The 46,203-nt window shown below is 69.2% G+C and carries 47 protein-coding genes; 19 read left to right on the plus strand and 28 right to left on the minus strand.

Features of this window, described 5'->3' with window-relative positions:
• The first annotated feature begins 59 nt into the window (after positions 1–59).
• Together AB0L29_RS32735 and AB0L29_RS32740 are read left to right on the plus strand one after the other, a co-directional pair.
• Entirely contained in the window at positions 60–380 is a 321-nt protein-coding gene (locus AB0L29_RS32735; RefSeq protein WP_365832496.1) for a hypothetical protein, read from the plus strand.
• Positions 381–506: 126 nt separating this feature from the next.
• On the plus strand, positions 507–638 hold the full coding sequence (locus tag AB0L29_RS32740) for a hypothetical protein (protein WP_365832498.1): 132 nt from the start codon (positions 507–509) through the stop codon (positions 636–638).
• Positions 639–708: 70 nt separating this feature from the next.
• Here AB0L29_RS32740 and AB0L29_RS32745 read toward each other — a convergent pair whose 3' ends face one another.
• From AB0L29_RS32745 to AB0L29_RS32775, 7 genes are all read right to left on the minus strand, one after another.
• Positions 709–909, minus strand: coding sequence for a hypothetical protein (locus AB0L29_RS32745; RefSeq protein WP_365832500.1), 201 nt, complete (start codon positions 907–909; stop codon positions 709–711).
• A 10-nt stretch (positions 910–919) separates the two neighbouring features.
• On the minus strand, positions 920–1,108 hold the full coding sequence (locus AB0L29_RS32750; RefSeq protein ID WP_365832502.1) for a hypothetical protein: 189 nt from the start codon (positions 1,106–1,108) through the stop codon (positions 920–922).
• A gap of 8 nt (positions 1,109–1,116) precedes the next feature.
• Positions 1,117–1,278, minus strand: coding sequence for a hypothetical protein (locus tag AB0L29_RS32755; protein ID WP_365832504.1), 162 nt, complete (start codon positions 1,276–1,278; stop codon positions 1,117–1,119).
• An 87-nt stretch (positions 1,279–1,365) separates the two neighbouring features.
• Positions 1,366–1,536, minus strand: coding sequence for a hypothetical protein (locus AB0L29_RS32760; protein WP_365832506.1), 171 nt, complete (start codon positions 1,534–1,536; stop codon positions 1,366–1,368).
• Between the two features lie 7 nt (positions 1,537–1,543).
• Complete coding sequence (locus tag AB0L29_RS32765; RefSeq protein ID WP_365832507.1) at positions 1,544–1,834, minus strand: hypothetical protein; 291 nt, start codon at positions 1,832–1,834, stop codon at positions 1,544–1,546.
• An 11-nt stretch (positions 1,835–1,845) separates the two neighbouring features.
• A complete protein-coding gene (locus AB0L29_RS32770; RefSeq protein WP_365832509.1) occupies positions 1,846–2,151 on the minus strand; it encodes a hypothetical protein in 306 nt (101 codons plus the stop codon).
• An 11-nt stretch (positions 2,152–2,162) separates the two neighbouring features.
• Complete coding sequence (locus tag AB0L29_RS32775) at positions 2,163–2,417, minus strand: hypothetical protein (RefSeq protein ID WP_365832511.1); 255 nt, start codon at positions 2,415–2,417, stop codon at positions 2,163–2,165.
• Between the two features lie 388 nt (positions 2,418–2,805).
• Between AB0L29_RS32775 and AB0L29_RS32780 the strand changes: the two genes are divergently transcribed.
• Together AB0L29_RS32780 and AB0L29_RS32785 are read left to right on the plus strand one after the other, a co-directional pair.
• Positions 2,806–3,402 (plus strand): DUF721 domain-containing protein, encoded by a 597-nt coding sequence (locus tag AB0L29_RS32780; protein ID WP_365832513.1) that lies wholly within the window; start codon positions 2,806–2,808, stop codon positions 3,400–3,402.
• A 984-nt stretch (positions 3,403–4,386) separates the two neighbouring features.
• On the plus strand, positions 4,387–4,719 hold the full coding sequence (locus AB0L29_RS32785) for a hypothetical protein (protein WP_365832515.1): 333 nt from the start codon (positions 4,387–4,389) through the stop codon (positions 4,717–4,719).
• A gap of 1,118 nt (positions 4,720–5,837) precedes the next feature.
• Here AB0L29_RS32785 and AB0L29_RS32790 read toward each other — a convergent pair.
• Positions 5,838–6,611 (minus strand): CGNR zinc finger domain-containing protein, encoded by a 774-nt coding sequence (locus AB0L29_RS32790; RefSeq protein WP_365832517.1) that lies wholly within the window; start codon positions 6,609–6,611, stop codon positions 5,838–5,840.
• Positions 6,612–6,982: 371 nt separating this feature from the next.
• Between AB0L29_RS32790 and AB0L29_RS32795 the strand changes: the two genes are divergently transcribed.
• Both AB0L29_RS32795 and AB0L29_RS32800 read left to right on the plus strand, forming a co-directional pair.
• Positions 6,983–7,411, plus strand: a complete 429-nt coding sequence (locus AB0L29_RS32795; RefSeq protein ID WP_365832519.1) for an EamA family transporter — start codon at positions 6,983–6,985, stop codon at positions 7,409–7,411.
• A 39-nt stretch (positions 7,412–7,450) separates the two neighbouring features.
• The gene (locus tag AB0L29_RS32800; RefSeq protein ID WP_365832521.1) at positions 7,451–7,657 is read left to right on the plus strand and encodes a hypothetical protein; all 207 of its coding nucleotides are present in this window, start codon (positions 7,451–7,453) and stop codon (positions 7,655–7,657) included.
• Between the two features lie 84 nt (positions 7,658–7,741).
• On the opposite strand, the gene istB is transcribed toward AB0L29_RS32800, so the two are convergent.
• From istB to AB0L29_RS32815, 3 genes are all read right to left on the minus strand, one after another.
• Entirely contained in the window at positions 7,742–8,542 is an 801-nt protein-coding gene (istB, locus tag AB0L29_RS32805; RefSeq protein ID WP_365832523.1) for an IS21-like element helper ATPase IstB, read from the minus strand.
• Entirely contained in the window at positions 8,542–10,176 is a 1,635-nt protein-coding gene (istA, locus tag AB0L29_RS32810) for an IS21 family transposase (RefSeq protein WP_365832525.1), read from the minus strand. Before istA ends, istB begins: the two co-directional genes overlap by 1 nt.
• A gap of 188 nt (positions 10,177–10,364) precedes the next feature.
• Positions 10,365–10,997, minus strand: a complete 633-nt coding sequence (locus tag AB0L29_RS32815; protein WP_365832527.1) for a LysE family translocator — start codon at positions 10,995–10,997, stop codon at positions 10,365–10,367.
• A gap of 170 nt (positions 10,998–11,167) precedes the next feature.
• Here AB0L29_RS32815 and AB0L29_RS32820 point away from each other — a divergent pair, with 170 nt between their 5' ends.
• From AB0L29_RS32820 to AB0L29_RS32835, 4 genes are all read left to right on the plus strand, one after another.
• Positions 11,168–11,725 carry a twin-arginine translocation signal domain-containing protein gene (locus AB0L29_RS32820; protein ID WP_365832529.1) on the plus strand — a complete coding sequence of 186 codons (558 nt, stop codon included), beginning with the start codon at positions 11,168–11,170 and terminating at the stop codon, positions 11,723–11,725.
• Positions 11,726–11,867: 142 nt separating this feature from the next.
• Entirely contained in the window at positions 11,868–12,416 is a 549-nt protein-coding gene (locus AB0L29_RS32825; protein ID WP_365832531.1) for a hypothetical protein, read from the plus strand.
• A 750-nt stretch (positions 12,417–13,166) separates the two neighbouring features.
• Positions 13,167–13,379, plus strand: coding sequence for a hypothetical protein (locus AB0L29_RS32830; protein ID WP_365832533.1), 213 nt, complete (start codon positions 13,167–13,169; stop codon positions 13,377–13,379).
• Between the two features lie 64 nt (positions 13,380–13,443).
• On the plus strand, positions 13,444–13,848 hold the full coding sequence (locus AB0L29_RS32835) for a hypothetical protein (protein WP_365832535.1): 405 nt from the start codon (positions 13,444–13,446) through the stop codon (positions 13,846–13,848).
• Positions 13,849–13,948: 100 nt separating this feature from the next.
• Here AB0L29_RS32835 and AB0L29_RS32840 read toward each other — a convergent pair whose 3' ends face one another.
• The 12 genes from AB0L29_RS32840 to AB0L29_RS32895 form a co-directional block, all read right to left on the minus strand.
• On the minus strand, positions 13,949–16,615 hold the full coding sequence (locus AB0L29_RS32840) for a Helicase associated domain protein (RefSeq protein ID WP_365832536.1): 2,667 nt from the start codon (positions 16,613–16,615) through the stop codon (positions 13,949–13,951).
• A gap of 43 nt (positions 16,616–16,658) precedes the next feature.
• Positions 16,659–17,132, minus strand: a complete 474-nt coding sequence (locus AB0L29_RS32845) for a hypothetical protein (protein ID WP_365832538.1) — start codon at positions 17,130–17,132, stop codon at positions 16,659–16,661.
• A 295-nt stretch (positions 17,133–17,427) separates the two neighbouring features.
• On the minus strand, positions 17,428–18,534 hold the full coding sequence (locus AB0L29_RS32850) for a TniQ family protein (protein ID WP_365832540.1): 1,107 nt from the start codon (positions 18,532–18,534) through the stop codon (positions 17,428–17,430).
• 46 nt (positions 18,535–18,580) lie between these two features.
• On the minus strand, positions 18,581–19,582 hold the full coding sequence (locus tag AB0L29_RS32855) for a TniB family NTP-binding protein (protein WP_365832542.1): 1,002 nt from the start codon (positions 19,580–19,582) through the stop codon (positions 18,581–18,583).
• Positions 19,576–20,583 carry a hypothetical protein gene (locus AB0L29_RS32860; RefSeq protein ID WP_365832544.1) on the minus strand — a complete coding sequence of 336 codons (1,008 nt, stop codon included), beginning with the start codon at positions 20,581–20,583 and terminating at the stop codon, positions 19,576–19,578. The genes AB0L29_RS32855 and AB0L29_RS32860 overlap by 7 nt, the downstream gene beginning before the upstream one ends.
• On the minus strand, positions 20,580–21,668 hold the full coding sequence (locus tag AB0L29_RS32865) for a hypothetical protein (RefSeq protein ID WP_365832546.1): 1,089 nt from the start codon (positions 21,666–21,668) through the stop codon (positions 20,580–20,582). The genes AB0L29_RS32860 and AB0L29_RS32865 overlap by 4 nt, the downstream gene beginning before the upstream one ends.
• Complete coding sequence (locus AB0L29_RS32870) at positions 21,665–22,423, minus strand: TnsA-like heteromeric transposase endonuclease subunit (protein ID WP_365832548.1); 759 nt, start codon at positions 22,421–22,423, stop codon at positions 21,665–21,667. Before AB0L29_RS32870 ends, AB0L29_RS32865 begins: the two co-directional genes overlap by 4 nt.
• 223 nt (positions 22,424–22,646) lie before the next feature.
• Positions 22,647–24,107 (minus strand): Wadjet anti-phage system protein JetD domain-containing protein, encoded by a 1,461-nt coding sequence (locus AB0L29_RS32875; protein WP_365832550.1) that lies wholly within the window; start codon positions 24,105–24,107, stop codon positions 22,647–22,649.
• Positions 24,100–27,171 carry a hypothetical protein gene (locus AB0L29_RS32880; RefSeq protein ID WP_365832552.1) on the minus strand — a complete coding sequence of 1,024 codons (3,072 nt, stop codon included), beginning with the start codon at positions 27,169–27,171 and terminating at the stop codon, positions 24,100–24,102. The genes AB0L29_RS32875 and AB0L29_RS32880 overlap by 8 nt, the downstream gene beginning before the upstream one ends.
• Before the next feature lie 110 nt (positions 27,172–27,281).
• A complete protein-coding gene (locus tag AB0L29_RS32885) occupies positions 27,282–27,908 on the minus strand; it encodes a hypothetical protein (RefSeq protein WP_324790424.1) in 627 nt (208 codons plus the stop codon).
• A gap of 2 nt (positions 27,909–27,910) precedes the next feature.
• Positions 27,911–28,480 carry a hypothetical protein gene (locus AB0L29_RS32890; protein WP_365832554.1) on the minus strand — a complete coding sequence of 190 codons (570 nt, stop codon included), beginning with the start codon at positions 28,478–28,480 and terminating at the stop codon, positions 27,911–27,913.
• A complete protein-coding gene (locus AB0L29_RS32895) occupies positions 28,477–29,772 on the minus strand; it encodes a hypothetical protein (protein WP_365832556.1) in 1,296 nt (431 codons plus the stop codon). Before AB0L29_RS32895 ends, AB0L29_RS32890 begins: the two co-directional genes overlap by 4 nt.
• A gap of 196 nt (positions 29,773–29,968) precedes the next feature.
• Between AB0L29_RS32895 and AB0L29_RS32900 the strand changes: the two genes are divergently transcribed.
• The 6 genes from AB0L29_RS32900 (at position 29,969) to AB0L29_RS32925 (ending at position 37,788) form a co-directional block, all read left to right on the plus strand.
• A complete protein-coding gene (locus AB0L29_RS32900; protein ID WP_365832558.1) occupies positions 29,969–32,401 on the plus strand; it encodes a Helicase associated domain protein in 2,433 nt (810 codons plus the stop codon).
• Between the two features lie 209 nt (positions 32,402–32,610).
• Complete coding sequence (locus AB0L29_RS32905) at positions 32,611–33,369, plus strand: DUF5131 family protein (RefSeq protein ID WP_030382659.1); 759 nt, start codon at positions 32,611–32,613, stop codon at positions 33,367–33,369.
• Between the two features lie 253 nt (positions 33,370–33,622).
• On the plus strand, positions 33,623–34,861 hold the full coding sequence (gene tcmP, locus AB0L29_RS32910) for a three-Cys-motif partner protein TcmP (protein ID WP_365832560.1): 1,239 nt from the start codon (positions 33,623–33,625) through the stop codon (positions 34,859–34,861).
• A complete protein-coding gene (locus AB0L29_RS32915; RefSeq protein WP_365832562.1) occupies positions 34,858–35,469 on the plus strand; it encodes a hypothetical protein in 612 nt (203 codons plus the stop codon). Before tcmP ends, AB0L29_RS32915 begins: the two co-directional genes overlap by 4 nt.
• Positions 35,470–35,698: 229 nt before the next feature.
• A complete protein-coding gene (locus AB0L29_RS32920; RefSeq protein ID WP_365832564.1) occupies positions 35,699–36,874 on the plus strand; it encodes a hypothetical protein in 1,176 nt (391 codons plus the stop codon).
• Positions 36,875–37,113: 239 nt separating this feature from the next.
• On the plus strand, positions 37,114–37,788 hold the full coding sequence (locus AB0L29_RS32925) for an HNH endonuclease signature motif containing protein (RefSeq protein ID WP_365832566.1): 675 nt from the start codon (positions 37,114–37,116) through the stop codon (positions 37,786–37,788).
• Positions 37,789–37,931: 143 nt separating this feature from the next.
• On the opposite strand, the gene AB0L29_RS32930 is transcribed toward AB0L29_RS32925, so the two are convergent.
• Positions 37,932–38,246 (minus strand): endonuclease domain-containing protein, encoded by a 315-nt coding sequence (locus tag AB0L29_RS32930; RefSeq protein WP_365832582.1) that lies wholly within the window; start codon positions 38,244–38,246, stop codon positions 37,932–37,934.
• A gap of 677 nt (positions 38,247–38,923) precedes the next feature.
• On the opposite strand from AB0L29_RS32930, the gene AB0L29_RS32935 reads away from it, so the two are divergent.
• Together AB0L29_RS32935 and AB0L29_RS32940 are read left to right on the plus strand one after the other, a co-directional pair.
• A complete protein-coding gene (locus tag AB0L29_RS32935; RefSeq protein ID WP_365832568.1) occupies positions 38,924–40,348 on the plus strand; it encodes a protein kinase in 1,425 nt (474 codons plus the stop codon).
• Positions 40,349–40,597: 249 nt separating this feature from the next.
• On the plus strand, positions 40,598–41,095 hold the full coding sequence (locus AB0L29_RS32940; RefSeq protein WP_365832570.1) for a hypothetical protein: 498 nt from the start codon (positions 40,598–40,600) through the stop codon (positions 41,093–41,095).
• A 280-nt stretch (positions 41,096–41,375) separates the two neighbouring features.
• Here AB0L29_RS32940 and AB0L29_RS32945 read toward each other — a convergent pair whose 3' ends face one another.
• The 4 genes from AB0L29_RS32945 to AB0L29_RS32960 all read right to left on the minus strand — a co-directional run bounded on the left by AB0L29_RS32945 (position 41,376) and on the right by AB0L29_RS32960 (position 45,319).
• Complete coding sequence (locus AB0L29_RS32945; protein ID WP_365832572.1) at positions 41,376–42,365, minus strand: helix-turn-helix transcriptional regulator; 990 nt, start codon at positions 42,363–42,365, stop codon at positions 41,376–41,378.
• An 11-nt stretch (positions 42,366–42,376) separates the two neighbouring features.
• A complete protein-coding gene (locus AB0L29_RS32950; RefSeq protein WP_365832574.1) occupies positions 42,377–42,655 on the minus strand; it encodes a hypothetical protein in 279 nt (92 codons plus the stop codon).
• Positions 42,656–43,307: 652 nt separating this feature from the next.
• Entirely contained in the window at positions 43,308–44,339 is a 1,032-nt protein-coding gene (locus tag AB0L29_RS32955; RefSeq protein ID WP_365832576.1) for a DUF3800 domain-containing protein, read from the minus strand.
• A gap of 104 nt (positions 44,340–44,443) precedes the next feature.
• Entirely contained in the window at positions 44,444–45,319 is an 876-nt protein-coding gene (locus tag AB0L29_RS32960) for a hypothetical protein (protein ID WP_365832578.1), read from the minus strand.
• A 179-nt stretch (positions 45,320–45,498) separates the two neighbouring features.
• On the opposite strand from AB0L29_RS32960, the gene AB0L29_RS32965 reads away from it, so the two are divergent.
• Positions 45,499–45,660, plus strand: coding sequence for a hypothetical protein (locus AB0L29_RS32965; RefSeq protein ID WP_365832580.1), 162 nt, complete (start codon positions 45,499–45,501; stop codon positions 45,658–45,660).
• Positions 45,661–46,203: the final 543 nt, after the last annotated feature.

Here is a 46,203-nt window from a genome sequence, read left to right on the forward strand (position 1 = left end):
CGCACGACGGCGGAGCTCAAGCGGGTAACGGGAAGGTCGTGCCATGACTCGATCCTTTCATGAAATCGAGTCTCCATTCGAGCCGGTGCGGTTCAGTGATCACCCGGGACGCTCCCGGTGCCGCGGCCGGCACGGCCGCCGTGATGGGCAACCCGGTCGACGCCCTGGTCCGGTGGGCTCAGCTGGACCAGCCTCACCAAAACTTCAGGGTGTTCCTCGAACGGGACGGACTCCCGGTCAACAGGTCACCGCACGACCTGCTTCTTGACGCGTCACTGCACGGTATGGACGACAAGGCGAACGAGAACCGGATCAACCACCCGCCAACTGGTGCAGACGGCGCGGCCAGATCTCCTCCCGCTCCCGGTTACAGGGCCTGACCCCACCACCGCATGCGCCCCCCGCGAACACGGCCCGCGGATCCACCCCGGCCCGCATGGTCCGCCGTGTCCCCGACGGCCACCGCCACTGCGCACGGCATGTCTCGGGAGTGCCAGGGGCGGTTGGTGGGGGAGATCAAGCTGGTGCTGGTGGAGCGGTGGGCGGAGGCGACGCCGGGCGGGTCGATCACGGATCCGGAGCTGACGCAGTACGCGGAGCAGAGCGCGGGGGGTGGGTCCTTCGGGATGCGGACCTGATGCCCGGTAGCCTGCATGGCGGTGCCCCCGGCTGCTTCTCTCAGCCGGGGGCACCGTTGCGTTCAGGCCCTCACTCCTCGGTGGGGTGGATCAGGTTGGCAAGCACGTCTCGAATTCCACCCTCCACACCGGACAGGGGAAGTTCCCGCAGCCTCTCGGCATCGGCGCGCGCCTGTTCCAGCTTCAGCTCGGCTACGAGCTGGTCGGCCCGGGCCAGCCCAATCTTGTCCTTGAGGTGATGAATGATCTGGTCTTCGGCGGAAAGGGCCATGGCAGTGTCCTCACGTCGCGGTGGCGCGCTGGCAGGCGGGGCAGGTGACGGGGCTGTCGTCGTCGAGGAACTCGCCGGGCTCGGCGTTCTTGTCGCATCCGGTGATGCGGTCGGCGTATCCGGGCCGGTAGCCGGCCGCGTGGGTGTGGTGGCCACGCGGGAGCCGTACACGTTCCGGATACCGCGTGGTCCGTGGCATCGGGGTCCTCACTTCTCGTCGCCTCGGCTGGTGGGCTCGGCGGGGTACGGTCCGCGTGCCAGGTACACGCCGGGCCGGACCTCGACCGGCGGGGTGACGTGACAATGGCAGGGGATTACGGTCCGGCAGGTGGAGCAGAGCGCCATGGCGGCCTCACCTCTCATCGTCATGGTTGGCGGGATCGTCGTCTGGTGGCGTCCACGCAGCGGTGTTCTCGTCCTTCCACTGCAGGTAGTCGGCGAGCCAGTCGCTCATGGTCAGTCCTCCTGGTACCAGGCGCGGACGAGGTTTTCGACCCTGGGCGGGACCTCGGTGAAAAGGCGGCCGGGCTGGGTGGTGAAGTTCTTCGCGACTTCCAGCACTTCGGGGAGGGGCTTTGCGAGGTCGGCGGCCAGGTCCTCGATGGTGCGGATCTCGGTACCGCTCACGGTGTCCTCACTTTTCGGTGGCGCGGTCGGCGAGCCGCGCGAGCGCGGCCTTGGTGTCGGCAGCGGTGCCGGCGAACCCGCCGCCGCGGTCGTAGGCGACAGGCATCTGCCCGACCCGGGTGGGGATCAGGATGGAGCCGACGAACGCTTCTTCGGTGGGTTCGTCTCCCTTGAACAGCCACAGGTAGCCGGTGCCGAGACTGTCGGTACCGGTGGCGATGCTGTGGCCGGGCGGGGTGTTGTCGTCGGTGCCCTGCCACTTGATGGTGGCTTCGGCGGCGCGGAACTTCGCGGGCATCGTCGGGGGCCTCACTTCTCGCGGTGATAGCGGTTGACGTGGTTGTTGATGCTCTCGCGGGCGCCGCGGTAGCCGCAGCCGCGCGGGCACTCCTGCCAGAGTCCCTTGTCCACGGCGGCCTTGGTGACGGATTTGTCGTCGTCGGGGCCGTAGCCGTGGGCGTGGAGCATCTGCGCGACGGAGGCGTCGTAGTGGATGGCGAGGAACGCGGCCTCGGCGGTCTTGTCGTGGCCGGCGGCGAAGAACCGGCCGTAGCCGATCTCCTTGCCGCAGCCGCAGTAGCAGCGGCCGGTGGGCTGGGCAGTGCTGTCACTCATGGCCGTTGTCCTCAGTGCTCAGTCGCGGCGAGCGCGTCGTCCAGGCGGTCGGCCTCCTTGCGGAGGCTGTCGGCCTGCTCCGGATAGTCGTCGTCCAGGCGGGCAGCGGCCTTTCGGAGCACGGCCGGGTCGGTGTGTCGCTGCTCCCACTCGGGGTCAGCGAGGCTGCCGGGCAGGGGGCCGTCGGTGCGGCAGCTCTCGCACCACCGTCGGTAGGCGCCGGGGTACTCGATTTCGCACTCGCACTTCGGGTCTCGGTATCGCACAGCGGGGTTCCTCTCAGTGTGGTCTGCTGACGCCTCATCAGACTAGTCACTCTTGGAATCCTTGACAATCCTTGAAATCCTTGGATTTCTTGAGTGAGGGGAGAGCAGGCGGGCGCAGGAAGGCGTCTGACCGGAGAATCGCTCCCGACGAAAAATCCGGCGGCGCGTGAGGCCCGATGATGCTCACCTCCCCGTCCATGTCCCTCCGCGTGCGGAGACGCCGGTACGGACCCGGAGGGTGGGGGACGACCAGGAGTTGATGTTTCGGCCCGGCCGGCTACCCGAGGTGGCTCTGGCCGTCCGGGATCCAGGACGCCGACCTTGCCGTGCGGCGCGTGCCGGCGAACGCGGGGACACCATAGGGGATGGTGAAAGGAGAGTGCGCGGTATGCCCCTGACGCAGCCGTACTGGTTCAGCGATCTGGAGGCCTGGTGGTCGCCTGCCGCCGGCGAGGACGTGGCCCGGCACGTGGAGCCGGTCGGCATCGACGGTAACCAACGCCTGCACGTGCGGTGCTCAAGCCCCGCCTGGCGCACGCAGACCCGCCTGATGGGCGCTGCGCTGACCGAGCGCGTCAACGAGGTGCTCGCCCCCCGGATGAAGATCACGGGCATCGTCGTCCAGGCGGTCTCCGGTGCTGTGCCGCGGATCGTCCGGGACCGGTGGCCCGACATCATGGGTGAGGACCTGGCCGGCCAGGTGGAACCGGTCATGCTCGGCCTCCAAGGGCAGGAACTGTGCACCGTGGCGGTCTCGGCCGCCGCCCGCGACGAAGCTGTCCGGCGCGCGCCTGAGATCCTGGCCCGCATCCGCGCGCTGATCGGCGAACAGTGCGCCATCACCCGCTGGTCGCCCAGCTCGCTGCTGCCCGTCGTGGCCCTGGTCACCGGATCTGCCTCGGTCACCGAACGACGAGCGTCGAGGACGTTCTGCTGCAGACCTGACACGACGCCATCGAGGCGTTCGGCACCGAGCACACCCTGATCCTGGAACACGGCTACGAAACCCCGGTCGACCGCTTCGTAAGCGAATGGGGCGCACGCCTGCAACTCCCTGACGCTCGTACACGCTGCCGGTGAGCAGGTCCCGGCAGATCGTTGACGTCCAGGAGTATCCCGTCGTCTGGGGCGGCGACGTGCGTGAGCCGTTCCTCGGCCGACATGTTCAGCAGCCAGTGCGCGAGCTCCGCGGCTTCCGCGCTCGGCCGGGCGATCCGGTGCGGCTGGTTGAAGCTCCGGGTCCTGGAGGCGAGCGCGGCGCAGCGGGCGAGCGGGATGTACGTCATGGGCACGCACCGTACGGGCGGCAGGGACGTGCGTCGCGGCACTCGGCGGAGGACCCGAGGCCGCCGCACGACGTCGCGCAACACAACCGCGATCATGCCCCCATCAACCGGCCTCCTGTACCGCTTCCTGCGAGTACTGGTCAAAAAGCGCGCCTCGCCCACCCGGCGAGCGGCTGGCACCAGCCCAGCTCTCCGGCGCGTGCGGACCGGAGGTGTCAAAACGGCTACCTCGCGCGGCCCTTGCATTCTCCCGTTGCCGGGCGTGAGCACGCTCCACCCGTCGGCTGGGCGCGAACGGCGGGCCCGCGAGCATGGCGCACGCACCTGTCCCGTGGAGGAGAGCAGTTGGTACGCGAGACGTGTGTTCGAAGCATGGGCATGGGTGCCTCACCGGCTTGGGCGGATGGGAGCCAGGTCTCACGCCGTTCCGCAGAGCGGGATTCGTCAGGTCGGCCGCCGCACCGTGGACCCCGGCAGGACGCGCGTCACTGCTGTCCGGGGCCATTCGGGGTCTGCGGGCAGCGGGCCTTGTGCAGTTCCGGCGGGTCCTGCCTTCGGCGGCCCGGTCATAATGTTCCCTGCGTGCCGGGCCAGGCGCTCTGCGAGTGCGCCTGGCCGGCGTCGGTTCGCGGATCGCAAGCGCGGGCCGCTCGCTTACAGCGTCAACCCGGAAGGCCCGAGCCATGGATGCGGCAACCAGCACTACGACCGTCAGGACGAAGACGGGCGGGACCGCCACCCTGACGCGCGCCGCCGTCATGGAGGCATCCCGCACGGAACCCGACTACACCGCCTACGCCTCCAATGACGTCTGGGTCGTCGCCGACATCGGTGGCCGTCTCATCCCGGTGGTCCCGTTGGTGCGCGCCGCCCTCGGTGCCGAACCGCACAACACCAATGAGGCTGAAGTCAGGATCAGGGAACTCGGGTTCCAGATCTTCATCAAGCGCCTGTACACCCCGGGCGGGCAACCGGTCCGGCTCACGCAGACGCAGCTCAAGGACGCGCGCCCGTAACCCATCGAAGGCCGGCCTGCGGGACCTCGATGCGGTGGTGAAGCCCGCCATGGGCCAGAGCGCGCTCATCCTGGGCGTGGCGCTGGCCGACACGGACAGCGGCCGGCCGACGCTCGTGCACTCGCTGGAGATGGGCAAGGCCGAGGTCAACAACCGCGTCCTTGCGGCCCGCTCACGGCAGCCCGGCCATCGTGGACGGCGACTGGCCGCGCATGCTGCGGGTGATGCCGGACCTGCGCACCCTGCCGCTGTGGATGGATTATGGGGTCTTCTCCGCTCTGCAGCGCGCCCGAGTTGCTCGCCCTGGACGAGGAACCGGACGACACGTACAGCGCGAGGCGGCCCCCCGCCCCGACTCCGCTGACCATCCGTGCGCCCACCTCGAGCGCACGCTGCGTTCGGCCACGTGCTGGTTGTCCTGAAGCAGCCCGGCAGTTGGGAGTTGAGACCTCGCTGATGGAGGACGCCGCACCCTCGCCGAGTCCGCTTCGGCTGAGCCTCTTGCTGCGAGGTAGCTTTAGGCCTCCATGTTCTGTGCGGTTGTGGGCGCAGCCGGATAGCACTGGTTGCGTCGATAGACCGGATCAGGAGGGTGCAGAACTGCTGTCCGAGCGAAGTCAGACAGCAATCGGATGGGTAAGGTGCGGAGCCGGCGTCCTAAACAGGCACTCGCGCCGCTCTGACCCAGATCGTTTGTCAGTGGTCGCCCCGAGCATGGTCCTCGCTTGGATGGATGACTCGGGGGAGGACCAGATGCCGTTCGTGCGGCCTTATGTGCGTTCCGATGGGACATCGGTACGCGGGCACTTTCGGTGGGCGCCGGGGGCCCGGCGGGAACTCACGATTTTCGTGCTGGTCGCTGTGGCCGTCGTAGGCCTCGGCAACAGCAACGTAGGAGCGGGCGAGACCATCGGCCCGCGTACGAAGCCGGGGGACTAGCTTCGTAGATGAGAGCCGACACCGGTTGTCGATGAGTTTGAGCAGCACTTGTCGATCACAGGACCGCAAGATGTTGACGAGAATTGACACCACTGCAGTGGGGCGGGGCGGGGCGGTGTTCGGTGATCAAGTCCAGCGGTCCCCAGTTACGTTTGTCGAGCCTCCTGTTCGGCTGACGGTCAGTCTTCGCCGCGGCGCCGCCCGCGGTGACGTGCCACGGCGTCGTTGTTGGCGCAGCGCACCGAACAGTAGGCGCGTCGGCCGTTGCGGGAGGTGTCAACGAACGCCAGACCGCAGCCGCTGCGCGCGCATCGGCCCAGCCGGTCGGCGCCGGCGAAGCACACCATGTAGGCGAGTCCGGCCGCTGTGATGGCGCGGATGTGGGCGGCGGCGCCGGCATCGGCGGCGCTGTAGTGCAGGTGGGGTCGGCCGTCGTGCAGGGAGATGTGGGGCCTGCTGGAAGCGTCGGCGAGCAGGGTGTTGATCGCCTGGCACCGCTCTTCGAGGTTCTGCGAACCGAAGCAAGTGGCCAGGTGTCGGCTCCAATTCCAGATCTCCTCGGCCTCGGCGGTGGTGAGCATACGCTGCACCACGCCGTGCACGGCGAGCAGAGGTTCCAGATGCTCTGGTCGTGGCGGCGCTGCGAGGTTGGCCAGGTCAGCGGCTAGCCGAGCGGCCTCCCCGCCGTAATGGTTGAAATGCACAGGACTATTACACCACCGTGTGAGCAACGAGCGCTTCGGGTTTGCGGCGGCGGCCACAGGGCTGCCGATGTGGTCGTTGCGGCAGATCCGCGTGGTAAAGCCCTGGCAGCGAAGAAGGTGGAGGGGCCCGACGGTGAAGACTCCCAGCCCGCCCCTGCAGGGTGCCGCAGCGGCGCCGGCGCTGATGCTGGCCCAGATCATCAGCCTGCAGGCGGGTTCGGCCGTGGCAAAGGAGGCGTACGCAACCATCGGCCCCACGGCACTGGCCGGTATGCGGCTGGCCTTCTCGGCCGCGATCCTGTGGGTCCTGGTCCGACCGCGGCTTCGAGGGATTTCAGCCCGTCAATGGCGGGCGGCGATCTCACTCGGTCTGGTCTTCGCAGCGATGAACCTGGCGTACTTCCAGGCCATCAGCCGCCTGCCGATCGGGGTTGCCGCCACCTTGGAACTGCTCGGGCCGCTCACATTGTCGATTGTCCTGTCCCGCCGGCTGGAGCACCTCGCGGTGGCGCTGGTCGCGCTCGCTGGCGTACTCCTGCTGACCGCCCCGGGGGGCCTCGCTCCCCGCCGCGGGAATCCTGCTGGGCGGTGCCGCCGCGCTGTGCCGGGCCGGGTATGTGGTGCTGAGCCGGAGGGTGGGGCAACTGTTTGCCGACTGGACGGGCCTGGCCGTGGCACTGGCCTGCGGTGCCTGTGTGCTGGCCCCAGTCGCCGCTGTCACGGACGGTAACGTCGTGGCGGCCCACCCGGCCGTCCTGGGCACCGGGCTCCTGGTGGCACTGCTGTCCTCCCTGATCCCGTACTCGCTGGACATGACAGTCCTGCGGCGCATCGACACGCGCGCCTTCGGAGTGCTGCTGGCGCTGAGCCCCGCAGTGGGTGCAGGGGTCGGTTACGTCCTGCTGCACGAGCAGCTCACGGCACGTCAACTGTGTGCCATGGCGCTGGTGGTCCTCGCTGGCGCCTGGTCGATGCGTCGCGCCACCCGCAGCAGAGCACCCGCCGACGGTCCCGGTGCTCGTACCGCCCGGAGCCACCGGTCAATGTAATGGTTGAAGTGACTTAGGTAGTGACTTCATGCTGGCGGCATGACTCCCACGTCCGCACTCACGCTGACAGTCGACCGCTGCCCCGTCTGTGGTGAGCCGACTCCGGCAGAGGCCCGGTGGTGGACACTGAAGTCCCACCACCGCATCTCCGAAGGAGAGCTCGAGTACTGCGCCAGTGGCTGCGGCTGCCTGGTCGTTCTGATCAACGGGGAGATCGTCAAGAGCCTCCCCGCCACCCGTAGGTAGTCCGCACCAGCACGCCGTGAACGGTGCGCCCGGTTCGTCGTTGGAACACCCTCGCGCGTAAACGGCACCGCTGCAGCGGTCTGGTCAGCCGGTAGCGTTCTGTGCTGCGGCTCGGGCCTGGGTGAGGGCGAGGCGGTAGGAGCCGGTACCGGTCTGGATGAGATTGCCGCCGAAGGTGAGCCGGTCGACGATGGCCGCGCAGAGCCGGGGATCGGTGAAGGTCTTGGTCCAGCCGCTAAAACTCTCGTTCGAGGCGATGGCGACGCTGTTCTTCTCCTCACGCTCCGTCAGTACCTGGAACAGCAGCTCAGCGCCCCGGCGGTCCAGCTCCATATAGCCCAGCTCATCGATGCACAAAAGATCGACTCGGCCGTAGCGGGCGATGGTCTTGGTCAGCACCTTCTCATCCGCAGCCTCAACCAGCTCGTTAACCAGCTTGGTCGCGAGCGTGTAGCGGACCCGGTAGCCAGCCATCGCGGCCTCGGTGCCCAGCGCGATCAGCAGGTGCGACTTGCCGGTGCCCGAGTCGCCGATCAGGCAGAGCGGCATGCCCTTCTTGACCCACTCGCAGGTCGCCAAGGTGTGGATGACCGCCGGGTCCACGCTGGGGTTCGCGTCGAAATCGAAGGCCCGCAACGATTTCTCGCGGGGAAAGGCGGCAGCCTTGATCCGGCGTTCCGAACGGCGACGGGCCCGGTCGTCGCACTCGGCCATCAGCAGCTCGGCGAGGAAGCCGCGATACGACATCTGGTCACGGGCGGCTGCTTCGGCCAGCTCGGGGAACTGGGCCCGGATGGTGGGCAGCCGCAGCATGCGGCACGCCTGATCGACAGCGGCGTCGGCTGCCTGTTCGGTCAGCCCGCGGTGGCGTTTGAACGTCGTCATCACGTTTCTCCCTCGATGGCGGGACGGGCGGCCGGCTGCCTCGGTCGCAGCAGCTGGTCATAGGCCGCGACCGACGGCAGCGGCCGGGTGTCGGGCGGCAGGTGGGCCAGCCGCCGTTCGGTCAGGAACGTCACCCTCGCCCGGTCCGGTTGCGGATCTGCCGTGGCGGGCGGTGCCTCGTCGGCCTCGGCGGCCTTGCGGGCTTCCAGCGCAACCGCGTCCGCGGTCAGGGCGCCAGCCCGCAGGGCGGCGGCGAGCCCGGTCACCAGGTACTCGTGGTGAAGATGCCGGCCCAGCAGCAGGACCTCGATCAGAGCACGGGTGCCGTTCCGATCCCCGTGGGCCTTGCAGGCCGCCGCCCACCACGCGTCATGGACAGGGGTGAACTTGCCTGCAGAGCGGGCCTGTTCCAGCGCGGTCGCGCCGGGGAAGGCACCGGGCTTGCGGACCAGGGCTTCCAGGTAGTGGTCCAGTTCCAAGCGGGCCTGCCCCTTGGCGATCAGCCGCTCATGCCGGGCGACTTCCTTGCGTCCGTCGTAGACGACGACCTCGGAGGCATGCAGCATCACCCGGACAGTGCGGCCGATCAGCCCCACCGGCACCGAGTAACGGTTCGTGCGGACGCTGACCTGCGCGTAGCGGTCCACCCGCAGACTGAACAGCCGGCCGGTCTCGAACGGCTCGTCCGGCAGCGGCTGCAGCAGCGGACGTTCAACGGCGAAGTACTCGCCGATCGTCCTGGGCCGCGACCGGATGCGACGGTCGTCGTCCTCGGCATCCCACCGCTCCACCATCGCGTTGAGCTCGGCCAGGGAGTCGACTTCCGGGACCGGGACCAGGTGGTTTCGGCGGAACCAGCCGATCTGGCCCTCCACCCCGCCCTTCTCATGGGCCCCTTCGAGTCCCGGGCGGCAGTACATGCTTTCGATGCCGTAGTGCGAACGGAACGCGGTCCACCGCTCGTTCTCCACCCTCGCCCTCGACAGGCCCAGCACCCGGGCGACCGCGGCCCGCAGGTTGTCATAGCGCACCTTGCCGCAGGGGACGCCGCCCAGCACGCTGAGAGCGTGGACGTGGCCCTCGAAGAACGCCTCCTGCCCGCACGAGGCGAAGATGCGGTGCACCGCCTTGCCGGAATAGGACAGGCGCATCGCGAACAGGAACACCTTGACCTGCTCACCGGCCAGACGGATCGTCACGTCTTCGAAGTCGACCTCGGCTTCCGCCCCCGGCAGGTGAGTCTGCGGGATGAACGCATTGAGCGGCCCGCGGCCCGCTTCGATCCGTATCTGCGGGCGGCGGGCAGCGACATAGGCGCGTGCCATCGGATAGGTCACCTCCACCGCACCGTGCTCGTCCAGCAGCCGGTCGAAGATCCGCTTGACGGTGTGCCGCTGCTTGCGCGGCGCGTCCAGATCCGCCCGCAGCATCTGGTCGATCACCGGCTTGAATACGTCCAGCCGCGTCTTGCGAGGCGGCAGCTGTTTGCGCGGCTCCGGCCAGACGGACTCCATGGCCGCCTTCACCGTCCGGAAGCCCACCCCGTACTTGCGCTGCACGGCCCGGTTCGACATCCCTGCCCGGACATCACGGCGGATCGCCGCGTACAGATCGACCTTGGACTTCGGTGGCACCGGCGCCCCCTCACCACGCAGAGCACTCCGATGGTCCCACCGCAAGCGCCCAAGCGGTGTCAAAACTCGGCGATATCACTTTCCGCCAACACCGGGCGGTGTCGGCGCCGATCAACAACCGGTGTCAGGACTCACCGATAAAGCCGCCCCTGCCCATGCCCGAGGTCCCGAAGCGTCCCACCTGAGGTCTACTCGAGTGCCACCCGGACGCCGAGCGCCACCAGCGTCGCGCCCAGGGCAGCGTCCTGGGCGCGACGCATCCGCGGGGACTTGAGGACACGCCGCAGCCGGTTGGCCGCCACGGCGGTCAGTCCCAGCCCTGTCAGCTGGAAGACCACGGCGATGCCAGCAAGCATCAAGGCCACGGGAACAGCGGCACCCGGCCTGTCGTCAGGGATGAACTGTGGCAGGCTGGCCAGAAAGAACAAGGCGGCTTTCGGATTGCCCAAGTTACTGAACAGGCCTTGCAGGAACGGGGTGCTTCCCCGCGACCTCCTCGCCTCCCCAACAGCCTCGACATCAGCCGCTGCCCCCCGCGCCTTCCACGCCGCCCAGAGCGAACGCCCACCCAAGATCACCAGAAGCATGGCCCCGCAGAACTTCACCAGTTCAAAGGCTGTTGCGCTGCGTACAAGGACCTCCGCAAGCCCAAGGGCGACAGCAACGGCGTGCACGAACAGACCGGCCGCGCACCCTGCAGCGGTCTGAAGACCAGCGTTTCGGCCTCCGTTGACAACGCTCCGGATCACGACCGCGGTGTCCAGACCTGGAGTGATTGTGATCAACAGGCACAGCCCGAGAAAGGACAGCAGATCCGTCATGCGGCACATCCTGCCTCAGCCATGCTGCGGTTCGTAAGGAGCAATCTTCGGCCAGGAGATGCCAATTGCACCTTGTGTTCGGCTTCACCGTGAGGAGCAGTCACCGTATACAGGAACAACGCGACCACGCTCTGGACAGGACCGTTTACTCCGAGGAGAGCTGAGAGATCGTGTCGCCTGTAACCCGCAGACGTTTCTTGAAGGCGGCCTCCGGCACAGCCGTGACGGGCTCGCTGGTCACCTCACCGCCCGCCCGGGCACACGGTCCTTCCTCCCCACCGGCCGTCGCGACCGATGGATCACCCGTGCGGCTGCGGTTCACCTCCGTCACCAACGGCATGGCCACTGCGACGCACGGCGGGGACCGGATCGTTGCGGAGGTGCAGAACATCCTATGGTCGGTCCCCCGAGACGGAACGGCCGCCACACCGCTCACGCCACCGGACCTTGAACCCAGCCGTCCGGTCTTCTCTCCGGACGGCCGCGAGCCTGCATGCCCACTTCACCGGCCCCGGCGTCGCGCTGGGGCCGGTGCGTCCCCGTGCACCGCACCGTGGCGGCGTCATCCTGGCGGAGATCCGGGATACTGCCCGGCGTCGCATCACCGACAGCCGATCGAAACGGTCAAGGACTTCCAGGAGTTCCAGCAGCGACTGGCCGCGGCGGTCAGCGTCCGCGCGGGCGAGTTCGTCGCGCGCGTCAACGGCATCGTTGTGAGCTCTGCCTGACCCAGACCGATCTGCACCGCTCGGCAGCGGCCCCCGGCTTCCTCGCCTGGGGCCGCTGCGCGTTTCGGCCTGATCCCGGGCCGCCGTCGGCTACGCGCACCGCGAAGCCAGACCGCTGGACCGTGCCCAATACGCTCAGGACATGACGATGACGCCGCAGGAGCTCAAGGACCAGAAAGAGACCCTGGAGCTGATCAACAGCGAAATCGCGGCGCGTCTGGCACGGCAGTCGGAGTCGGGCGCGAAGGTGGACACGAAGGCGATCTTCCTGGTGGGCTTCGCGGCCACAGCCGCTCAGTTCCTGGCCTCCCGGAGCTTCGAACCGTTCACCGGCACCGCGGCCTTCGCGGCGTACGCGGTGGCCGTCGGCTTCGGCATCTCGGTCTTCAACCTCGCCGAGTACGAGGACATCAAGCCGCGGGAAGTCCTGGACACCTACGCACTCTCGGAGAAGGGCGCGACGCTGGGGGCTCTGGCCGGAACGCGGGTAGGGATGTTCGAGAAAAACGCCCGCGTGCATCAGCGGAAGACGAAGCGATGGACGGTCGCCCTGGCCGCTGTCGCCGCCGGGATCGTCCTCTCCACTGTCAGTCTCGTGCTGCACACTGGCGGCCATGACAAACGCACAGAACCAGGGGAACCAGTCCCCTCCTCCTCCGCCCCCGCCTCCCCCTCCGCCCAGCCTCACTGACTCCCTCGCCAACCCGGCTCTCGTGGGCACGGAGAAGAAGAACGAAGGCAAGCCTCCGCGCCACAAGGCGGCAACCAAGGGACAGACCATCGAGCGGCGCTGATCCGCCGCGAGAGGACTGTTCCGCGTCTACGGGAGACAGTCAGAGACCCCGAGCATCTACCGCCCGGGGTCTCTGACTGTCCGAGCTGGCTGTCCAGCGCGGACCGCCGACGTCGTAGACACCCTTCAGCTGGGCAGTTCGGCCGTTGATCCGGCGGGCCGCCCGAGTTACTGCGGCAGCGAGCCACCTAGAGAACGCCGGCGGGAGCGAGGTCAGGTCAGGTCCCAATGCAGGGGCGCAGGGGCGCGATCGGCCGGCGATAGGCTCACATCTCATGACAGATGATCTCCAAGCTCAGCTGGCTGAGTATGACCGGGCTGTGGCGCTGGCCCATGAGACCTACCGGGGCATGAGTCCGGACGAGCGGACCGCCCGAGCCGTAGCGGGACAGCAACTCGCCGAACACGCCCCGAGCGACCGTGCCGATCCGACGTGCACCGGATGCGAGGGTGCTGCCTGGCCCTGTGACACTGCCCGGGGCGCCATGAAGTACGTCGACCCCCGCTGGAACTGAGGGAACTACCGATCTTCTTCGGGCATGCTGGACGTATGGCATCTGAGGAGAGCGCAAGCTGACCCACGTCTACGGCTGGCCGGTCGAAGAGGTCGACTTCGGCCGGGAGGATGAGCCGGACGTCGATGGCTGCGTGATCGTGAAGTACGAGGGGAGCGGTGTAGCCGCGCGGGTGGCCGCCAGGCCCGGCTTGAGCGAGGAGCGCCGGGCCGGCTTCGCGGCATGGGCGCTGCAAGTCCTGGAGCACTTCATCGAGCACGGCCCCGAGTTCGACGGGTGGCAGAAGCGCTCGGATGAAGGCTGGCAGCTCTGGGGGCGCGTACACCAGTTCCCGTCCCTGGACTGACGGCTCGGTCGGCAAGGGCATGCTGTGCGAGTCGGATAAGCCCGCGATGGACAAAGGGATGTGCATGGCACTGAAGGAGCGTCTGGAACTCCAGCTGCAGCGCGAGCGGCTACTGAAGGCCGCTGGGGTCTCGCGCGTGGAACTGGTCTGTGCCCCGGCAACTTGGCGGGTGGTGAAGCAGCACTGCCAGTACCCGTTCAGCCACTTCAAGAACTTCCCCTACGAGAGCACCCACGATGTCCCGGATGAGGATGGCTTCCTGCACGTGGAGCTGGAAGGGGCCGACCTGGCGCGGCTTGTTCAGCGCACCTACACCGCCCGCTTCACCGTGATCGACGCGGCTCGCCGCGCCGTGTGCCGACGCGTCTGGGATGCCACGGGCGCGGTGCTGGACAGCATCGACCTGGACGCTCCGGACGGCAAGCAACTGCCACCCATCGTCCTGGACGCTCGTCTGGGCACCAGCTGACCGGCCCGCATGGACAGCAAGAGACCCCGGAGAACTGATCCTCCGGGGTCATCTCGCGTTTCGCGTGTCCGGCAGGTTCAACGACCGGCCGCTGCGGGGGTCAGACCCAGTCGACGCCCAGCTTCCGCAGGGCATCCAGCTGTTCCTGTGCAAGCCGGTCCCTTCTCGATTTGGTGTTCGAGACCCACACGCCCAGCTTCACGACCACCGGCTCCGCCTCGCCGTCGACCGTGATCTCCTCGGCGTGGCCGCGCGGCACCGGCCGGTCGGCGCCTTCCCGCTCCACCCACTGCGCGAGGGCTGCCAGGCCCCGCTGGAACGCCTGCTGTGCCTTGCTGGGGCCCTTTGTCGCACGCCTGGCCGCCGGGGCGGGAGACGGCGCCTCCAGCGGTTTGATGCCCAGCGTGGACAGCCGCTCCTGCTGCTCGGGCAGGAGCCGCGCCCAAACGGCCGGCTGCTTCTGCTGCCGGAGCCACTTGCCGATGTCGTCGCCGTCCATGAGCACGCCGGGTGTGATGTAGGGCAGGTGACCGTCGGCGTCGACGAGGTCGGCGAGTACCCGGTAGTGCCGTTGCCAGTCCAGCGGCCACGGGCAGTCCCAGTCCGGGTCGATCGCGGCCAGTTGCGCCGCGCGCTGCTCCGCCCGCTTCGGGTCCTTCCCGAGACCGCCCTTGCGGCGGAGGTTGGCCATGTACTGCCCGATGGGCACGGTGCCGCCGCCGGCCGGGTCGTCCCACACCGCGTCCTGCCTCGGAGCGAGATGTCCGGTGGCGCGCCGGTAGGCCCGCAGCGCGGCGAGCTTCCTCTCCCAAGCCTCCTCGCCCGGCTCCCAGACCATCCCGGCCTCCGGCGCGTCCAGCAGCGTCTTGCGTCGCTCCTCCAGTTCCCCGGCCCGTAGCGCCTTCCGCTGCTGGTGGACCCATCGGCCAAGCGGAAACGCCTTCGTCGCCCCGACCTCGACCTCGGTGTCGTACGGGACGGCGTACAGGCCGGTGATCTCGTTCTCCCTGCGCCAGCGCAGCAGCGCCTCGTAGCCCTCCAGCCACGCCAGGGACTCCGGCCGGTAGACGCGGGTGCGCAGGAACGCCGCGATCGTGGCGGCGTCGCGCGGGCTGGAGAAGTGCAGCATCGCAGACTCGGCAGCGGCATCGGCGCCGTCCTGCTCCTGGTCCTCGCCGTCCCCTTCGCCGCCGGCCCCGACGATCCGCCCGTCCTCGTCGCGCCGAACGTGCACCTTGCGCTTGCCGTGGGTGAGGGCACGGGATGCGAGCTGCTCGACCAGGCGCTCATCGTGCGAGCGCAGGCCCTGGAGAACGGCTACGAGGGGGCGGAACGAGGCGCTGGCGACCATGTCCTGCGGGTCCTCGCCGGGCTGGAGGAAGACCGGCACGATGATCCGCGCGACCTTGGTGGAGCCGTCGCGGTTCAACCTGAGCGCCCGGCCGATGTTCTGCACGATCTCCACCTGGGAGCCGCGGGTGTCGGCGAAGCAGATGGCCTCCACGCCGCGCTCGCCGGTGATGTCGACGCCTTCCCCGAGGACCCGTACGGAGGCGAGGAAGGCCCGGTGTACGCGCCGGTTGTTGGCGTCGATGCCGTTGGCGAACTGGCGCAGGACCTCGCGCCGCTCGGAGACGAGGTGGTCGCCGCACAGCCACGCCGCCCAGACGCGGTCCGGGGGTACGTGGCGGCCGGCCTCCAGTTCGTAGAACTCCGCGTCGATCGACGATGCGGGCAGCTTCTCCGCCTTCGCCAGGTCCTCGTCGGAGACGTCGTTGACGTACAGCTCGGCAGCGGTCTCCGGCAGCTTCTCCGCGAACGCGGCGGCCTCCTCGACCCGCTGGTGGAACGTCATCACGGTGCGCAGGTTCCACCTGGCGGCGTGCTCTAGCAGCGCCGTCTGCAGCAGAGCCATGCGCCGGCCCCGCAGCGCCTCCTCCGACTCGCCGAAGACGGGGGAGGGGTCGCGGATTTCGAGCACGTCGATCTCGAACCCGGCGAGGATGCCCCGCTCGATCGCCTCCGAGAGCCCCAGCTCGGCGATCCATGGGCCGTATGTCTGGGAGTCCTGGCCCATCGACGCCAGCACCAGCTCCTGGCCGTCCGCGCCCTTCTGCGGCCGGGGCGCGGCGAGGATGCGCGGGGTCGCGGTCAGGTAGAGCCGGAAGTCCGCCGGGATCCGCTGGTTGTCATGGATCGCCGCCCACGGCCGACCAAGATCACCAGCGGTTCCGTGGGCCTCATCCACGATCGCGAGGTCGAAGCCCGCCATGCACTGTCCGTACAGCCGCTCCCCGCCCGCCAGAGCAGCCTCCAGCGGCCCGCGCACCTTCGCTCCCCACCCTCCCTCCGGATCATCCCGGTCGACAAGGGAGGCGTACGTAGCGAACACGACCACCGGCCCGGACCCGGCCCACAGCGCGAGCTGGATCGGATTGGTGGTGGTGCGCACCCCCAGCTCGTTAAGCACCGGGTCGTTCTCCAGCGAGCACACCCCAACCATCGGGGCCCGGTGGCCCATCAGGCGCCAGGTCTGGGCGGTCTGCACGAGCAGGTCCAGGGTCGGCACGGTGACGAGGATCCGGCCGCTCGGGAAGCATTCCAGCGCGCACGCAGCCGCCGTGATCGTCTTGCCCGAACCGGTCGCTGACACGATCGTGGCCCGGGCACCCTGCGGCGGCACAGATGACCTTGCAGGGAATCCCACCCACTTGCGGAAAGCCGCCTTCTGGTCAACCTGGTGTTCCTTGAGCTGAATACCCGGCATTTAGAAATCTTCCCCTGACTCGTTTCCTGACCGCTTCGGGAAATCACCGGGACGGCGTGAAGGGCGGGACTGACACCGTACCGTCCTCGCTCACCACGACCCGCTCGGCGAGCTGCGCCAGGATCTGGGCGGGCATGAGCCCTACCCGATCGGCCGCCGCCCGGATCAGTCGGCTGGGCACGGCAGACAGCCGCAGCTCCGCCCGCAGCTCATCCGCCTCCTCCCGCCGCCGCGCCTCGAAGGCGGCCCGGGCCGCGAGAGCACCGGCACGCCGCTCTGCTCGCTCCTGAGCCCACTTGGAGCCTTGGGTGTCACGCTCCGGCTCGTACGCATCCCAACCGGCCTGAGTTATCAAGTCCCTGACGCGCTGCCACTCCGCATGCTTCGCCGCCCAGATGGCAGCCAGTCGTTCCGGGGCCGTCTCGAACTCGGAGAAGGAACCGCCCCGCCTCAACTGCTCCGTTGTCTCACGCTCGCGGGTAGCAGCCTCCGCGACCTTCTCCGCAACGGCGGCCATATCGGGCCGCTTGCCTGGCGCCTAACCTGCTCCCGTGCCACATCTTGAGCACTCCACATGCGGTTTCCCCTTTTCCTCTCACTAAGTGTCGTCGGTCGGTGGATCTGAGTAGAAGGTGGATTTCTGACCTGGGGCTTCGCGGAATGAGTGGTCGTGTTCGGGTCGGTGTTGGTCATTCGTTCTGAGTCGTACGCGAACGCCTTACACGGGTGACCTGGGGTTTCCTGGTTGTCGCTGTGTGCTGCGCAGGTTGGTTGAGCAGTGCGCAGTTTCGTTGGCCACCGGTATGTGATGGCTATGGGGTGGGGTTGGTGTCGAGCCAGATAGTGGGAGCGGGAGGCTCCGTGCCTGTCCTGGGTGCTGACTTCCGGCTTCCCTTCCTGTCCTTTCGGCGTGCCTGGATGTGTGAGGAGGGCTGCTGAGGGGGTGGTTGGTAGCCGAGTTCGGTGAGCTCGGTGGGGCCAGGGGCGTAGGGGCTGTGCCGGTAGGGCCATCGCTCGCGGGCGCGGGGGTTGCGGCCGGGTGTGTAGCTGATGCGGTCGCCGAATCGGTCCGGGTACAGGGCGGGGTTTTCGAGCCAGGGCCGGCCCAGGAGGGAGGCGACGGCGGTGTGGAGAGGGTGGGTGTGCCCGGGGCGTTCGAGGACGTGGAGCGCACGGGGGTGGTGGGCGAAGAATCGGGCGAGGGTGATGGTCTCGGGGTAGGTGACAGCTTCTCGGGCGAGGGCGTACCAGAGGCGGGCGCGCTTGTTGTTGCCGATGCGGCGGGCGCGTGCGGGCCAGATGCGTTCTTCTGAGGGTGCGGCGCGTCGCCAGTTCTCGGTGAGGTTCATGGCCAGGGTGAGGGCGTGGTCGGCGGCTGCGCCCCAGCGGCGGAGAAACCGGATGTGGATGCGGTGGGCGGCGAGGATTTCGGGGGTTCGTGTGAGGTCGGCGTGCTCGATGGGCAGCGGCATGCCGGCGAGGGTGTGGCGGCCGAGCATCCAGGTGTGGTGGCGGCGGCAGACGAGGCGGGTGTCGGGCAGGTACTGCGGGACGGGGTGGGGGTCGCCGGTGCGGGCGATCGTGCAGCGGGGGCAGCCGGTCACGGCGTGCGCAGAGGCCAGGCGGAGCCGGGCGCGGGCGGACTGCGGGTCGGGTTTGTCGCGGTAGCGGTTCCATTCGGGGAGCGCGTGGGCGAGGTGTTCGTCCGGGATGCCGGCGAACGCTGCGATCAGGCGGCGGCTGGGTGCGTTGAGGTAGAGCTCGATGCTGGTGTAGGGGCCGTGAGGCTGGGCGCATTCCTTGTTCGCCTGGGGCCGGGGGATGCCGAGGGCGTGGAGGAGTTCCGCGGTGGTCAGGTGATGTCGGCGTGCCAGGCGCTGGATGTACGAGGTGGTGGTCTCCCACTGCAAGGGGGCCACACGCCAGATGCTGGGGCGCGGGACGGAGCGGTGCACTCGCGGCGTCTCAGGCCTGCGCCGGTGGGCGCGCGGCCTGTTCGGCGAGTTCGTCGAGGTCGATGTCGTCGAGCAGCTGCTTGGTGATCTTCTCACTGCCGTCCAGGATGGCGGCGATCGCTGCTTCCCGGACGAGGGCGGACAGGCTCCCGATGCGGCCGCCGGTGTGCTGGTGGAGGTAGGGGGCGTGCCGGGTGAGCGTGTCGGGGCGGTGTGCTTGGAGGCGTAGGGCTTGGTCCATGCCGCGGACCAGGCCTTCCCAGGCCGTGCGCTGTGTAGGGCTGCCGTACGCCAGCGGCGGGTTGCGCACCATCTTGAACCGTCCGGCGAGCTGCGCGCCGCGACTTCCCGTCAGGAGCGGGGAGGCCTCGATGGCGACGCCGGCGTAGACGAAGGTCGCGGGGAGGCGCTCGCTGAGGTGCTTCATCTGGTCGGAGGTCTCAGCACCGATGCGGGTGCGGGTATTGAGCAGATGGACGTCGTCGACGAGGACGAGCTGGGTCGACAGATCACGTAGTGCACCGCAGACGATGTCGGTGATCCGTGCTTGGTTCATCGCTTTGCCGATGGGCAGGTCGAGGAACCGGGCCAGTTCGGACACGAGCATTTTCGGGGTGGCGGCCGGGGGGACGGACAGGAAGGCCACCGGCAGTCGCTCGTCGAAGCTGTTGTGGCGGGCCCGGTCGGCGAGGTGGAAGGACCGGCCGAGCTGCTGCAGAGTGGTGGTCTTTCCCGTGGTGGGCGGCCCGGAGATCAGTAGTCCTCGCCGGGCGGTGCCGTTGTGCCGCCGGTTGAGGATCATGAGCCGGCGCAGGGTGAGGGAGATCTTGGCCATGGTCGGGGTGGAGAGGATCACGAATTGGGAGTGGTAATCCAGACGCTCCTCGGCGTTCCATGGTCCGGGCCCAGGCAGGCAGGGTGGTTCGGTGTCGACGAACCGTGTCCATTCGCGCCAGGTCGTCGGTGACGCGTACGGGCCGTTGTCCGTCTCCTGGTCGGCGGCCGTCACCACTGCTGCGCCTCCTGGTGGGCGTCGAAGATGCTCCAGGCCCCGGCCGATGCTGCTGTGCCGGCGGAACCCGGGACAGGGGGCGTGTTCTCGTCCGCAGGCGGAAGGTGCTCGGCGGGGCCTGTCCGCGTGCCGGTGTCCGCGGTCCGTCGCCGTGCGCGTCTGGTTCCTGCCCGCTGGCCGGGGACGTCGGCGAGGCTGCTGCTCTTGTGGGGGCGGGTGGCGCTTGTTTGTCCTGTGTGGGCGCGGCGGAGTAACTCGTCTAGGTGACGGGCGAGGTGCTCTTCGTGCTCGGCCCGGTCCGTATGCCGTGTGGCCACGGTGCGGATGTGCCGCCAGGTGGTGTCGGTGAAGGGCTTCGACACCAGGCTTCGGTGGATCCACTCGGCCTGCGCCCAGCCGTCTGGGAGCCTGACCCAGCACTGCCAGGGCTCGTAGGGGTTGTGGTGGACTTCCCATTTGCCGTCCGTAGCGGGGGAGCGGTGCCGGTGTCCGTTGAGCGCCGGGCCGTCGTAGGTGCGGTACTCGAACCGGATGCCTTCGTCTGTGATCGCGCACCTGCGGGAGGGCAGCAGCTCGATCCAGTCTGCTCCGGTCAGAGGGATGGGTACGTGTCCCGCGATGCCGGTGAGCGCGGCCCACATCTCGTTGGGGGTGAGCGTCAGCCGGGGCATGAGGGGATGCCGCAGCCGCGCATGGCGCCGTTCCTGCCACCCGCAGACGATCCACTCGTCCAGCAGGTCCTGCAGCTGAGGCATCGTCCAGCATGCCTCGTCCTCCACGCTGCTGCCGCGTGTGGCGAGGCGGTTTCCGGTGTAGCCGGCGACGTACTGAGCGAACAGCGTGCCGATCGCCCCGAAGCCCCGCTCCACATGCCCCTTGGCGTGCCCGGACGCGGGGGGACACGGCTGGACGGTGATTCCTAGGTGCTCGGCGGCAGCGAGGAAGCAGCGGGACACGAACACTTTGCCCTGGTCGATGACCACGGTCGACGGCCGGATCACCGGCCTGGCCGCGGCCCCTGCATGCGGGCGTCGATAGAGGCGAGCCGTGTGTAGGGGATGACGGAAGCGGCCATGGACAGGTACTCGGGCCAGTCGGGCCGCATCGGCTGCGGCACCAGCGTCTGGGCCAGGAGCACGGCCGCGTCCACTGCCTTGGTGCCCTTCGGGCGCAGGACGGCGGCGGTGATGCTGCGGGTAGCCACGTCCACCGCCATGGTCAGCTCCGGCCGCCGGGTCTTTCCGTCCTCGCACACGACCATCACGTCCAGCAGAGTGCTGTCCATCATCACCAACTCCCCGGGCAACGTCGCGGCCGTGGGAGTGAACACCGGCACCGGCCGGGACGCGCGCCGACGCTGCCCTTCGGCCGTCAATGCCAGTCCTTCCTGCTCGGCGACAGCCCGTACCAGCCGGTTGAACGTGGCCACCGGGGGCACCGCCACCTTCCCGGGCCCTTGGGTGTCTTCCAGCAGCCACCCCACCTCGTGCCGTAGCCGGCTCAATGTTCCAGTCGAACGCCCCTGCTGCTCCTCCAGCGCCTGCTTGATCGCGGCGACCACACGTGGATCGGCACGCCCGAACACAGAGCGCTCCCGCTTCCTCCGGCCGTCGACGAGACCCCATACTCCCTGCGCGCGGTAGCGGGCTCGCATCCTGCGCACGGTGGCCACGCTGACCTGCTCTCCGGATGCGGTCAGCTCGGCGGCCTTGGCCGCCTCCCGCTGGGCGAGCCGGTACACGGCCGGGTCATAGCCGTCTCGAGGCAGCTGCTCCCGGCCGGGTCCGGGGTAGCCGGTCTCGACTTCCAGGACGTGCCGCTCCCAGGCCAGGGCTCTGTTTCGGACCGCGGTGTCGCATCCGTCCAAGGGGCCGTGGACCGGTACACGCCGCTGCCCTGGCAAGGAGCGGTCCAGGGTGGTGAAGTCCCGCGCGGCAAGCACGTGAGTGAGCAGGAGTACCTGCACACCTGCGCCTTCTTCGGCGACCAGACGGCAGCGGGGTCCGTCCAGACCGGCCAGGACGTGGACCTGTCCGTCGAACCGGATCCGGTCCCCGACTTCGACGACGCCCCACGGCCTCTTCACCGCCTCGCTCCTTCACGGCGACGTCTGGCTGGCACGGCGACCACGGGGGTCTCCTCGCTCAGGACGTGGTCCCAGGCCATACTGAGCAGGCCGTGCCAGAGCCCGTGGTAGACGGCGGGCAGCGTTGCGATTGGATCCCCGAGCCGCAGCGCGCCCTCGAACAACGCGATAGGCGAGGCGAATGCCTCGCGCAGCCGGGCTGCAGGGATACCCGCCGAACATCGGGGATGCCGGTAGACCGACAGCCAGCGCCCGTTGGCCAGAGCCACCGGATCTGCGGCATCCGCGAACCGGTGCTCCCAGCCCACGTCCTGCGCACACAAGCCGGCCACCCGCGCCCGGCTGGCAAGCCGTGCGGACGGTCCGCTGCTGCCAGGGCAGTCCACTAAATGAATGCTCCCGTCCACCAAGGCAACAGCCAGGTCGGGTGCGTGTGTGACGGTCCGCCCGCCTTCCTCCCACACGAGCTCCACCGGACGGCTCACCATGCCTGTCACTTGAGGATCCTGATCGAGCATCATGACCGCGTCCCGCATGGCTGCGCTCCCGTACCCCACCAGATGGCTCGTGGTCGCCGACCACCACCATCCCGGAGCCAACCGCCGGCCCCGCCGTAGTGGGAAGCTACGTACCATCGGGCATTCCATGAGGCACAGGCCCCCTACAGCGCTTCGCCACGGCCTCTGGACCATGACCCCGTCCGGCCCGACGAACCGCACGTCCACCTGCCGCAGATGCACGCTGGCCCCTCCCATCGACCCCAGTGGTCCACTGGACCCAAAGCCAGCCTCCGTCTGATCAAAAACGAATCGGCCAGCCTGCGCAGTGCGCAATTGAACCGAGCCACACAATGCGGTGAAGCCTCTCCTGACCAACCCGCACCCGCCTACAGACTCTGCTAGAGGCCCCTGCGGAACCGGCGTACTGGCGACTTGACGCCCGCCCAGGTAGGAGCGTTCCCAGACGTAGAAAGAGTGATCAGGCGGCACCGTCGGTGCTGGATGGCCGGACGTCCGGCGCGGGTCCGTCAGTGATCTGACCCAGCGTGCGCGCCAGGGTGGGCAGGACTTCGTGGTAGAGCGTTTCGTGTTCGCAACCGTCGCCGCCGTTTGCGGCGATTGCGGCGGCCAGGGCGCGCAGGGAGAGTGGTCCGCTGGCTGCGAGTCGCTCGGCGAGTTTTCGGTTCGCCTCCCTTTTTTCGGGTTTCTGGCGGTACTTCGTTCCCTGCCGGTACAGGTCGACGTCCATGCCGACGGGGGTGATGGGCCGGCCGATGCGTTCGGTGAGGTTGGCGATGATCTGGATGCCGTGAGCGTCCAGGTCCTGCCAGGCGGCCACCGGCAGCGGCGCCATGGCCTTGAGGAAAGCGGCCAGGCCGTGCGTGGCGTAGCCGGCGCCCCATACACACAGCCACTGGTCTGCGACGTCGGGGAGTTTGCACACCTGGGCGAAGGCGTCCTCGTTCTCGATCAGAAGGACGCCCACCGCTGAGCTGTCGATGAGCCCGAGGCTGCGCAGGCCGCCTGCGGGCAGGCCCAGCCAGGGGCGGCAGGCTGCGGCGTCGGCGATGACGGTATCGACGCGCCAGCGCAGGGGCCCGCGCATGCGCAGCTCGGTGTCGGTCTCTTCCACCGCCTGGTCGAAGGGGCGGCCGACGAGGTTGGCGAACGCCTGCCGGCGTTGCGCTGTCCACGTGTACTTGGTGTCGCGCATGCTCTTGCCCGCCAGGACCTTGGCGGTCATCGGCTGGGGGTGCGACTGGGCGGCCCACCACACCGCGGCGGACCTGACGGCCACCTCGTACACCCGCCAGTCCTCGGTTCCGGTGGTGCTGCCTGCGGGGACCTGCAGGGTGCGGCCAGGGGCGGTGGCGGCCAGCAGGGCGTGTTCGCTCGCCAGCTGGGGGATGCCTGCCATGGCCTGCAGCAATTCGGCGTGCAGCCGTGAGGGGTCGGGGTGGCCCCGCAGCTGGGCGAGCTTGTCCTCTCTCAGTGATGCCCAGGACGGGGTCAGCTGCCAGGAGTCGGGGGTGAATCCGGTGGTCTGCACGACCTTGCAGCGCAGGACGACGGCGCCGCAGCGGATGAGCGACACGGTCGTACGCCACGCCTGTTCCTGGCCGAAGTCGGCCTCGATGGTGGTCCACCGCTTGCGGGTCCGAGTGGTCAGGACCTTGATCAGGTCACGGTCGGTCAGGCCGGCCGGCGGGTCGTAGGCGGGGACCGGGTCGGAGGCGATGAGGTCGACGACGGCGGGGTTGACGCGTCGTTTGCGGTCCACGGGCACGCGGGTGAGGACCTCGTCGCCGTCTTTTCGGGTGCGGGGCACGGTGACGGCGATGATCCCGGAGGGAAGTCCGTGCAGGGGCACTTCCCGCCGGCCGTGGGCTTCGCTGACCAGCAGGGCGGGGCGGGGGAGGGGCACGGTGGGCTCAGGCATGGGAGCGTCCTGCGGTGATCCAGTCGGCAGTCAGTTCCACGCGCTTGCCGTCGGAATCGTGTCCCCAGGTACGGGTGGGCTGGTTATAGGCGTCGGAGGAGGAGGCGTGGACGAACCACAGCAGTTCGTCGCACACGTCGGCGGCATCCACCAGCACACTGTCCTGGCAGGTGCCCAGGATGGTCAGGTGCTGGCGGCGCGCCACGTCCCGCAGCGCAGCGAGCATGTCCTTGCGGTTGACCTCGCCCAGGCTGTTGCCGAGCTCGTCCAGGATCAACACCCGCCCTCTGGTCTCGGCGTCGGCCAGTACCGCAGCCAGGACCAGCTGGATGGCATGCACCTTCACCTGGGCGCCGTTGGCGTTCTCCCGGTAGTGCACGAAGGCGCCGCGCGGGGAGCGTTTCCAGCGCGGTGTCACCTGCCACCGCCAGGGCCTGGCGCCCTCGGGTCGCACGCTGGTGTAGTCCAGGCGCGCACCGTCACCGCCCCGCTGCCGGTCCAACGCATTGAAGGCGTCGCTGATCTGCGCTAACAGCCCTTCGACGTGATGTTCGATCATGTCCTGCAGAGCCTGGAGAGTGTGCCCGCTGCGCTCCGCCGCACGAGTGAGCTTGGCCAAGGCCTCCTCGCGCAGCAAGCGGCCGGAGGCGATCCGGGCGGCTTCGACGGCATCCTTGTCGCTGTGACCGTCAAGCCGGATCTGCAGGGGAGCGGCCACCTCGTCGAAGCCCGTGCGCAGCAGCGCAGATGCCTCCTCCTCTTCGAAGGCGTCCCGCAGGTGTTGCGCCAGGAGCAGGTCTTCGTCGACGACGCCGGTTACAGCGCCGGCCGGCAGGCCGTAGTGCTCGTACGCGTTCCGCAGATGATCCTCCACGTTCCGCCGCAGGCGGCCGGGCCGGGGCGCCGGTGTGCCGGGGGCGGTGGCCCGCAGGAGCTCGGCTGCCTCCTCGGCGGGGGCGCCCCACAGACGTTGCCACTGCGGGCAGGAGACCTCGGCACGGGCTTTGCTCAGCGCTGTTCGCTCCTTGGCCCGCTCCTTGTACGTCTTGTCGGCCGCGTCCCGGGTGAGCTTCGCGGTCGTCACCGCTTGGGCATGGGCCGTCAGCGCGTTCTGCGCCTGTTCCCACGCGTCGTGGCGCTCGTCCTCTGCGCTCCGGGCGGCGGTGGCTTTGTCATCGGCCTCGGCGATCGCTTCGTCCAAGGCGGAGGCCTGCTCTTCCAAAGCGGCCAGATCCCGCGCCGCCACGGCTGCCTTGTGCTCGATCTCGGCTACCTCGAACTCCGACTCAGCCGCGGCAAGGCCCTCAGCCGCCGTAGACACCTCGTCCTCGCAGCGGCGGCGGTGCGCGACGGCCTGGGCCACCCGGGCATCCCGTCCGGCGATCGGAGCCTGGAAGCCACCGACGACCGCCAGCGACAGTCCTGCGTCGTAGGCCGCGGGCGGGTCGTCCAGAGCCGTCGTGCGCTCCTGCAACGTGCCGAAGAACCCGGCCAGCGCCCTGCCACTGCGCACACCCTGAGGCAGGGCACCGCCGCCACTGCCCGTCCCGTCGGCGGGGTCGGCGGCGACGACCTGGGCACCGGGCAGGCCGCGCAGAATCTCCCGGGCGCGTTCTGCCTGCCCCCACGGCACCACCACGGCGTCGCGCCAGGGCCACAGGCGCGCCTCCCACTGCGCACGGACCGACTCCTCCAGCTGCAGCTGGTCCATCAGCCCTGCGGCGCTGACGCCGTGGCCGTCGAGGATCTCCAAGGCTTGGCCCGCGGCCCCGCTGCGTCCCTGCCGGGCCGCTTCCTCCAGCCTCTGGGCCCGGGACAGGGCGCTGTCTGCGTCGGCCTTCTGCTGCCGCGCCACATACAGCACCTCTCTGGCGGCTTCCAGCGCGCTGCGGGCATCAGCGACCGGCGATCCCCGCCATACACCCGTGCTCGGCCGAAGGGAGGCCATGCTCTGGCGGATGATGTCCCGCCGGGTAGCCGCCGATGTCCGTTGCGTGGCGGCCTGCTCGGTGACCTGCTTGGCGTCCACCCACTCCTGGCGGGCGGCGGCCGCTGCTGCGGCCAGATCGGTGGCCGCCGTCAGCTCGCGCAGCTTCTCCTCGGCACCGTCGAGCAGTTCCTGCGCCTGCACCACCTGCTGCTCTTTGTCCTCCAGGTCCGCTGCCAGTTTCCGGTCGGCCTGGGCTGCCTCCAGGTAACAGGCCGCTAGATAGCGCCGCCACGCATGGCGTCCTTCCTCAAGCGCCGTGCGGGCAGCAGCACGTGCCCGCACGCCCTCGAGTACTGCTTCTTCGTCCGCCAAGGCCAGTGCGTGCTCGTCGCGTGCCTTCTCCAACTGCGCAGCGTGCTCAAGGGCCTTGCCGCGGCGGGCAGCCTCCTGCTCCAGCAGATGAGTCATACCGGACAGGGCGATCAGGGCCTCTCCGATGTCGTGCGGTTCCATCGCGGTCATCTGCTGGCTCAGCAGCGAGGGAACCGCCGGGCGCAGCGGCGTGTCGAGGTAGGTCAGGCACCGCGGTGCGTTGCCGTAGAGGGCGTCGGCCATGCGGTGTGCCGACAGCCTGCTCGCACTGCCCAGCTCCTGCCAGAGAGTGTCTGCCTGCGCCGCCCGCTCGGCATCGTCGGCCGCATCGGCCACGTGGATGCCTTCGGTCCAGTTGGCCAGAACGTACGGGGCGGACGCGGCGATGCGTACCCACACCGTCAGCGCCCCTTGCAGGGGGCCACTCGCAGCGAGTGCCTCGCGCCCGCCGGATGCGTCGGGCCTGTCGTGTGCGAAGACGCCGACCACGTAGCCGTGCGAGGCGGCCGGAATCTGCTGGGCCCGGTCCACCCCGGCCGCGTCGGGCTTGAACAGGATTCCGCTGGCGTCCCGCCCGTGGTTGGATTCCAACCGCCACTGGGGATCGGCCAGCAGCAGCGAAACCGCGATGAGGAACGAGGTCTTGCCCGAGCCGTTGGAGTCGTCCTTGGGGCCCATCCCGGACACGGCGATGAACGTCTCGGGCACCACCGGCACCGCGTGGGTGGTCAGTCGGGCGATATCGAACGTCTGGACCGCCACCAGATGACGGTCACCGACGATGCCGCGGTGCTCGATGAGCTCGGGCAGTCCCTCCTGCCCGTCCTCGTCCTCCCCCGGCTTCTCGGTGCCGCGCTCGTACCAGGTGGCGTTCAGTGTTTCTGTCCTTCCTGGCTGGCGACGCGGGCCCGGCGCCGCCAGATCGACTCGGCCATGACTCCTTGCGGCTCGGCCAGGAGCACCAACTGCTCGAACAGGTCGGCCTGGGCCGCTGGCGTCAGCCGCAACAACTGGCTGCCCAGAACGATCCCCGAACCTGTTGTCCGCACCAGGTCGGCTGCGGCGAGACGGCTCAGCGCGGCATCCACGACCCGGTCGGGGACCGCGGACTGCTTCAGCCGCTCCCTGCTCACCGGCACCCCCTGGGTCCACAGGGCCTGCGGCAGGACGCTGCCGCCGGCGCGTGGGGCGGCGACGCTGAACAGCAGCACCAGCGTCAGCACGGCCCGGTCTTCACGAGGCAGGACACCGACGCCCTCATCGGCCAGCCGCGCTCTGACCATGTCGTCGTAGCCGGACAGGAACCCCCCTCCTACACCGAGCAGCGTCCGGCCCGAAGCGGCGAGTACCTCCTCGACCACCCTGCGCAGCGGCACCTCGGCCAACGCGCGAAAACGCGCCGCGGGCACCGGCAGCCGCGCGGTTTCCACCGCACACACCGCTGCCCGCACCTCTGCACGGCGCTGCTCCGACAGCGCCTCCAGATACCGCACTTCCATGCCTAGCCCTCCTTCACCTGGCAGGGCAGCAGGTCATACCCGCGCCGCAACTCATCAACATCCCGTTCGCTCCAGGCAGCCACCATCGGCCCCAGTCGCACCATGCCGTCCCCGGCGTCGGCGGCCAGGTAGCCGCACGCGCGCAGGACCCGCAGCGCGCTGCGATACGCCGATGTCTGGGCGATCAGTGCCATGCCCTCCCGCAGGAGACCGTCCCCGGGCGGAACGCAGGCCGCCAGCACGTCCTCCTCGGCCGCCGCGCCCCCCGGATACAGTGTTAGCTCGGGATCGGGCCAGCACAGGCGCAGAGCGGCTGCCAGCGTCAGCAATTGCGAGGGCGCTGCCTCCCGGTGCGTCAGCGGATCGCCCACCACACCGCTGACCGGCTCCACGTCCGGCGCCCACCGCACCATGACCGCCGGGCCGTCGGCCGCTTCCACGTCGACAAGGCGCCGCTGCACACCATCGGCGGCCCGCCGCAGCGCCGTCAGCCCATCGGCTGCACCCGCTGCTGTCAGCGGCACGATCCGTACGGCCCGAGCCCAGGCCAGCAGATAGGCATCCTCGTTCATGCCGGACCCCCCTGCACGGCCGAAGAGTCTCCGCCAACGGCACCCGACACATCCTGCGGCAGCCGGTACAAGGACAACGGACTGGCGTAGGTGACCGCCCCAGCCGGATCGACGAGGACCTCCTCGCCGATCTCCACGAAGAACGGGGTCGCCGGGTCCGCAGACGCCTGCAGCAGGTCCACCACCGTGGCAATCGCCGCACGCCATGGCAACGCCCCCAGCGTCGCCGTCAGGTCAGCCTCCTGCCCGCCCCTGACCAGCGAATTCATCGACGCAGAACGCCGCCGGCGCAGCAGCAAGGCCTTCTCCCGCGCCGCTTCCACCGGATCAGGGCCCGGCGGTAGCGGCGCCGGCCGCGCCGGCCGCCGCCGAGTCATCGGCGGCCGCCGATCCCCGGCCGCCACGAGCACCTGTGCCGCGGTGATCTCCACACTGGCGGGATCAAACACCGTGGCAGCAAACACCTCCGCCAAGGCGTCCATCGACGCGCCCAAGGCCGCCGACAGGTACTGTTCCGGCAGCAGCATGCTGAAGTCCCGCCGGGCCCGCACCTGTTGTAACAACCGGTCGGAGAACTCATCCACGGCCGCCGAATAGCGAAGCGCCTCATCGATCAACCGGGTCCCCGACGCTCTCAGCCGTGGAAAGCGACTGCTGATGGCTTTAACCAACTGCCTCGCATGGTCTAGCAACACGGCCTTGGACTGGTGGTGGTGGCGTTCACCCACCAGCTCCTCGATCGGCTTGGACCGCACCAGCCGCAGCAGATGCGCGGTAGTGATGGACAGGTCACGCCGCACCCGCCGCAGCCGGTTGGCCAGCTGCTCCTCACCCAGCACGCCCTGTGCCAGACCCACCTGTGTACGGTCCAGCAGAGTCATGATCTCCTCGACCCCGCCGGCTTCCGCCAGCCGTTCGAAGACCAACAAGGCCGCACCGCTGGTCGGACTGAAGACGTAGCGCCCCTCGTAGGCTTTGCCTCGGACCTGCTCCAGCATCCCCAGCCCCACAAAGACCCGAAACCGGGCATCGAACGCCTCTCCCGAGGCCACCGAAGCACACGCTGCCGCAATCTCCGACCGGGTCAGCCCCCGATCGGAGGCAAGATCCCCGAACGCATCGTGAATCGCCTCAGCCAGTTGTAACGACACAGGATCGTCAACGACCGCACCTGCCGTCGACGCCACCGGCGCAACAAAAGGCCGCACGAAGTCCAACCGGCCATCGCGAGCCCCAGCAGCGACACCATCGAACAAATCACCCTGCTCGAAGCCGCTCTCCTGCTCAGACAAACTCCCCCCATCACCTGCCAGGCGCCCCCGCACCCTCTTCCCAGGGAACCGAACCTATCCGCCACAGGCGACTCCTGCTGCCACATCGCCAATATCCCTGCATACACAACGGATGGCGCAAAACCTCTGCTTGTCAGGTGCTGCAGTGCACGGCCGAATGCCCTGAAGACGGAGAGGCTGCGCGATGATGTCGGTCATGGTCACACCGGTCGAGCCTGCCGCCCCTCGCTCAGATGGCCGTCCCGTGTTGTTCCCTGACCAGGCGGAGGCAGTCGATCGGCTGGTGCGGCATCTGCGGCGCCCGGGGACGCGGGGACTGTTCGTGTCGGCGACGGGCACCGGCAAGACATTGGTGTCGATCCGGGTGGCGGACGGACTCGGCGCCCGGCTGGTGCTCTTCGTGGTCCCCACCCTGGACCTGGCCGCGCAGACCGCGCTGGCCTGGCGGCGCGACGGCCGCGGCGAGCACATGGTGATCGTCTCCTCGATGGACGCCGCCGGCCGCGACGACCTGGTCGCGGCGCGCATGGGCTCGACCAGCAGTCCGCTCGCGCTGGCGGCGGCGATGTCGGTCGTGGGGGAGGGGCCCGACCAGATCCCCGCGCTCACCGTCATCTGCACCTACGACTCCCTGAACAAGATCGAACAGACCCAGAGCACGGGGTACGCGGTGCCGCCGTTCGACCTGGCGGTCATGGATGAGGCGCACCGGATCGCTGGCCGGGCCGACAAAAAGTGGGCGATCGTCAACGACGCGAAACGCATCCGTGCCGACCGCCGCCTCTACATGACCGCCACCCCGCGCATCTTCGCCGCGCCGGAGCTGGCGGAGTCCGCCGACACCACCCGTCCGCGCCGCCGCACCACCGGGTCGGGCGCGGACGCGTTCGCCAACGCGATGGACAATGAGGCCGTCTACGGCCCGAAGGTTTTCGAATATCCCCTCGCGCAGGCCGTGGCCGACGGCCGCGCGGCGGACTACCGCATCGTGGTGCCCACCCTCACCGACACCGAACTGCGCCGCCGCCTGAACCTCCCCGCCCCTGGCACCACCCCTGGCGGCGGCAGCGGCGAGGAGCCGGACAGCGCGCTGCGCACCACCGCCCTGCACCTGGCCGTCCTGCGCGCCATGACCGAGCACCGTCTGAAGAAGGTGCTGGTCTACTTCAACCTGGTCTCCGACGCCCGCCGCTTCGCCCGAGAACTCCCGCACACCGTGCGCCTGCTGGGCCGGACCGATCCCGGCCTCGTCCCGGACATCACTCCGGAGCTGTTCTTCGCCCATGGCGAGCACACCCCTGCCCAGCGCGCCGGCGTCTTCGCCGGCTTCGCCGCCGCCGAGGTCGCGATCCTGGCCAACTCCCGCCTGATCGCCGAGGGCGTCGACATTCCCAGCGTCGACGCCGTCGTCTTCGCCGACCCCACCCGCAGCGTCATTCGCTGTGTCCAAGCCCTCGGCCGCGCCCTGCGTCTGGACGTGAGTGGCAAGACCGCCTCCCTGATCGTCCCCGTCTACATCCCGCCCGGCGCCGACGGCGAGAACATCCTCGGCACCGCCTATGAGCCGGTGTGGGCGATCGCCTGCGCGCTGGCCAGCCACGACCACCGCATCCTCGAGCGCCTCCCCGACAAGGCCAACCGCCTCCCGAAGGAGACCAGCGACGTCATCGCCCGGCGCTGGCATTTCGACTTCACCGTCCACCCCGAACGCATCGCCCAGGCAATGGACCTCATCTCCTTCGACCCCCGCGACCCGGCCGTCTCCCGCTCCCGCCGCCTCGGCCTCGCCGCCGCCCGCTCCTACCGCGACCAGTACGGCCACCTCGACGTCCCCGCCGACTACACCGACCCCACCGGCCATCGGCTCGGCACCTTCATCACCACCATGCGCGACGCCGCGAAAGCCGGCCGCCTCGAAGCCGACTGGATCGCCGAACTCGACGCCCTCGGCATGATCTGGGATAAGCACGACGCCGCCTGGCGCGCCCGCCTCACCGCTGCCGCCGACTACCTGCGCGCCCACGGCCACCTCGCCGCCCCTGCCACCACGCCCATCGGCGCCTGGCTCGCCGAACAACGCCACCTCGCCGCCAAGGGCGAACTCGACACCGCCCGCGCCGAGGCTCTCACCGCTCTCGCCCCCGACTGGCGCCTGCCGCACGGAGCGGACTGGCACCGCAAATACCACCTCCTGCGCGCCCACCTCGCCACCGGCGCCGACCCCGCCACCCTCACCCGCGACACCCTCCTGGCCGGCGTGAAGATCGGCTCCTGGCTCCACCGCCAGCTCACCACCTGGCCAACCCTGGCGTCCGGCCAGCAGCAGATGATGACCGCCCTCGGCCTCACCCCCGACACCAACCCCCTCACCCCCGCCCGCCGCACCCGCCGCACCTTCGAGGAGACCGTCCAGCTCCTGGAACTCTTCCTCCACCGCGAAGGCCGCCCCCCGGCGGCCCGCGAGACCATCCGCGTCGACGGCGACACCGTCAAGCTCGGCGCCTGGCTCGCCAAAGCCCGCACCAAGCACCGGACCGGCCAGCTCCCCGACGCCCATGCCCGCCTGGTCGCCGCGCTCTTCGACGGCGACTGGACCACCGAGAGTGTCGCCCCGGCCGTCCTCGCGTAGGCGCTGTCGGCCGCCCATTGGTGGGTCGGCACTGGCGTAGTGCGGGCACCCAGGATCGCACCTGTATTCGATTTTCGGGTTTCTGGGAGCATCGCCGGTGCCGGATGATTGGATGCCGGTATCCGGTGGTGCGGCGCTTCGTTCGCAGGGCGGGGCATGGCCTGCACCCCGGTGAAAGGGTGCGGTTCAAGAGGATGGAGGGCCGGCCGGTGAGTGATCGCAGCGCGATCGAGTGGACCGAGGCGACGTGGAACCCGACCACGGGATGCGACCGCGTCTCGGCAGGCTGCGACAACTGCTACGCGCTCGCGCTGGCCAGGCGGCTGAAGGCCATGGGGTCGGCGAAGTACCAGGCCGACGGTGATCCGCGCACCTCCGGTCCGGGGTTCGGGCTGACACTGCACCCGGGGGCACTGGATGTCCCCTACGGCTGGAAGAGCCCGCGCACGGTGTTCGTGAACTCCATGAGCGACCTTTTCCATGCCCGTGTGCCGCTGGACTACGTGCGCCGCGTCTTTGAGGTGATCGCCGACACCCCTCAGCACACCTACCAAGTCCTCACCAAGCGCGCCCGGCGTCTTCGGCAGGTCGCCGACCGGCTTGAGTGGCCGGCCAACCTCTGGATGGGCGTGTCGGTGGAGAGTGCGAAGGAACTGGCCCGCGTCGACGACCTGCGGCAGATCCCCGCCGCGGTGAAGTTCCTCTCGTGCGAGCCTCTGCTGGGCCCGTTGCACGGGCTGGAGCTGTCCGGTATCGACTGGGTGATCGCCGGAGGCGAATCCGGCCCCGGCCACCGGCCGCTTGAGGCGGCCTGGGTCACGCACATCCGCGACACCTGCCAGCAGGCCGAGGTGGCCTTCTTCTTCAAGCAGTGGGGCGGACGCACGCCCAAGGCCGGCGGCCGCGAACTGGAAGGCCGCACCTGGGACGCCATGCCTCACCGCGCCCTGGCCCTGCCCGCACGCTGAGGCCGGATCAACAGCAGCGTCACGCAGCAGCAGTGCGCCCCGTGTCCCCGGAATCCGGACTCCGTCCACAGCGTGCGGGCTGCTGGTGAGGACGTCGGCCGGCCACCTCCCGGCCGGAAGCAGTCATTCCACATCTGCAGCCGCACAGTCGGCCGGGCCTGGACAAGCCATTTGTGCGCAACACCGGTACACAACCACGGTATCTGTCGCAAAATCAGCCTAATCATGTCCTTCGAGCTGGCGGGGCGGGATCTTGGGCGCATCAGAGGCAGTGCTCGACGACGATGTTCTCGACCTGAGCGGTGAAAGCGCCGGGGAAAGAGGGCTCGACAGCAGCAGCCCGTTCTTCGTCAGCAAGAAGGCCGCCGCCGTCCTCAAGCACGCCATCCTCGACAGCTACGTCGTGCCCTTCGCCAGCAAGGTCGGCCGGTACGCCCCGGACGGCCGCGTGGTCTACCTGGACGGCTACGCCGGACCCGGCCGCTACGAGGACGGAACCCCCGGCTCACCCGCCCTGATCCTGGACTCCGCAGCCCGCATCGCGGGCTTCCGCCAGCTCGACTGCTACTTCGTCGAACGCGCACCCAAGAACTACCAGTCCCTGGCCGCCCTCGTCAGCGAAGCCAGCGCCCAAGGCCTGGCCGCACACGCCCTGAAGGGGCACGTCGAGAAGCACCTCGGACAGATACTCGACCGCGCCGCAGGGGCACCCCTGTTCGCCTTCCTGGACCCCTTCGGCCTCGGACTGAGCTTCGAGACCCTCACCCAGCAGATCTTCGGCTCCCGCAGCATCCACGGAACCACCGGACGCCACGCGACGGAGGTACTGCTCAACTTCAACGCCAACGCCGTACGCCGCATCGGAGGACTGCTCACCAGCCCCAAGGACACTCCCGGCAAACCGGCCACGCTGCGCGCCATGGACGCGGCCTGCGGAGGCTCCTGGTGGCGCGAAGAGTTCCTGGCCTCCCAGAACAACACCGAAGCCGTCAGACGCATCACCACCGGTTTCGCAGACCGCGTCGCCCGCGCAGTCCGCGGCGGCTACTGGACCATCGACGTCCGCAACCGCGCCCACCACCAGGTCGCCTACTGCCTGGTCCACTTCAGCCGTCACAAGGAAGGCATGTGGCTGTTCGGCGAAGCCGCCAGCCTCGCCCAGGTCGAATGGCGCCGCGCCTGTCTTCCTCCGCCCGAGGAGGGCACGCTCTTCAACGCCGGCGACACCTTCGACGACGAAGAAGAACAGCGCGCCCGCGCATGGGTGGCAAGGATCCGCAAGAACCTCGAAGGCCTCCAGCAGCAGCTCGGCACCTTCACCATCGACGATCATCAGAGCGAGATCCTCGCCGGCGTCCTCGGCCAGGCCCGCAACAAACACATCAGGGCCGCGGTGAAGCAACTCCACAAAGACGGCAAGACCAGCTGCAACGGAGTCGGCGACGTACGCAGACTGCGCGTCACCCCGCCCCCACAACGGCGCCAACCATGACCGCAAACAGCCGCGACGTTCAGCGGCTTACCGACCACCTGCGCTCCAGCCTCGGCGACGGACCGTTCCCCGCGCCCGGCGGCTGGACTCACATGGGCGCCGTCATCTGCGACGCCAGCTTCCAGGCGCGCCGCAACTACGAGACGACGATCCGCCCGCGGCTCCTCGCACTGCAAACCGCCTGGCCGGACGCCTCTACCGTGCAGGGCTTCCGAACACGCCTGGCCACCTGCGACCTCGCCACCGCCATGAACTTCTACGACCCCCGCAGGGTCACCATCGCCCACCGCATCACCGATCTGCTGGCCGCCCACCACGTCGACACCCGCGACGACCTGAACGCCTGGCTCGACCACACAGCAAACCGCGCTGCCCTGCGGACCGTCCACGGCGTCGGGCCCAAGACGGTGGACTACATCGGCAACCTCGTCGGCCGCTCCCACATCGCCGTCGACGTCCACCTGCGCGCCTTCGCCGCCGACGCTGGCCTCCCGGCCCTGAGCTACCACCAGTTGCGTGCCGTGTACGAGGCCGCTGCAGCCCAGCTCGGACACGACCCAGCAGGCCTGGAGCACGCCGTCTGGCGCATCAAGGCTCAGGCGCACTAGGGGGACACCGCCAGACCGGCGCGCTCGCTGTTTCCGGAGTGCTCAGCGGTCGCGAGCCGCACGCCGCCATCGTGTGACGTGTCCCTTCTGAGTGCAAGAGTCCAAGCCAGCCCTGTTCACGGCGCGGTGGCACCCTGGCTGAGATGCGCCAACGCCGCTGTCGTCCCGGTCGTTCAGCCGAGGGAATTTGGCACGCCAGCGGGCACACGCTGTGGCTACGCTCCCGGTCATGAGCACTTCCGCCGCCCCCTGCGACTGGCTACCGGATCACCAACTGCATGTGGTGCCCACCCTGGCCCACGTGGATCAGCTGATCGCGCACATCTCGCGAATCGTCCACGACTACACCGACCAGGGCCCGTTGACCCTCGCGGAGACCGAGCAGGGCGACCGGATGCACCTCAAAGTGACTGCCGTCGCGCCGATACCCGAGGTACTGCCCCGCCTGGTCGCGGATGCCCTTACCCAGCTCCGCGCCGCCCTGGAACACACCCTGTACGCCGAAGTCGAGCACCGTCTTAAGCGCCCGCTGACTGGCCAGGAGGCGCGATGCATCGAGATGCCGGCGTGCTCCGAGTCGGCCCGCTTCGACGCCTGGCTCGCCCACGGGCAACGGCGCCGACTGGCTCCACTAGCCGCCGGTGCCGAGCTCGCCGAGCGCATCCGAGGACTGCAGCCCTTCCAGCGCCGCGACGTCGAGGACCACCCGCTCCGGCTCCTGGCCGAGCACACGAACCTGGCCAAGCACCGCACCCCGGCCGTCGCCGCGACCCGCCTCGGCGCCGTCTATCCCGACCACCAGCACCCCGATCTCACCGTCGCTCTTCCGCTGGAGCACAATCCGCAGCCCGGCCACGGCCTTCCCCTCCAGCCCGGAGACATCCTGGCCAGCGGCCCCCGCTACACCCGCATCGCGCTCTCGATCGTTCCGACCGTCTGCGTGCAGCGCCCGCACACCCAGGTCTGGCACATCGCGCTGAAAGAGCTGGGCTACCTAGAAGACTGGGTTCGGACCACGGCCATCCCGATCCTCATCACCGGAACCCGCCAGGGCACCGCCATCCCGCCTCAGCTCGATATCACGATCGGACACCCCGACCTCCGGCAAGCCCTTCAGTCGGCAGGCACCACACCTGCAGCAGACCGGGGCATCCTGAGCATGCAGGCCACCATCGCCCGCCGCGATCTCCCCGAAATCCTCGCCATGCCACCAGTGGGAGCTGACAGAGAAGTGATCACAGCATGGGTGGCCTCCCTGGATGACGCGTCGGTCGCGACTGCGCTCACCCGAATCGCGGAGGTGAGGACGAACCCCACGGCTCTGCTCGACTGTCTACGTCAGTTGAGCGCTGAGGCTCACGCCTACCAGAGCCGAATACCGGAGCGACCAAGGCCCGCGCGGTGACGTCGGCCCGCAGCCACGCGACTGTCAGTGGGGGATGAGAACCTGCCGTCTTGACCAGAGGAGAACGAGGGGGAGAAGTGTGGGGGAATGACGGGCCGGAACGACGAGACCTGCCCACCTGGCTGCGAGAACGACAGGCACTACGCCCGGCATCCGAAGAAGACCGCCGAGCTGGCCTGGGACGGTTCGGCATGGGCTACAAGCTGGCCACACAGACTGGCGTCGGCCTGGGAAAGACCGTGGAAGCAGGTCTGATCGTCGCCGCAATAGTCGCCGGACGCCTGTCTCCCGTCGACTACCTGACGGTCCTGGACGGGCAGCACCGAACGCTGTGGCTCGGACGACAACGGGAGGCGGATCACCTCGTAGGCGCGGCCCGCGCTGAGCTGTCCCTGCGGCCACAGCCGTTCTACCGCGAGCTGCGAGGCCGGGTGGAGGAGCGCGAGGCAGACGGACGTCACGAGCAGCGCGCCGACATCGCAGGCTCCCGCCGGGCGCGCGACCGCGGGGCACGCGAGGCGGTCCTGCTGCGCAGTGAGGGCCGGTGTGAGAACCCGTGGTGTCTCCTGCCCGCGCTTCCCTACCGGACGGCGGCAGGTGGCTCCCTGCTGGAAGTCGACCACATCGACGACCATGCCCGAGGAGGCCGCGATCACCCCAGCGCCATGATCGCCCTGTGTCCTAACTGCCATGCCAACAAGACCCGCGGAGCCGGCCGTGCCGTGCTCCGAGAGCGCCTCAGGCCTGTAGCGAGGGAACTGGACGCTGCTCAGGACAGCGACGCTGCCCGGGACAGGCGCGCGATGCCGCCCCGCAGCAAGGCCGCCCTGGAACAGTGCGCCGCGCTCCTCGCGTCTTTGGACGACGCCGACCGCGACCAGGCCCTCGCCTCCCTCACCGACCGTTTCCGGTAAGCCCGCAGGGAGCCTCAGGGCGGCCCGGCTCCCCGTCGGCGCCGAGCCGCCCTTCGGCCCCAGGCCCGCCGCTGTCCGCCCGGGCCAGGCCTTCCAGCCTTCACCGTCGGCTGCTGGACCGACTGCGTCGTCCATCCCGGCGGTCACGCGGGCGGGTGCAGCCCCACGAAGGGATCGAACCCGAGCTGCTCGATCACCCGCTGACGGGTGGATTCCCTGGGCCGCCACTGCTGGCCGGCCGGGTAGATGAGGTTTAGCCCAGCCGCCGGAGGCACGAGCAGATAGTCGGCCCTGGGACAGTCCGTCACGTGCGGACACTCCTCCAGCACCCGGTTACAAAAGCCGCACAGAAGCCCTCGCACCCGGCCCGTCTGGTGATCATGGTCGACCATCGCCCCGGGATACAGACCGCACAGATGACAGTCGGCGCCGAGAGCGTCGATCAGCGCGGCACGCAGCCGCCGGACGGATGCCGTACGGGCCGGACGGGGAGGTCACAGGTGCCTGAGCTCATACGCGCCGCCCTGACAGCGGTCCGGCCGCTCGACCGTGCCCGGATCCACCCCCGGGCCCCCACCAGCACCGGCCACTCGACCACGAGGGACACCAGGGTGTCGGCGTCGTCCAGGCGGCCGCCCCTCCACTCCTGCGGCCCGTCCTCCCGCTCACGCTCAATCCACCCACAGTGCTGACGATGGCTCCAGACACCACCGGCCCCTGCTTCCCCGCACAGCATCCGCCCTGCTCGTTCGAGGTGGAACCGACCGTCATCACCGGGCACCGCGAGGCACGCGCCAGGACCCCCCGGCGGGGCAGACGGCAAAGGACAGGGCTCGTTGACAGCCTTGCGGACCAGGCCCTCAACGAACCCGACCCCCTGATGCGCCCAGCGCCACAACAGCTGCGCGCGGCGATACGGGGGCAGTTCGTCCAGGCTGACCATGGGAGTATCCTGGCCTACGGCACTGACAGCCGGGCCCAGGCTGTCCGAAGGGAAAGGCGCTCGCCCGCGGCCAGCGCCTCTTTGCGCCCGCCGACCGACGCCTCAGCCACGGCACAGACGTGAGACCCGCACCGGATCACGATCCGAGGGAACCCGCCCTCGACGAAGCGAAGGCGTACTAGCGTGTCCGCCATGTCGGCACAACCTGTCCCACGCCCTCCTCTCCCCAGGCAACCCGCCAAGGTGCCGAACGGCTCCAAGCGCAGCTACGACGTGCCCCGGTGGCGCGACGAAGGCAGGCTCGGGGGCAAGGACTTCGTGCGCAAGGCGACCGAGGAGAGCAGCGGACGCCAGGGCATCGTCAAGCACCTGTCCGACCCTCCCAGGCGTGGCGAACGTGCCGTGAACAAGAAGCGGCACGCCCGCCGCCAGCGCTTCTACGACGAGGCGCTCTACATGCAACGGATGAACGGCACTCCGGGCATCCTGCCGATATGGGACATCGACGACACCCACGGCGCTACGCCTCACTGGTACGCCATGCCCCGGGCAGAACCGCTGACCGACGCCTTCAGCGAGACCTCCACCGTCGTCGACGTCGTCACCCACATCACCGCCCTGGCCCGGACGCTCGCCGCACTGGCCGAACAGGACACCTACCACCGGGACATCAAGCCCGACAACCTTCTCTGGCACGACGGGGCACCCGTACTGGCCGACTTCGGGATCGCCGCCTTCGCCCAACCCGCCGACCTGACCCAGCAGGGAGAGAAGCTCGGCCCCGCCAACTTCATCGCCCCCGAAATGCGCGAGGCCGGCGGCAACCACCGAGGCGAGAGAGCAGACGTCTACTCCCTCGCCAAAACCCTCTTCGTCCTCGCCCACCCGCGCCGGGGCCCGTACCCACCCGAGGGAACACACCGCGTGGACGCCGAGGAATACAGCCTGGCGACCCTCGGCAGCCGCAACGCCACCCTGACCCTGGGCCACGTCCTCGAAGCCGCGACCCAATTCCGCGTACACGACCGGCTGACCATGGCCGACTTCCACGCCGAACTACAAGCCTGGCTCGACAGCTACGCCAGTAAAGCCGACCTCTTCAGACCCATCGGACGCCGCGCCTCCTTCAGAATCGGGTGGGGGCCGGACCTGTTCGACCGGCAGCGCCGCGACGAGGAGGCCACCCGGGCGATGATGATGCCCTGCATCCGCCGCATCGCCGAAGCCCTGACCGGCGACACGAGCGCCTGGAGCGAGGGCATCGACCACGACAGCGGCGACAGGAGCCTCGGTGACTACGCCTGGACCCCCAACAGCGAAGAAGGCTTCATCCCCGATGGGGGAACCATCTGGCTGGCCACCCACCCCCACAACGGGCAGCGCATCGTCCTGCAGGCCGTCCTCAACCACGACGTCTGCTTCCTCGCCGAAGCCCAGCGAAGCGGCTCGCCGTGGACCCTGGAACAACAGTGGGGGCACACCCCCTGGCACCGGCCACGAATGCCACGCACCAACGACCAGATCCAGCAGCTGGCGAACGAGGTCGTCTCCTGGATCCACCGCACCGATTCGAGCCTCGCCCCCAAGGGTCCCGAACAGAGCACCCTCACCACCTGACCGACCAACAAGGCGACGAAACCGGGGGGGCCAGAGATGGGCTGTTTCCTGCGGCCGTGCCGTCCCGAGCATGCGATCGTTGGTCCGGGCGTGCCGTTGACTGACGTGCAGGGGGTGTATCTGACCCTGTATACGGCTCACAGATTCATGGCGAGCAGGCCGGGGACAGGAGAGAGGGGCCTGTCGGTGGGCACCGCTACTATCCGGGATGCCTCACGGGACGACGAGCGGAGTCAGGGAATGGGCGGCGTGAACGAATCAGCGGTCAAGCGGAAGTTGGGTATCCCGAGTTGGCGGAACCTGTCCAAAGACAAGGTACTCAAGTTCGCGGCAGCGATGCCCGAGATGGCCACCGAGGTGCGACTCAAGCTGATCGAGCAGTTCCCCGCCTTCAAGGATCTGGGCAAAACCAACATCGATGCGGTTACAGAGGCACACAAGTCCACTCTCGCAGCCAACGAGAACAGTCAGAACCACTTCTACAAGGCTTCGCAGGACCAGCGGGATGCCCTGCAGGCCGACCTCGGTCGGGATGACCTCAGCTGGGCACAGCGGGAAGCCCTCCACGATCGGCTCGACCAAAATGTGCGGCGGGTAGGCGAGAAGGACAGCGAGAGCAAGCAGTTCATGGGGGCGGGGATGAAGGTGGTGGCAGCCGCCAGTGCAGCCGCCCTCGGGTTGGGCGTGGTATTCGTCGGCGGCAAGATCGCTGGAGCGAGCGAGGACGGTTCCGAGGAATCCCAGTAAGACTGTTCCGGGTCTCAGTGGCTGCACCTCCCCACCAGCTACGGCTCGTGGAAGGGCGTCTATGCGAGGCTGAGGGGGTGCCGGAACTAGGCCATCGATTGCACCTGGGAACGTTTCTCCACCACGCTGCATGCTTACTCAAGCGGATGCCGACGGTGACCTGGACGGTCGGTGCCGGGGCCCGCAAGAATGGCTCCGGCCGGTGAGCCTGCCGACCACGCGATCGGACGATCGCGTGGCGGGATGACCACGAGATTCCTCTCGATCACCCCGCCTTGCCCTACGCCGCGCGTCGGCTCTCCGGCTCCCGGTTGCCCTTAGCGACCCACGCGGTGCCGTCACCGGCCACCGGATCCCGCGCCTGCAGCCGCGTGAACAGATCCCGCAGCCCCGGGTCCTTCACGACAGGCCCTTGGGGGTCGAAGAGCCAGACGCCGCGGTGCCGGTCGACTGGGAGGCGGTTCGCTTCAACGTGCAGCTCGACCGCGGTTTGCATGACCTGGTTCAGGGAGCTGGGCGGGGCGGTTCCGTTGCGGTGCGCCTGGCCGGCGATGAAGTGGGCGACGCCGAACGTGAGGATAGTCTCGATGTTCTCCTCGGACATGAGGTCCAGCAGGTCCCTGTAGTACTGGGGGATCTTGTCGGTACCCCGGGCCGGTTCGGCGACGGGCGTGCGCCGGACGGTGTGGCGAGGGGGCACGCTGCGTTTGCGGAGGGCTGCGAGGCGTCTGTACGCCTTCCGGTAGTGACGCTGGGCAGTCCGGCCGACCCGGCAGACATCCAGGAAGGTCTGCAGCTGCTCGGCGTCGGCGGGCAGCCCCTGGCGGCTGATGATGCGCCAGGCGGTCGTGCGTGGGATCGGCTTGTGGCCCTCCGCCGGGCTGACGAAGCGGCTCAGCGGCGGAGCACCGGCGCGCTCGTACTCCGTGGCGAGCGCGGCACCGAGGTCCTGCGCGGTATGGACGAGGCTGGCCGCGGGAGCCTTGAGACCAGGAAGACGGCCGCGCTGCTCGGTGCGACCCCGCATGCGCAAGACGTGCGCGCGGCCCTGGGCCGCCTGGTCTCCGCCGCAGGCGCGCACGAGGGCGTCGAGCACCTCCGTCGAGGGGGCTGCGGCGCCGGACTCGGCGCGCTGGACGGTGCCGCGGGAGACGGCCGCGGCCGCCGCGAGCTCACGCTGGGACAGCCGCGCCGCCCGGCGCAGGGCGGTCAGGTGCTCGGCAAGGCCGGCGAACGGCAGGTGCGGGCCGTCAGGTCGGGGAAAGGTCATCGCCCTCTCCTCTACTTGCCTGCGCCGGAGCGCACCGCGGCCTCGACGAAGACGGCCATCAGCCAGCGTCCGCCGCCGACCGCGGCGAGGGTGGCCGCGCCGAGCGTCCCGCACCCGCCGAGCAGGATGAGGATGTCGCCGATCGGCGTGCCCTGGACGAACAGGACGGTGCCCAACGCCAGGAACGCGATCAGCAGGATCAGCGTGTGCGTGGGCCCCAGACGTCCCGCGGGCACCTCGCCAGCAGCCGGCGACGCGGGGGTAGAGAGGGAGGGGGGCTGGTGGGACATGATGAACAGGACTCCGTCCTGACGGGGGTCCCGGCACACGAAGAACCGGGACCCGGGCCGATGGTCGCAAGCAGGCGCAGCCCTGCGGCAGTTGGCCCTGCGGATGCGGGGCTGCGCGGTACGCACCAGCCTTCCACGACCGCCCGGATCCCCGCCCCAACCCTTACCCGATCTGCCCGTTTCACCCCTTGGGGGCCTCACCGATGTTCCGGTGACCCGCAGGGAACTTGCCTCACGCCTTGGCCCTATGCCCCAGCACAGCATCGACCTCCGAACCCCTGGACCGGCTCCGTGCGGCCCAACATTCGTTCCGGCGTTCTTGCACCATCGCCCCTATCGGTAGGACGCTGCCCAACAACGATGCCGACAACATCCCTCGGCGTCGCCTGACGGCAGATTGGTCGCAAGCCCGAGCCCTTCAGGACACACGGCAGGCGCGTTGGCCCGCGCCCGCCAACCCGGCCGGTACCCCCTCGGTACCGGCCGTCGGTGTTTCCGGCACCGGGCACGGCACCGCCCTCGGCAACGGGCGACGCCGACGAGGAGAGGAACGGTCCCGACTCCGGGACGGCCGAGGCGCTGCACGAGCAGCGGGCGCGCGTGGGCCGCGCCCGCTCGGCTCGGCCGTCGCACCTGCCTGAGCGCGACGCGGTCACCGTCCTCCTGGACCGGACGCGCGCCGATCGACTTCCCCAGTCGGCCATACAGCGCCGACCACCCAGGGCTTCACCACGTCCGCCAGTTCTTCCGAGAATCGGTCACCGCCACCGACTGCCAGGTGGGCGGCCCATTGCCGTACCGCACCTGCTGCCCAATCCGCGATCTGGAGCTGAGGGTGCGCCGTGCTGTCCGCGAAGTCGATCTGCACGGCCGGAAGCGGGTCGTTGAAGTGGCCGGGGCGGGCGAGGTCCGGGAGGAGATGAACCATGCGCAGAAGCGTCGCGTTCCGGTCGATCACCTTCGAGGTGTCATGAACGAGACGGAACCGCTCGAGAGCCTCGCCGAAGCTGGTGCACAGGCAGTACAGCGCCGGCACCGCCGGGTCGAGGACGTCGCTCTGTTCGCCGGCAGCGAGGTCGGCGGCGGTCGCGTCTGCCACCCCGCGGCAGCATTCCAGCAACTCGATCCATCCAGCGAAGTCCGCGTGCTCCTCGGGGATCGACGCCCTGTAGGCGGCTATGGCGGAGAAGAAGTCCTCGGTCGCCAGCCGCTGACGCACCCAGTCGACGAAGGCCTTGAGCATCCGGTGAAACGCCGTTTCGTCACCGAGGACCGGGCCGGCCATGCGCAGCAACTCGGCCAAGGCCAGACCGCGCTGGTCCTCATACAGGTCAAGACCGTCCGCATCGGCCAGCGGCTCCACCAGAACGTCGACCAGCTTGGTGACCACCATGAACCGCTTGTCCATCAGAAAGCTGCGAACGCTTCCCTCGGGCAGGCTCCCAAAGGCCCTCTTCAACGCCTTCCGGCCCACTGACGACCGGGCGAGGGACCCGTACTTGGGCTCCCCCTGGGTGCGGGGAAGCTGGGATCGGACCTCATCCACGATCGACCCTGCCAGCTCGTCGGACAGGTGCACCCCAGCCAGTGTGAACACTGGCTGATCGGGATCGAGAAGGTTCTGCCCAGAGTTCGACGACTCGTCGGCGTACACGACAGGGAGCAGATCGGAGGCAGTGTCCATCCTCGGAGCATGCCGGGCAGACGGGCGGAAGGCCACCCAAAAAAGGCCCTCTCGAGCCCGATCCGCCGCTACCTCACCGGATTGACCAGAACTTACGCCCGGCCTCAGGCCCGGCCCACGCGCGTGCGGCGATGGACGAGGTCCATGCCGAGGTCGAACAGAAGCTGCTTCGCGGCCGCGTCGAACTGCTGCTGGAGGGTGGGTTCGCGAAAGAGACCGGCGAGCTGTCCGGCCTCGGATGCGAGGTCAGCGCGCACGGCGAGGTAGTCGGCGCTGGAAGCCCGGTAGACGGCCCGGCCCCGTTCCAGCAGCGCACCGTCCACCTTCCCGTCCAGGGTGCGGCACAGCGCCGTGCGCAGGGCCTCAACATGGGTCACGACAGTATCGACGGTCATCGGCGCCCCCGCGGGGCCCAGCGCGCGGACAAGGCCGCTGGCGGCGAACACCGTCTCCGGCTCCATCACGTCCCGTACAGCGTCCAGCAGTTCGGCCCGCCCGCGCACCGTCAGCGCCTTGCCGTTGCCCAGCTCGGTGATGATCCGCACGAACCGGGCCCGCGAAGTCGGCGTCGCCAGCTGATGCCCGACCTGCTCCAGCAGACCGACCGCACCCTCACGCGCCACCTCCCGGCTGCGCCTGCCGCGCCCCACCCACGTCACCCACGCCCGCTGCGCCTGCCGGGTGGATACGTAGCCGTCCCACCACAGCCACGTGGCCAGCGGCACCTGCGCAAGCGCGTCCAGGTGCGCGGCCTGCTGACGCTTATCCAGCAGGAGAAGCAGAAGCCGACGCTGGTTGGCACTGTGCTCGGCCTTGTCCGAGCCACGCCGCCGAGTACGCAGACGCGGCTGGTCCATCAGCCCCTTCGCGATCCAGTCGTGGATCCGCCGCACGGTCATGTCCGGATGGCCGGCCGCATGAGCATCCGCGACAAGATCGTCGATGGTGCCGGGCCCGCTGATGCTCTCCCACGTGTACACGAGGTGGAAATTACATCGTTCTCCCGCCAACCATCGCCCAGTTGAGGATGCATCACCCACCACCCCACTGCCACGATCAAACACAGCAGCACCCCGGCCGCCTTCCGCGGACCGCCCGCTGCACCACCCAACCCTGCAGGGCGCGCCGCCGCGCCCTGCCCGAACGAAGGACACCCACCATGCCGAAGAAGAACCGCACCCCCTCCGCCCACCAGGGCCGCGGGGCGCCGGCCCCCGTCTCGTGGCGGCGCCTGGTCTCCGTAGCGCTCCTCACCGGAGCCGTCCGCCATATCGGAGCCCTCCTGATGGGCCTCGCAGTGACCTGGTGGCAGCACGACTGACACCCCCACACGAAGAAAGCCTGAACAACCCTGTCACCCACCCTGATTGACGTCACCTCACCCGCGTCTCGGCCCGGTCCGAACCGCCCCAAGGGCACACCCCCAAACCCGGATCGACCGAAAGTTCTGAATCAAAGGAAACAGGCCGACGAACCGACGAGTCGCCCCGGCATCCAGCACCCCGCGCGGACTACTCTTGGGGACGCAGGCCCCCGCCTCAGAGCCAAGCGCCCCCCACCACCTCCCCTGTAGCTGCCCGGGCCGAAGGCCCGTTGGCCGGCCCGCGCAGCGGGCCCGGCTTCGTGGTGCGCAGCACCACCAGGTGGCTGGAGCGCAGCGGAGGCCACCCCGGGGCCGGAGGCCCCGCAGTTCCGGGAGCGCAGCGGACGGAGCGTCACCCGCCTTGCGAAGCAAGGCGGGTAGGGGATCGCGCAGCGATCCCCAGGGCTCACGCGGAGCGTGAGCGCAACACCCGTGCGCAGCACGGGTGTTCGCTTCCCCCCCATCGCGCAGCGATGGGGGTACCCGCGGAGCGGGTACCCC

Source organism: Streptomyces sp. NPDC052701 (assembly GCF_040678355.1).
Classification (GTDB): domain Bacteria; phylum Actinomycetota; class Actinomycetes; order Streptomycetales; family Streptomycetaceae; genus Streptomyces.

Coding starts and splice junctions, on each gene's coding strand:
- AB0L29_RS32735 (WP_365832496.1), top strand. CDS start 60: ATGAAATCGAGTCTCCATTCGAGCCGGTGCGGTTCAGTGATCACCCGG.
- AB0L29_RS32745 (WP_365832500.1), bottom strand. CDS start 909: ATGGCCCTTTCCGCCGAAGACCAGATCATTCATCACCTCAAGGACAAG.
- AB0L29_RS32750 (WP_365832502.1), bottom strand. CDS start 1,108: ATGCCACGGACCACGCGGTATCCGGAACGTGTACGGCTCCCGCGTGGC.
- AB0L29_RS32755 (WP_365832504.1), bottom strand. CDS start 1,278: ATGACGATGAGAGGTGAGGCCGCCATGGCGCTCTGCTCCACCTGCCGG.
- AB0L29_RS32765 (WP_365832507.1), bottom strand. CDS start 1,834: ATGCCCGCGAAGTTCCGCGCCGCCGAAGCCACCATCAAGTGGCAGGGC.
- AB0L29_RS32770 (WP_365832509.1), bottom strand. CDS start 2,151: ATGAGTGACAGCACTGCCCAGCCCACCGGCCGCTGCTACTGCGGCTGC.
- AB0L29_RS32780 (WP_365832513.1), top strand. CDS start 2,806: ATGCCCCTGACGCAGCCGTACTGGTTCAGCGATCTGGAGGCCTGGTGG.
- AB0L29_RS32785 (WP_365832515.1), top strand. CDS start 4,387: ATGGATGCGGCAACCAGCACTACGACCGTCAGGACGAAGACGGGCGGG.
- AB0L29_RS32790 (WP_365832517.1), bottom strand. CDS start 6,611: ATGGTTGCGTACGCCTCCTTTGCCACGGCCGAACCCGCCTGCAGGCTG.
- AB0L29_RS32800 (WP_365832521.1), top strand. CDS start 7,451: ATGACTCCCACGTCCGCACTCACGCTGACAGTCGACCGCTGCCCCGTC.
- istB (WP_365832523.1), bottom strand. CDS start 8,542: ATGACGACGTTCAAACGCCACCGCGGGCTGACCGAACAGGCAGCCGAC.
- AB0L29_RS32815 (WP_365832527.1), bottom strand. CDS start 10,997: ATGACGGATCTGCTGTCCTTTCTCGGGCTGTGCCTGTTGATCACAATC.
- AB0L29_RS32825 (WP_365832531.1), top strand. CDS start 11,868: ATGACGATGACGCCGCAGGAGCTCAAGGACCAGAAAGAGACCCTGGAG.
- AB0L29_RS32835 (WP_365832535.1), top strand. CDS start 13,444: ATGGCACTGAAGGAGCGTCTGGAACTCCAGCTGCAGCGCGAGCGGCTA.
- AB0L29_RS32840 (WP_365832536.1), bottom strand. CDS start 16,615: ATGCCGGGTATTCAGCTCAAGGAACACCAGGTTGACCAGAAGGCGGCT.
- AB0L29_RS32845 (WP_365832538.1), bottom strand. CDS start 17,132: ATGGCCGCCGTTGCGGAGAAGGTCGCGGAGGCTGCTACCCGCGAGCGT.
- AB0L29_RS32870 (WP_365832548.1), bottom strand. CDS start 22,423: ATGGGAGGGGCCAGCGTGCATCTGCGGCAGGTGGACGTGCGGTTCGTC.
- AB0L29_RS32875 (WP_365832550.1), bottom strand. CDS start 24,107: ATGCCTGAGCCCACCGTGCCCCTCCCCCGCCCCGCCCTGCTGGTCAGC.
- AB0L29_RS32885 (WP_324790424.1), bottom strand. CDS start 27,908: ATGGAAGTGCGGTATCTGGAGGCGCTGTCGGAGCAGCGCCGTGCAGAG.
- AB0L29_RS32890 (WP_365832554.1), bottom strand. CDS start 28,480: ATGAACGAGGATGCCTATCTGCTGGCCTGGGCTCGGGCCGTACGGATC.
- AB0L29_RS32900 (WP_365832558.1), top strand. CDS start 29,969: ATGGTCACACCGGTCGAGCCTGCCGCCCCTCGCTCAGATGGCCGTCCC.
- AB0L29_RS32915 (WP_365832562.1), top strand. CDS start 34,858: ATGACCGCAAACAGCCGCGACGTTCAGCGGCTTACCGACCACCTGCGC.
- AB0L29_RS32920 (WP_365832564.1), top strand. CDS start 35,699: ATGAGCACTTCCGCCGCCCCCTGCGACTGGCTACCGGATCACCAACTG.
- AB0L29_RS32935 (WP_365832568.1), top strand. CDS start 38,924: ATGTCGGCACAACCTGTCCCACGCCCTCCTCTCCCCAGGCAACCCGCC.
- AB0L29_RS32945 (WP_365832572.1), bottom strand. CDS start 42,365: ATGACCTTTCCCCGACCTGACGGCCCGCACCTGCCGTTCGCCGGCCTT.
- AB0L29_RS32950 (WP_365832574.1), bottom strand. CDS start 42,655: ATGTCCCACCAGCCCCCCTCCCTCTCTACCCCCGCGTCGCCGGCTGCT.
- AB0L29_RS32955 (WP_365832576.1), bottom strand. CDS start 44,339: ATGGACACTGCCTCCGATCTGCTCCCTGTCGTGTACGCCGACGAGTCG.
- AB0L29_RS32965 (WP_365832580.1), top strand. CDS start 45,499: ATGCCGAAGAAGAACCGCACCCCCTCCGCCCACCAGGGCCGCGGGGCG.